Annotated in this window: 55 protein-coding genes, 4 pseudogenes and 1 other annotated feature (2 of these 60 cut by a window edge); of the genes and pseudogenes, 48 read left to right on the forward strand and 11 right to left on the reverse strand. The window is 40.2% G+C overall.

Annotated features, from left to right (window positions below; translation table 11 throughout):
* The 33 genes and pseudogenes from lepA to JK635_RS03830 form a co-directional block, all read left to right on the forward strand.
* Positions 1 to 738: the final stretch of a translation elongation factor 4 gene (lepA, locus tag JK635_RS03675; protein WP_202652483.1), read on the forward strand. The gene continues 1,098 nt to the left of window position 1, outside the view; only the last 738 of its 1,836 coding nucleotides appear in the window; the start codon falls outside the window, past its left edge; it ends in the stop codon at positions 736 to 738.
* Between the two features lie 83 nt (positions 739 to 821).
* Entirely contained in the window at positions 822 to 1,964 is a 1,143-nt protein-coding gene (hemW, locus tag JK635_RS03680) for a radical SAM family heme chaperone HemW (protein ID WP_202652485.1), read from the forward strand.
* 78 nt (positions 1,965 to 2,042) lie between these two features.
* Positions 2,043 to 3,074, forward strand: coding sequence for a heat-inducible transcriptional repressor HrcA (gene hrcA, locus JK635_RS03685; protein WP_202652487.1), 1,032 nt, complete (start codon positions 2,043 to 2,045; stop codon positions 3,072 to 3,074).
* A 109-nt stretch (positions 3,075 to 3,183) separates the two neighbouring features.
* Positions 3,184 to 3,798 carry a nucleotide exchange factor GrpE gene (grpE, locus tag JK635_RS03690; RefSeq protein ID WP_306792902.1) on the forward strand — a complete coding sequence of 205 codons (615 nt, stop codon included), beginning with the start codon at positions 3,184 to 3,186 and terminating at the stop codon, positions 3,796 to 3,798.
* 31 nt (positions 3,799 to 3,829) lie between these two features.
* Positions 3,830 to 5,665 carry a molecular chaperone DnaK gene (gene dnaK / locus JK635_RS03695; protein WP_202652489.1) on the forward strand — a complete coding sequence of 612 codons (1,836 nt, stop codon included), beginning with the start codon at positions 3,830 to 3,832 and terminating at the stop codon, positions 5,663 to 5,665.
* 239 nt (positions 5,666 to 5,904) lie between these two features.
* Positions 5,905 to 7,041: a molecular chaperone DnaJ gene (gene dnaJ, locus JK635_RS03700; protein ID WP_202652491.1), complete on the forward strand. Its 1,137-nt coding sequence runs from the start codon at positions 5,905 to 5,907 to the stop codon at positions 7,039 to 7,041.
* Positions 7,042 to 7,058: 17 nt separating this feature from the next.
* Positions 7,059 to 8,000, forward strand: a complete 942-nt coding sequence (gene prmA, locus JK635_RS03705) for a 50S ribosomal protein L11 methyltransferase (protein WP_202652493.1) — start codon at positions 7,059 to 7,061, stop codon at positions 7,998 to 8,000.
* A gap of 189 nt (positions 8,001 to 8,189) precedes the next feature.
* Positions 8,190 to 8,939 carry a 16S rRNA (uracil(1498)-N(3))-methyltransferase gene (locus tag JK635_RS03710; RefSeq protein WP_202652495.1) on the forward strand — a complete coding sequence of 250 codons (750 nt, stop codon included), beginning with the start codon at positions 8,190 to 8,192 and terminating at the stop codon, positions 8,937 to 8,939.
* A gap of 9 nt (positions 8,940 to 8,948) precedes the next feature.
* Complete coding sequence (mtaB, locus tag JK635_RS03715) at positions 8,949 to 10,322, forward strand: tRNA (N(6)-L-threonylcarbamoyladenosine(37)-C(2))-methylthiotransferase MtaB (RefSeq protein WP_202652497.1); 1,374 nt, start codon at positions 8,949 to 8,951, stop codon at positions 10,320 to 10,322.
* A 142-nt stretch (positions 10,323 to 10,464) separates the two neighbouring features.
* Positions 10,465 to 10,638 carry a 30S ribosomal protein S21 gene (gene rpsU / locus JK635_RS03720; RefSeq protein WP_202652499.1) on the forward strand — a complete coding sequence of 58 codons (174 nt, stop codon included), beginning with the start codon at positions 10,465 to 10,467 and terminating at the stop codon, positions 10,636 to 10,638.
* Positions 10,639 to 10,651: 13 nt separating this feature from the next.
* On the forward strand, positions 10,652 to 11,098 hold the full coding sequence (locus JK635_RS03725; protein WP_202652500.1) for a GatB/YqeY domain-containing protein: 447 nt from the start codon (positions 10,652 to 10,654) through the stop codon (positions 11,096 to 11,098).
* Between the two features lie 126 nt (positions 11,099 to 11,224).
* Positions 11,225 to 11,581: pseudogene (locus JK635_RS26345) on the forward strand (NfeD family protein); the annotation flags it as partial.
* 84 nt (positions 11,582 to 11,665) lie between these two features.
* A pseudogene (locus JK635_RS26350) lies at positions 11,666 to 11,860 on the forward strand (NfeD family protein); the annotation flags it as partial.
* Between the two features lie 21 nt (positions 11,861 to 11,881).
* Positions 11,882 to 12,877 carry a flotillin-like protein FloA gene (gene floA, locus JK635_RS03735; RefSeq protein WP_235887854.1) on the forward strand — a complete coding sequence of 332 codons (996 nt, stop codon included), beginning with the start codon at positions 11,882 to 11,884 and terminating at the stop codon, positions 12,875 to 12,877.
* Between the two features lie 36 nt (positions 12,878 to 12,913).
* Positions 12,914 to 13,357 carry a YqfB family membrane protein gene (locus JK635_RS03740; protein WP_202652504.1) on the forward strand — a complete coding sequence of 148 codons (444 nt, stop codon included), beginning with the start codon at positions 12,914 to 12,916 and terminating at the stop codon, positions 13,355 to 13,357.
* A gap of 96 nt (positions 13,358 to 13,453) precedes the next feature.
* Positions 13,454 to 13,759, forward strand: a complete 306-nt coding sequence (gene yqfC, locus JK635_RS03745) for a sporulation protein YqfC (protein WP_202652506.1) — start codon at positions 13,454 to 13,456, stop codon at positions 13,757 to 13,759.
* Positions 13,756 to 14,952, forward strand: a complete 1,197-nt coding sequence (gene yqfD / locus JK635_RS03750; protein WP_202652507.1) for a sporulation protein YqfD — start codon at positions 13,756 to 13,758, stop codon at positions 14,950 to 14,952. The genes yqfC and yqfD overlap by 4 nt, the downstream gene beginning before the upstream one ends.
* Positions 14,949 to 15,917: a PhoH family protein gene (locus tag JK635_RS03755; RefSeq protein ID WP_202652509.1), complete on the forward strand. Its 969-nt coding sequence runs from the start codon at positions 14,949 to 14,951 to the stop codon at positions 15,915 to 15,917. Before yqfD ends, JK635_RS03755 begins: the two co-directional genes overlap by 4 nt.
* A gap of 365 nt (positions 15,918 to 16,282) precedes the next feature.
* Positions 16,283 to 18,424 (forward strand): HD family phosphohydrolase, encoded by a 2,142-nt coding sequence (locus JK635_RS03760; protein WP_202652511.1) that lies wholly within the window; start codon positions 16,283 to 16,285, stop codon positions 18,422 to 18,424.
* Positions 18,421 to 18,891: an rRNA maturation RNase YbeY gene (gene ybeY, locus JK635_RS03765; RefSeq protein ID WP_202652513.1), complete on the forward strand. Its 471-nt coding sequence runs from the start codon at positions 18,421 to 18,423 to the stop codon at positions 18,889 to 18,891. Before JK635_RS03760 ends, ybeY begins: the two co-directional genes overlap by 4 nt.
* Positions 18,875 to 19,264 (forward strand): diacylglycerol kinase family protein, encoded by a 390-nt coding sequence (locus JK635_RS03770; protein ID WP_202652515.1) that lies wholly within the window; start codon positions 18,875 to 18,877, stop codon positions 19,262 to 19,264. The genes ybeY and JK635_RS03770 overlap by 17 nt, the downstream gene beginning before the upstream one ends.
* Before the next feature lie 214 nt (positions 19,265 to 19,478).
* Positions 19,479 to 19,880 carry a cytidine deaminase gene (locus tag JK635_RS03775; RefSeq protein WP_202652516.1) on the forward strand — a complete coding sequence of 134 codons (402 nt, stop codon included), beginning with the start codon at positions 19,479 to 19,481 and terminating at the stop codon, positions 19,878 to 19,880.
* Complete coding sequence (era, locus tag JK635_RS03780) at positions 19,870 to 20,793, forward strand: GTPase Era (RefSeq protein ID WP_202652518.1); 924 nt, start codon at positions 19,870 to 19,872, stop codon at positions 20,791 to 20,793. The genes JK635_RS03775 and era overlap by 11 nt, the downstream gene beginning before the upstream one ends.
* A gap of 160 nt (positions 20,794 to 20,953) precedes the next feature.
* Complete coding sequence (locus JK635_RS03785; RefSeq protein ID WP_202652520.1) at positions 20,954 to 21,097, forward strand: YqzL family protein; 144 nt, start codon at positions 20,954 to 20,956, stop codon at positions 21,095 to 21,097.
* A 211-nt stretch (positions 21,098 to 21,308) separates the two neighbouring features.
* Positions 21,309 to 22,061, forward strand: a complete 753-nt coding sequence (gene recO / locus JK635_RS03790) for a DNA repair protein RecO (RefSeq protein ID WP_202652522.1) — start codon at positions 21,309 to 21,311, stop codon at positions 22,059 to 22,061.
* A gap of 49 nt (positions 22,062 to 22,110) precedes the next feature.
* Positions 22,111 to 22,287: a binding site (T-box leader), on the forward strand.
* Positions 22,288 to 22,350: 63 nt separating this feature from the next.
* Complete coding sequence (locus JK635_RS03795) at positions 22,351 to 23,733, forward strand: glycine--tRNA ligase (protein ID WP_202652721.1); 1,383 nt, start codon at positions 22,351 to 22,353, stop codon at positions 23,731 to 23,733.
* 25 nt (positions 23,734 to 23,758) lie between these two features.
* Positions 23,759 to 24,391, forward strand: coding sequence for a transcriptional regulator CcpN (ccpN, locus tag JK635_RS03800; protein ID WP_308078160.1), 633 nt, complete (start codon positions 23,759 to 23,761; stop codon positions 24,389 to 24,391).
* Between the two features lie 33 nt (positions 24,392 to 24,424).
* Positions 24,425 to 25,234 carry a pyruvate, water dikinase regulatory protein gene (locus JK635_RS03805; RefSeq protein WP_202652525.1) on the forward strand — a complete coding sequence of 270 codons (810 nt, stop codon included), beginning with the start codon at positions 24,425 to 24,427 and terminating at the stop codon, positions 25,232 to 25,234.
* Positions 25,235 to 25,867: 633 nt separating this feature from the next.
* Positions 25,868 to 27,676, forward strand: a complete 1,809-nt coding sequence (gene dnaG / locus JK635_RS03810; RefSeq protein ID WP_202652527.1) for a DNA primase — start codon at positions 25,868 to 25,870, stop codon at positions 27,674 to 27,676.
* A 40-nt stretch (positions 27,677 to 27,716) separates the two neighbouring features.
* Positions 27,717 to 28,850: an RNA polymerase sigma factor RpoD gene (rpoD, locus tag JK635_RS03815; protein WP_202652529.1), complete on the forward strand. Its 1,134-nt coding sequence runs from the start codon at positions 27,717 to 27,719 to the stop codon at positions 28,848 to 28,850.
* 288 nt (positions 28,851 to 29,138) lie between these two features.
* Positions 29,139 to 29,498 carry a cytochrome c550 gene (gene cccA / locus JK635_RS03820; protein WP_202652531.1) on the forward strand — a complete coding sequence of 120 codons (360 nt, stop codon included), beginning with the start codon at positions 29,139 to 29,141 and terminating at the stop codon, positions 29,496 to 29,498.
* Between the two features lie 90 nt (positions 29,499 to 29,588).
* On the forward strand, positions 29,589 to 30,311 hold the full coding sequence (locus JK635_RS03825; protein ID WP_202652533.1) for a tRNA (adenine(22)-N(1))-methyltransferase: 723 nt from the start codon (positions 29,589 to 29,591) through the stop codon (positions 30,309 to 30,311).
* Positions 30,298 to 31,413 (forward strand): Nif3-like dinuclear metal center hexameric protein, encoded by a 1,116-nt coding sequence (locus tag JK635_RS03830; protein ID WP_202652535.1) that lies wholly within the window; start codon positions 30,298 to 30,300, stop codon positions 31,411 to 31,413. Before JK635_RS03825 ends, JK635_RS03830 begins: the two co-directional genes overlap by 14 nt.
* A gap of 32 nt (positions 31,414 to 31,445) precedes the next feature.
* Here the strand turns inward: JK635_RS03830 and JK635_RS03835 are convergent, their stop codons facing one another.
* Positions 31,446 to 32,390, reverse strand: coding sequence for a 4-hydroxy-3-methylbut-2-enyl diphosphate reductase (locus JK635_RS03835; RefSeq protein WP_202652537.1), 945 nt, complete (start codon positions 32,388 to 32,390; stop codon positions 31,446 to 31,448).
* A 186-nt stretch (positions 32,391 to 32,576) separates the two neighbouring features.
* The gene (vrrA, locus tag JK635_RS03840; protein ID WP_202652539.1) at positions 32,577 to 33,266 is read right to left on the reverse strand and encodes a VrrA/YqfQ family protein; all 690 of its coding nucleotides are present in this window, start codon (positions 33,264 to 33,266) and stop codon (positions 32,577 to 32,579) included.
* A 333-nt stretch (positions 33,267 to 33,599) separates the two neighbouring features.
* On the opposite strand from vrrA, the gene JK635_RS03845 reads away from it, so the two are divergent.
* Both JK635_RS03845 and JK635_RS03850 read left to right on the forward strand, forming a co-directional pair.
* On the forward strand, positions 33,600 to 34,913 hold the full coding sequence (locus JK635_RS03845; RefSeq protein ID WP_202652541.1) for a DEAD/DEAH box helicase: 1,314 nt from the start codon (positions 33,600 to 33,602) through the stop codon (positions 34,911 to 34,913).
* A 20-nt stretch (positions 34,914 to 34,933) separates the two neighbouring features.
* Complete coding sequence (locus JK635_RS03850) at positions 34,934 to 35,827, forward strand: deoxyribonuclease IV (protein ID WP_202652543.1); 894 nt, start codon at positions 34,934 to 34,936, stop codon at positions 35,825 to 35,827.
* A 47-nt stretch (positions 35,828 to 35,874) separates the two neighbouring features.
* Here the strand turns inward: JK635_RS03850 and JK635_RS03855 are convergent, their stop codons facing one another.
* Positions 35,875 to 36,132 carry a DUF2624 domain-containing protein gene (locus JK635_RS03855; RefSeq protein WP_202652545.1) on the reverse strand — a complete coding sequence of 86 codons (258 nt, stop codon included), beginning with the start codon at positions 36,130 to 36,132 and terminating at the stop codon, positions 35,875 to 35,877.
* 160 nt (positions 36,133 to 36,292) lie between these two features.
* Between JK635_RS03855 and JK635_RS03860 the strand changes: the two genes are divergently transcribed.
* Genes JK635_RS03860 through zur form a run of 3 tightly spaced genes read left to right on the forward strand, consistent with a single transcriptional unit; the run spans position 36,293 to position 38,350 of the window.
* Positions 36,293 to 37,066: a metal ABC transporter ATP-binding protein gene (locus JK635_RS03860; RefSeq protein WP_202652547.1), complete on the forward strand. Its 774-nt coding sequence runs from the start codon at positions 36,293 to 36,295 to the stop codon at positions 37,064 to 37,066.
* Positions 37,063 to 37,932 carry a metal ABC transporter permease gene (locus tag JK635_RS03865; RefSeq protein WP_202652549.1) on the forward strand — a complete coding sequence of 290 codons (870 nt, stop codon included), beginning with the start codon at positions 37,063 to 37,065 and terminating at the stop codon, positions 37,930 to 37,932. Before JK635_RS03860 ends, JK635_RS03865 begins: the two co-directional genes overlap by 4 nt.
* A complete protein-coding gene (gene zur / locus JK635_RS03870) occupies positions 37,922 to 38,350 on the forward strand; it encodes a zinc uptake transcriptional repressor Zur (protein ID WP_202652551.1) in 429 nt (142 codons plus the stop codon). Before JK635_RS03865 ends, zur begins: the two co-directional genes overlap by 11 nt.
* A 25-nt stretch (positions 38,351 to 38,375) precedes the next feature.
* Here the strand turns inward: zur and JK635_RS03875 are convergent, their stop codons facing one another.
* Positions 38,376 to 38,966, reverse strand: a complete 591-nt coding sequence (locus tag JK635_RS03875) for a hypothetical protein (protein WP_202652553.1) — start codon at positions 38,964 to 38,966, stop codon at positions 38,376 to 38,378.
* A gap of 407 nt (positions 38,967 to 39,373) precedes the next feature.
* Here JK635_RS03875 and JK635_RS26355 point away from each other — a divergent pair, with 407 nt between their 5' ends.
* Positions 39,374 to 39,697 carry a hypothetical protein gene (locus tag JK635_RS26355; RefSeq protein WP_235887873.1) on the forward strand — a complete coding sequence of 108 codons (324 nt, stop codon included), beginning with the start codon at positions 39,374 to 39,376 and terminating at the stop codon, positions 39,695 to 39,697.
* Positions 39,698 to 39,756: 59 nt separating this feature from the next.
* Here JK635_RS26355 and ispG read toward each other — a convergent pair whose 3' ends face one another.
* The 4 genes from ispG to JK635_RS03900 all read right to left on the reverse strand — a co-directional run bounded on the left by ispG (position 39,757) and on the right by JK635_RS03900 (position 43,012).
* Positions 39,757 to 40,857, reverse strand: a complete 1,101-nt coding sequence (gene ispG / locus JK635_RS03885; RefSeq protein WP_202652724.1) for a flavodoxin-dependent (E)-4-hydroxy-3-methylbut-2-enyl-diphosphate synthase — start codon at positions 40,855 to 40,857, stop codon at positions 39,757 to 39,759.
* A 116-nt stretch (positions 40,858 to 40,973) separates the two neighbouring features.
* Positions 40,974 to 41,300, reverse strand: a complete 327-nt coding sequence (gene yqfZ / locus JK635_RS03890) for a protein YqfZ (protein ID WP_202652554.1) — start codon at positions 41,298 to 41,300, stop codon at positions 40,974 to 40,976.
* Between the two features lie 83 nt (positions 41,301 to 41,383).
* Positions 41,384 to 42,157, reverse strand: a complete 774-nt coding sequence (locus JK635_RS03895) for a DUF1189 domain-containing protein (RefSeq protein WP_202652556.1) — start codon at positions 42,155 to 42,157, stop codon at positions 41,384 to 41,386.
* 141 nt (positions 42,158 to 42,298) lie between these two features.
* Complete coding sequence (locus JK635_RS03900) at positions 42,299 to 43,012, reverse strand: Crp/Fnr family transcriptional regulator (RefSeq protein ID WP_235887857.1); 714 nt, start codon at positions 43,010 to 43,012, stop codon at positions 42,299 to 42,301.
* 330 nt (positions 43,013 to 43,342) lie between these two features.
* Here JK635_RS03900 and JK635_RS03905 point away from each other — a divergent pair, with 330 nt between their 5' ends.
* The gene (locus JK635_RS03905) at positions 43,343 to 43,951 is read left to right on the forward strand and encodes a superoxide dismutase (RefSeq protein WP_235887858.1); all 609 of its coding nucleotides are present in this window, start codon (positions 43,343 to 43,345) and stop codon (positions 43,949 to 43,951) included.
* Positions 43,952 to 44,059: 108 nt separating this feature from the next.
* Positions 44,060 to 45,283 (forward strand): MFS transporter, encoded by a 1,224-nt coding sequence (locus tag JK635_RS03910; protein WP_202652558.1) that lies wholly within the window; start codon positions 44,060 to 44,062, stop codon positions 45,281 to 45,283.
* 157 nt (positions 45,284 to 45,440) lie between these two features.
* Here the strand turns inward: JK635_RS03910 and JK635_RS03915 are convergent, their stop codons facing one another.
* The 3 genes from JK635_RS03915 to JK635_RS03925 all read right to left on the reverse strand — a co-directional run bounded on the left by JK635_RS03915 (position 45,441) and on the right by JK635_RS03925 (position 48,976).
* Positions 45,441 to 47,855, reverse strand: a complete 2,415-nt coding sequence (locus JK635_RS03915; protein WP_202652559.1) for an ABC transporter permease — start codon at positions 47,853 to 47,855, stop codon at positions 45,441 to 45,443.
* The gene (locus tag JK635_RS03920; RefSeq protein ID WP_202652561.1) at positions 47,852 to 48,529 is read right to left on the reverse strand and encodes an ABC transporter ATP-binding protein; all 678 of its coding nucleotides are present in this window, start codon (positions 48,527 to 48,529) and stop codon (positions 47,852 to 47,854) included. Before JK635_RS03920 ends, JK635_RS03915 begins: the two co-directional genes overlap by 4 nt.
* 69 nt (positions 48,530 to 48,598) lie before the next feature.
* Positions 48,599 to 48,976 (reverse strand): hypothetical protein, encoded by a 378-nt coding sequence (locus JK635_RS03925; protein WP_202652563.1) that lies wholly within the window; start codon positions 48,974 to 48,976, stop codon positions 48,599 to 48,601.
* Positions 48,977 to 49,387: 411 nt separating this feature from the next.
* On the opposite strand from JK635_RS03925, the pseudogene JK635_RS03930 reads away from it, so the two are divergent.
* The 7 genes and pseudogenes from JK635_RS03930 to pstB form a co-directional block, all read left to right on the forward strand.
* Positions 49,388 to 50,419: pseudogene (locus JK635_RS03930) on the forward strand (RNA-guided endonuclease TnpB family protein).
* Positions 50,349 to 51,593: pseudogene (locus JK635_RS03935) on the forward strand (transposase); the annotation flags it as partial. The pseudogenes JK635_RS03930 and JK635_RS03935, both read left to right, overlap by 71 nt.
* A gap of 438 nt (positions 51,594 to 52,031) precedes the next feature.
* Positions 52,032 to 54,119 carry a peptidoglycan D,D-transpeptidase FtsI family protein gene (locus tag JK635_RS03940; RefSeq protein ID WP_202652730.1) on the forward strand — a complete coding sequence of 696 codons (2,088 nt, stop codon included), beginning with the start codon at positions 52,032 to 52,034 and terminating at the stop codon, positions 54,117 to 54,119.
* Positions 54,120 to 54,357: 238 nt separating this feature from the next.
* Positions 54,358 to 55,284: a phosphate ABC transporter substrate-binding protein gene (locus JK635_RS03945; protein WP_202652565.1), complete on the forward strand. Its 927-nt coding sequence runs from the start codon at positions 54,358 to 54,360 to the stop codon at positions 55,282 to 55,284.
* A gap of 79 nt (positions 55,285 to 55,363) precedes the next feature.
* On the forward strand, positions 55,364 to 56,287 hold the full coding sequence (pstC, locus tag JK635_RS03950) for a phosphate ABC transporter permease subunit PstC (protein ID WP_202652567.1): 924 nt from the start codon (positions 55,364 to 55,366) through the stop codon (positions 56,285 to 56,287).
* Positions 56,284 to 57,171: a phosphate ABC transporter permease PstA gene (pstA, locus tag JK635_RS03955; protein WP_202652569.1), complete on the forward strand. Its 888-nt coding sequence runs from the start codon at positions 56,284 to 56,286 to the stop codon at positions 57,169 to 57,171. Before pstC ends, pstA begins: the two co-directional genes overlap by 4 nt.
* A 15-nt stretch (positions 57,172 to 57,186) precedes the next feature.
* Positions 57,187 to 57,671, forward strand: partial view of a phosphate ABC transporter ATP-binding protein PstB gene (pstB, locus tag JK635_RS03960; protein WP_438803818.1) — the 5' portion only. 337 nt of this gene lie beyond the right edge of the window; the window shows 485 of its 822 coding nt (coding positions 1-485); the start codon lies at positions 57,187 to 57,189; the stop codon falls past the right edge of the window.

A 57,671-nucleotide genomic window follows, 5' to 3' on the forward strand; every position in this document is an offset into this window, starting at 1 on the left:
GAATTCAAAATTGACCTCATTACCACGGCACCAAGTGTTATTTATCAAGTTTACATGACGGATGGTACGCTGATTAATGTTGATAACCCGTCTAATATGCCGGAACAGGTAAAAATTGACCGCGTCGAGGAACCGTATGTTAAAGCCACAATGATGTCGCCAAATGACTATGTCGGGGCCATTATGGAGCTTTGCCAGCAAAAACGGGGAAATTTTGTGGATATGCAATATTTGGATGAAAATCGGGTCAGCATCGTCTACGAGATTCCATTAGCTGAAATCGTTTATGATTTCTTTGACCAATTGAAATCAAATACTAGAGGATATGCTTCCTTTGACTACGAGCTGATCGGATATAAACCGTCGAAACTGGTGAAAATGGATATTTTGCTTAACAATGAAAAAGTGGATGCTTTAAGTTTCATTGTTCACAAAGATTTCGCCTATGATCGCGGCAAGATCATTGTTGAAAAATTAAAGGATTTAATTCCGAGACAGCAATTTGAAGTTCCGGTGCAGGCCGCTATCGGGACAAAAATTGTTGCCCGCTCGACAATTAAAGCCATGCGCAAAAACGTTTTGGCGAAATGCTACGGCGGTGACATTTCGCGTAAACGGAAACTGCTGGAGAAACAAAAAGAAGGTAAAAAACGGATGAAGCAGGTAGGCTCTGTTGAAGTACCTCAGGAAGCGTTTATGGCCGTCTTGAAAATGGATGATAACAATGCAAAAAAATAAACAAATGGGAGGTTGGACAAGCATGATTTGGTGTCTAGCCTCTTTTTATTGATTCGAAAAAACCCGCAGGAAAGGTGAAACAGATGATGAAAGCAGCCTATCTTCATATCCCGTTTTGTGAACATATTTGCTATTATTGTGATTTTAACAAGGTATTCTTAAAAGGGCAGCCCGTCGAGGAGTATTTACAAGCATTGGATGAGGAAATGAACATAACGCTTCAGGAGGTTCCAGCTGAGAAATTGGCAACGATATTTGTTGGTGGCGGCACGCCAACGTCATTAAACGAGCAACAGCTTGAGCGTTTTTGCCAGAGTATTAACGATCGTTTGCCAAAAGCAGAGGACAGTGAATTTACCTTTGAGGCCAATCCGGGGGATTTATCAAAGGAAAAACTACAAATATTAAAAGATGCCGGCGTAAATAGAATCAGCTTAGGCGTGCAAACCTTCAATGATGAATTACTGACTAAAATCGGACGTGTTCATCGGGCGAATGATGTTTTTTATACGATAGAAACGATCAAAACGGCTGGCTTTGATAACATTAGTATCGATTTGATGTTTAGTTTGCCGACGCAAACCCTAACAGATTTTAAACAAACATTAAATGCCGCCTTTTCATTAGACCTGCCGCACTATTCTGCCTACTCGTTAATGATTGAGCCTAAGACCGTATTTTATAATTTACAGAGAAAAGGCAAGCTGCCAACACCGGGGGAAGAGATCGAGGCGCAAATGTATGAAATCTTAATGGAGGAAATGGATAAGCATGGGCTCCACCAATACGAAATCAGTAATTTTTCCAAACCGGGTTTTGAAAGCAGACATAATTTAACTTATTGGAATAATGAATCTTATTTTGGTTTTGGTGCTGGGGCACATAGTTATATTGAGGGATTTAGAAGATCTAATTTTGGTCCGCTGAAAAAATATATCGAGTCTCTTCATAATCGTAAGCTGCCAATTTTCGAAACACACCGGGTAACACGTTCGGAACAAATGGAAGAAGAGATGTTTTTGGGATTGCGAAAGACAGCAGGTGTATCCATATCCAAGTTTACTGAAAAATTTGGTCAAGACCCACGACATTTATTTGCCGACGAAATCGCCGATTTAACGAGAAAACAGTGGATTGAAGTGACAGCAGATAATATATATTTAACAAAACAAGGCAGGCTTTTAGGAAATGAAGTTTTCCAAATGTTTTTAGGTGTGTTTGATTGACATCCTTAATACTTTTTTGATAATTTATTAGTATAATTAGCACTCATGTAAGAGGAGTGCTAACAGAGGTGATGAATAATGTTAACCGATCGTCAATTGTTAATTCTTCAGGTGATTGTTGATGACTTTATTCGTTCCGCACAGCCCGTAGGCTCAAGAAGTTTGTCCAAAAAAGAGGGGATATCTCTTAGTTCGGCAACTATACGCAATGAAATGGCCGATTTGGAGGAAATGGGATATATTGAAAAAACCCATACTTCCTCCGGAAGAGTTCCATCCGTTAAAGGATATCGCTATTATGTTGATCATATGCTTTCACCGCAAAGGTTAACTCAGCATGATATTTCCATTATTAAATCCATTTTTGCTGAGAAAATTGTTGAATTTGAAAAGATTATTCAAAGGTCAGCAAGTATCCTTTCTGATTTAACAAACTATACGTCCATCGTTCTCGGACCTGCTGTTAGTGAGAATAAGCTTAAAAGGATTCAAATCATTCCTGTAAACAAGGAAACGGCTGTGGCCATTTTTGTTACAGATACAGGTCATGTTGAGCACAAAATGTTTTCGCTCCCAGCATCCGTGAATCCCGGTGATATTGAAAAAACTGTCAATATTTTAAATGAACGATTAAACGGGGTTCCACTGGAAGAGTTAAACGATAAAATATATAAGGAAGTAGCTGTGCTGTTAAAACAGCATATTCAAAATTATGATTCAATGCTGCATACCTTCGCTCAGCTGTTAAAAATGCCAATTACCGAGAAATTATTCTTTGGCGGTAAGACGAATATGCTAAGTCAGCCGGAATTTCATGATATTGATAAAATACGTGACCTGATGATGATGATTGATCAGGAAGAATGGATTTCAAGTATCATCAGAAATAATGCTAAAGGAATCCATGTGAGAATTGGCAGTGAGAACAATAATAAAATTATGGATGAATGCAGCTTGATTACGGCAACCTATTCCGTCGGTGAAGAAAAGTTAGGAACAATTGCCATCCTTGGTCCTACCAGAATGGAATACTCACGGGTTATTGGTTTACTGCAGTTTCTTAGCAGGGACCTAACAGCCGTGTTGACCAAGCTGTATCAAAATAATTAGCTCTGGTAATATTGAGTAAGGGTGAAATATTCCTTTTTATTTCACTCCTTTTACCCTGAAAAATCACGCTTATTATATTGTTAAATCATTTGAGGGAGGTGAGCAAGTGATGAAAGATAACGGCCAGACAATGAATCAAGAAAATGAAGACGTAAAAAATGAAAATATTGAGATGACTGACGATAAAACTAATCAACAAGTTCTCGAGGAAACGGAAGCTGTTGAAAAAAATACAGCCGAAGAAGTGAATCCGGCTGAGCAGCTGGAAAAGCTCCAGAAAGAAATTGAACAGTTAAACAGCAAGCTGGAGGAAGCGGATAACCGCTACTTACGGCTACAAGCTGATTTTGATAATTTTCGCCGCCGCACACGGTTAGACCAAGAGGCAAGTGAAAAGTATCGAGCCCAAAGTATCGTAACAGATTTACTTTCTGTCTTGGATAATTTTGAACGAGCACTGCAAATAGAAGTTGATAATGAGCAAACAAAATCATTGCTTCAAGGTATGGACATGATTTACCGCGGTCTTTTAGATGCGTTGAAAAAAGAAGGTGTCGAGCCAATTGAAGCTATCGGGAAAGAGTTTGATCCGCACATGCATCATGCGGTTATGCAAGGATCGGATGAAAATTATGGCCCCGGTGTAGTAATCGAGGAGTTTCAAAAAGGCTATGTATTAAAGGATCGGGTAATTCGTCCGTCCATGGTTAAAGTAAATCAGTAACCTACATATTTTTTTCAAGGAGGAAAAGGGAATGAGTAAAATAATTGGTATCGACCTAGGCACAACGAACTCCTGTGTGGCTGTACTTGAAGGCGGCGAACCAAAGGTAATTCCAAACCCGGAAGGAAACCGAACCACTCCATCTGTTGTTGCCTTTAAAAACGGCGAGCGTCAAGTCGGCGAAGTGGCAAAGCGCCAGGCGATAACAAATCCTAATACGGTTATTTCGATTAAACGTCATATGGGTACTACACACAAAGAGGAAATTGAAGGGAAGCAATATACTCCCCAAGAAATATCAGCTATTATTCTTCAGTATTTAAAATCCTATGCCGAGGATTATCTTGGCGAGCCTGTGACGAAAGCAGTTATTACTGTACCAGCATATTTTAACGACGCACAGCGTCAAGCCACAAAGGATGCTGGAAAAATTGCTGGCCTCGAAGTGGAGCGAATCATCAATGAGCCGACGGCAGCTGCACTGGCTTACGGACTTGATAAAACGGATCAAGATCAAACAATCCTTGTTTATGACCTTGGCGGTGGTACATTCGACGTCTCGATCCTTGAACTCGGAGACGGCGTATTTGAAGTAAAAGCAACCGCTGGTGATAACCGTCTTGGCGGTGATGATTTTGACCAAGTGATTATGGATTACCTAGTTGAACAATTTAAAAAGGAAAACGGTATTGACCTTTCACAAGATAAAATGGCTGTCCAACGTCTAAAGGATGCCGCGGAAAAAGCGAAGAAGGATCTGTCAGGTGTGTCTTCAACGCAAATTTCCTTACCGTTTATTACCGCTGGTCCTGCGGGTCCGCTACACCTTGATGTAACATTAACGAGAGCAAAGTTTGATGAACTAACAGCACATTTAGTTGAAAGAACGATGGGTCCGACCCGTCAGGCGTTAAGTGATGCTGGTTTATCACCTTCTGAAATCGATAAAGTCATTCTTGTCGGTGGTTCTACTCGTATTCCAGCCGTACAGGAAGCGATAAAAAAAGCAACCGGAAAAGAACCGCACCGCGGTGTTAACCCAGACGAAGTAGTAGCAATGGGTGCAGCAATCCAAGGCGGGGTTATTACCGGTGATGTTAAGGATGTTGTATTACTTGACGTTACACCGTTATCGCTTGGAATTGAAACAATGGGTGGCGTGTTTACGAAGTTAATTGAACGTAATACCACGATCCCAACTTCAAAATCACAAATTTTCTCAACCGCTGCCGATAATCAAACCGCTGTTGATATCCATGTGCTTCAAGGGGAGCGCCCAATGGCAGCCGATAATAAAACATTAGGACGTTTCCAATTATCGGATATTCCACCGGCACCACGGGGAATTCCACAAATTGAAGTAACTTTTGATATTGATAAAAACGGTATTGTAAATGTTCGGGCCAAAGACCTAGGCACCAACAAAGAACAACAAATTACAATTAAATCTTCCACCGGCCTTTCTGATGAAGAAATTCAAAAGATGGTCAGAGAAGCGGAAGAAAATGCCGAGGCCGATAGGAAGCGTAAAGAAGAAGCTGAGCTTCGCAATGAGGCCGATCAGCTAGTCTTCACAACTGAAAAGACCTTAAAAGAACTTGAAGGTAAAGTAGACGCAGCCGAAGTTGCCAAAGCAAATGAAGCGAAAGATGCATTAAAACAAGCGATTGAGAAAAACGACTTAAACGAAATCCGTGCCAAAAAGGATGCCTTACAGCAAATCGTACAAGATTTAACGGTTAAGCTTTATCAGCAAGCACAGCAACAGGCTGACGCCGGGCAGGGTGCTCAAGATGCAGGAGCAACATCCGGTAAAGATGATAATGTCGTTGATGCCGAATTTGAAGAAGTTAAGGACGACAAATAAGCAGCGGAAATATACAGGCGAAAAAGTCAAAGTCAGACTTCCCGGCTTTGACTTTTTCTTTGGCAAATAGGAAAGATAAACTCAACTAGGCCTCATGAACCGTCCTTAAGTACTTGCCAGTCGGCGAGTTTTCATTTAGGGAAATGCCAATTTAGCATATAGATAATGTATAATTATTGCCTTCTGCTTCTTTAGGGTGTTAAAATAAGCTTTATGTGAAAGATTCGGGAGTGGTAATCATGAGTAAACGGGATTACTATGAGGTGCTTGGCGTCAGCAAAAGTGCCTCAAAGGATGAAATAAAAAAGGCTTATCGCAAGCTATCAAAAAAATATCACCCAGATATTAATAAAGAGCCGGACGCTGCTGAAAAATTTAAAGAAATTACCGAAGCTTATGAGGTTTTAAGTGACGATCAAAAAAGAGCGCAATATGATCAATTTGGGCATACTGATCCGAATCAAGGCTTTGGCGGCTTTGGCGGCGGCGCGGATTTTGGCGGCTTTGGGGGTTTTGAAGACATTTTTAACACATTCTTCGGCGGCGGCACTTCCTCACGCCGGAGGGATCCAAATGCGCCCAGACAAGGAGCAGATCTGCAGTACACGATGACTATTTCTTTCGAGGAAGCGGCATTTGGTAAGGAAACTGATATTGAAATTCCACGCGAAGAAACATGTGAAACTTGTCATGGCTCTGGTGCGAAACCTGGAACCAAGCCGGAAACTTGTAAACATTGCCATGGAACAGGACAAATAAGTGTTGAGCAAAATACACCGTTTGGCAGAATTGTGAATCGCCGGACCTGTCATTACTGTAATGGAACAGGGAAGGAAATTAAACAGAAGTGTCCAACCTGCAGTGGCAGCGGCAAAGTGAAAAAGCGGAAGAAAATCCATGTAAAAATCCCAGCTGGTATCGATGATGGGCAGCAATTAAGAATGGCAGGGCAAGGGGAGGCAGGAATGAACGGCGGACCTGCCGGTGACCTTTATGTTGTTTTCCATGTCCGTCCACATGAATTTTTTGAAAGAGATGGCGATGACATTTACTGTGAGATGCCGATCACATTTGTCCAGGCTTCTCTGGGGGATGAAATTGAGGTACCGACTCTGCATGGTAAAGTGAAATTAAAGATTCCGGCCGGAACACAGACTGGCACCAAATTCCGTTTAAGAGGAAAAGGGGTCCCCAATGTCCGTGGCTACGGTGTTGGCGACCAGCATATCAAAGTTCGGATTATTACACCGACAAAATTAACGGATAAACAGAAGCAACTGCTCCGTGAATTTGCGGAAATTAGCGGTTCTGCTCCACTGGGTGAACATGAGGATAGCTTTTTCTCGAAAGTAAAACGAGCCTTTAAGGGTGAGTAAGGATTGGAGTTGGTAGAATGAAATGGTCGGAAATAAGTATTCATACAACGAATGAAGCGGTCGAGCCGATTTCTAATATCTTGCATGAGGCTGGAGCAAGCGGTGTAGTGATTGAAGATCCTTTCGAGTTGACAAAGGAAAGGGAGGATCAATTCGGCGAAATCTACCAACTTAATCCAGATGATTATCCGGAAGAAGGCGTCATTGTGAAAGCGTATCTGCCGGTTAATAGTTTTTTAGGAGAAACAGTGGAAGCTATTAAGGATTCAATAAATAACCTCATTATTTATGATATTGATATTGGACTAAATAAAGTCACAATCAGTGAAGTAAATGAAGAAGAGTGGGCAACGGCCTGGAAGAAGTACTATAATCCAGTAAAAATTTCTGAAAGATTTACGATTGTTCCGACTTGGGAAATGTATACTCCTGTCAGCAGTGATGAATTAATTATTGAGTTGGACCCGGGTATGGCCTTCGGCACTGGCACTCATCCGACAACTGTGATGTGTATCCAAGCTTTGGAGAGAACCGTCCGTCCCGGAGATCGGGTAATTGACGTTGGAACCGGGTCCGGGGTTTTAAGCATTGCTGCTGCCATGTTGGGAGCAGAGGATATTAGAGCTTTTGATCTTGATGAAGTAGCGGTAACTCAGGCAAGATTAAATATTAAACTGAATAAGGTTAATCATGTTGTTACCGTAAACCAAAATAATCTGCTTGATGGTGTCGAGGAAGATTCAGCAGACTTAATCGTTGCCAACATTTTGGCGGAAGTCATTTTAAGATTTACCGATGATGCGGCGAAAGTCCTTAAGCCGGGAGGAACATTTATTGCTTCAGGCATAATCCAGCCGAAAAAAGACCAAGTCAAAGAAGGATTAATGGCATCGGGCTTTGAAATCACTGAAACCATCTTAATGGAAGATTGGGTTGCATTAATTGCCAAACGAAAATAACTAGTAGATAAAGGGGCCGTTTACAGGGGCCCTTGATTTGTTTTTCCGCATTGACAAGCAGTAAGCTACATAAATCGATAGTAAAAACAATGTGTTTAGATGGTGGATTCTGAAAACCCCGATTGATTGAAGTTTTATTTTATCTTTAGTAAAATAAGGAGAAAAACGTTTTAGAGAGGGGCAGGCAGCGTGCAGCGTTATTTTGTGAAGCATCGGGTAAATGACAATCGCTTTATGATTGAAGGCGATGACCGTCATCATATTGTCAACGTGATGCGGATGCAAACAGGGGATCAAATTGTATGTGTCGATGATGAAGGGAGACAGGCAATCTGCCGGCTTGCAGATATTACCGATGAAATAGTTGCTGCAGACGTTGTACAATGGAAAGAAGGGAATTCGGAGCTTCCGATTTCTGTTACAATCGCGAGCGGACTGCCAAAAGGGGACAAGCTTGAATGGATTATCCAAAAGGGTACGGAACTGGGAGCTCATCAGTTTCTACCGTTTTCTGCTGCCCGCTCGGTGGTCAAATGGGACGAGAAAAAGGCAGCCAAAAAAATTGATCGATGGCACAAAATTGCTAAGGAAGCTGCTGAACAATCCCACCGGACAGTAGTTCCGGAAATTATTAAGCCGATGAGTTTTAACGCAATGCTGGAAAAAAGCAATGAGTTTTCATATAAACTGGCTGCTTACGAAGAGGAAAGCAAAGCTGGTGAAGCCTCCAACTTTTCTACATGTCTTAATCAAATGAAACAAGGGGATTCGCTTCTCTTGGTATTTGGCCCTGAAGGCGGTTTAGCGGATAAAGAGATTGAAAAGCTAAAAAGCAGTGGATTTGTTCTCTGTGGTTTAGGACCGCGGATTTTAAGAACGGAAACAGCGCCATTATATACACTGGCGGCTATTTCCTATCATTTTGAATTATTGAGGTGAGTTTTACTTATGCCAACAGTTGCATTTCATACACTTGGATGTAAGGTTAATCACTATGAGACCGAGGCAATCTGGCAGTTGTTTAAGCAAGAAGGCTACGAACGGGTTGATTTCGAATCGACTTCCGATGTATATGTTATTAATACTTGTACGGTAACGAATACTGGTGATAAAAAAAGCCGTCAAGTGATTCGCCGGGCAGTCCGGAAAAATCCCGATGCCGTTATTTGTGTAACCGGCTGTTATGCGCAAACGTCTCCGGCTGAAATTTTGGCGATCCCAGGTGTGGATGTTGTCGTCGGCACGCAGGACCGGGTTAAAATGCTTCAATATATTGAGCAATATAAAAAAGAGCGCGAGCCGATTAATGGTGTCGCTAATATCATGAAAAACCGCGTTTACGAAGAGCTTGATGTACCTTCATTTACGGATCGGACACGGGCTTCATTAAAGATACAGGAAGGTTGTAACAATTTCTGTACATTCTGCATTATTCCATGGGCCCGTGGTTTGATGAGATCCCGAGATCCAAAAGAAGTCATCAAGCAGGCGCAGCAGCTTGTCGATGCCGGCTATAAGGAAATCGTTTTAACCGGGATTCATACCGGCGGTTATGGCGAGGATATGAAGGATTATAACCTGGCTATGCTTCTTCGCGACATGGAAGCGGGCGTTAAAGGATTGGAAAGGATTCGGATTTCGTCGATTGAAGCGAGCCAAATTACTGATGAAGTAATTGAAGTCATCAAGAATTCCCAACTTGTTGTTCGTCATTTGCATATTCCGATTCAATCAGGCTCTAATACTGTCCTGAAAAGGATGCGTCGTAAATATTCGATGGAGTTTTTTGCTGAACGGTTGGAACGATTAAAAGAAGTGCTTCCAGGCCTGGCAGTTACCTCTGATGTTATCGTTGGTTTTCCTGGAGAAACGGAAGAAGAGTTCATGGAGACCTATAATTTTATTAAAAAGCATAAATTCTCCGAGCTTCATGTCTTCCCATATTCCAAACGAACAGGAACCCCTGCTGCGAGAATGGAAGATCAGGTAGATGAGGAAATTAAGAGTGAGCGGGTCCACCGCTTAATCACCCTTTCCGATCAGTTAGCAAAAGAATATGCCTCTCAATTTGAAGGTGAAGTGCTTGAAGTGATCCCGGAAGAAAAATACAAAGAAGATCCGAATTCGGGCCTTTATGAAGGCTACACCGACAATTACATGAAGGTCGTCTTTCCTGCCAATGAGGATATGATTGGAAAAATCGTAAAGGTGAAAATTACCAAAGCCGGCTATCCATATAATGAAGGACAATTCGTTAAAATAAAGGAAGACCGTGCTTATTTAAAAGATGAAATTTTATCACATAAAGAAGCGGCAATGTAAAAAGCGAGTTGGTTGGATAAAAAATTATTTTGGTTATTGATTGATACATGAATTTCAGTTGACCTTGTTTCAAGGTTATATTATAATTGCAAGGTACATGGATTGATGTAAGTGTGTTGTGTTTCGGAGGGAGGGAAAGAGAATGTCTAAAACAATCGTTCGTAAAAACGAATCGCTTGATGATGCTCTTCGTCGCTTCAAACGTTCTGTATCAAAAACTGGTACTTTGCAAGAGGCAAGAAAGCGCGAATTTTATGAAAAACCAAGTGTAAGACGTAAGAAAAAGTCTGAAGCAGCTAGAAAACGTAAGTATTAAGAGGGTGTATTACATGAGTCTTCTTGAGCGTTTAAATAATGACATGAAACAAGCGATGAAGAATAAGGAAAAAGACAAGCTCTCTGTGATTCGGATGATCAAAGCTTCCATGCAAAATGAAGCGATAAAGCTTGGTGCAAAGGAACTTACCGAAGACCAAGAGTTAACCGTCCTATCTCGCGAACTTAAACAACGCAAAGACTCCCTCCATGAGTTTGATAAAGCAGGTCGCGAAGACCTGGTTGAAAAATTGCGTACAGAAATTTCAATTGTTGAATTGTATATGCCGAAACAGCTTTCTGAAGAAGAAGTTTCTGAACTCGTCAAACAAACAATTATTGAAACTGGCGCAAAATCAAAAGCTGATATGGGAAAAGTGATGTCTGCCATTATGCCCAAGATTAAAGGAAAAGCAGACGGTTCACTTGTTAATAAATTTGTACAACAACACCTTTCATAGTATTCTGACATAAAGGCCACAGTGAGAGAACTGTGGCCTTTTTCCATATTTAATAAATAATTGAAACCAAATTGTTATTTATTCGTATAAATAATAGCGGGCATTGAAGAGGGGGGTGTTGCGCCTATGGCTGAGATTCTTACGGACCCAATTGTAGTAACCTTTCTCTTAACTATTGCGGGAGTTGGGTTTATCGTTCAACTATTTTCGCCGAAGTTTGGATTCGCGGGATTTGCTGGGTTAATAGCACTCGTTATCTTCTTTTTCGGTCATTTTCAAGCAGGATCGGCAGGAATTGGAACATTAACCTTATTTGTTGTTGGTTTATTGTTAATCTTTTCGGAAATATTTCTTCCTGGAGCTGTGGCAGGTACACTGGGGATTGGAGCATTAATTTGCAGCTTTTTTTTGGCTGGTGAAAATCCGTTACAAATGGGTATTTCCATTTTAATTGCCATCATTATTTCAATTATCGTTTTCTTTTTAATGATCAGGGTTTTAGGAAAGAAATTAGTTTTGTTTAATAAAATGGTTTTGTTTGATACTGCCAAGAAAGAGGACGGCTATGTCTCGAACGTAAACCGAACAGATTTATTGGGAATGGAAGGAAAGGCCTTGACGATTTTACGTCCAGCCGGAACCATCGTCATCAATAATGAAAGAATAGATGTTGTCAGTGAGGGCGGCTTTGTTGAAAAGAATGCAAAAGTGAAAGTAATCAAAGTAGAAGGTGCCCGAATTGTTGTGAGAGAAGTTCAATAATTTTATCAGGAGGACATATAGATGGATTTTATATCAGGTGGCACGTTGTTCCTTGTTGCCGTGGTCGTGGTCGTGTTAATCTTCTTTGGCATCCTACTATCGTTTATTCCGGTCATGCTGTGGATTTCGGCACTTGCAGCTGGAGTAAGAATCAGTATTTTCACGCTCGTGGGGATGAGATTACGCCGGGTAATCCCTGGAAGAGTAGTAAATCCTTTAATTAAAGCACATAAAGCTGGCTTAAATGTAACGACCAATCAGCTTGAAAGCCATTATCTTGCTGGCGGTAATGTTGATCGGGTCGTGAATGCGCTGATTGCTGCTCACCGCGCCAATATAGAATTAAGCTTTGAACGTTGTGCTGCGATTGACTTGGCCGGCCGCGATGTGTTGGAAGCTGTACAAATGAGCGTTAATCCGAAAGTAATTGAAACTCCGTTTATTGCCGGTGTAGCCAAGAACGGGATCGAAGTGAAAGCTAAGGCAAGAATCACCGTTCGTGCCAACATCGACCGGCTTGTCGGTGGTGCCGGAGAGGAGACGGTGGTTGCCCGCGTTGGCGAAGGCGTTGTCTCTACCATTGGGTCATCGGAAAGCCACAGCAAGGTATTGGAAAATCCTGATTTGATTTCGCAGACCGTCTTAGCTAAAGGACTTGATGCTGGTACGGCATTTGAAATTCTATCCATTGATATCGCTGATGTTGATATTGGTAAGAATATTGGGGCTGAATTGCAAACCGAACAGGCTGAAGCGGATAAGCGAATTGCCCAAGCAAAGGCGGAGGAGCGCCGCGCAATGGCTGTTGCGCAAGAACAGGAAATGAAGGCAAAAGTACAAGAGATGCGAGCAAAAGTTGTTGAGGCAGAGGCAACTGTTCCTTTGGCGATGGCAGAAGCTTTGAAGACAGGCAACATTGGTGTGATGGATTATTTAAACGTTAAAAATATTTCTGCAGATACAGATATGAGAGGATCGATAGGCAGAATAGCAGCTGATAAGAAGGACGATAAGTAAATATCCTCCTGTGGTTGAGCAGAAAGAGGTGGCGAAATGGAAAAGATTCTGTTTTTCATCATGTTAATGGGGATCCTCTCAAGTATTTTTGGCAAGGGTAAAACAAATCAGCAAAACCGCAGAAATAGACCTGTTTCTCGTGATCCTTTTAAGCAATTAAGGACATTTGTGCAAACCGAAAACCAAGCACCGAAGAGAAACATGATTCCGACGGAAGTAACTCGACCTAAACCAGCCAAAAAAGATTTAGTCCAACATTTTTCGGAAGCAAACTTGGAAATGGCTGATCCATTAATTAGTAAACCCGATCCTTCCACCGATACGGGAAAAGAGATTGCTACGGTTCAAGCGCCACGGCCGCCTGAGGTTAGTAATTTACCCGATAACCCGGATACGAATATGATTATTAACGGGATAATCTGGTTCGAAATTCTTGGTAAGCCCCGTTCAAAGAACCCCTACTTCACCGGAAAAAGGTAACTCAAAGACGGGATAGATGGTAAACAAAATGGAAAAAGATGTGCTAGAACCCCTCGTCATTTCATAAATATGAGATGAAAGGGGGTTCTTTTTTTTATGGCAAAAAATTGGGTCGGGCGAGTTCGCAGCTGGATGGCAAAAAATATGGATCTTCCACAAGATGTCATGATGGATTTACCCCGGATTACGATGATTGGTCAAATTCATGTTTATATTGAGAATCATCGCGGCTTGCTCACCTTTACCGATAAAGAACTCCGGCTTTTGCTAAAGCAGGGGCAATTGTTAATTAAAGGAAAATCCTTTGTGATTAAGACTATCTTACCTGAAGAAATTTTATTGGAAGGAAAAATTGATCAGGTTACTTATATAAATGATGATAAGCCGGGAGGAGAAAAATGAAGAACCAGTGGATCGTCTTTCTATTTGGCCGGGTTACGGTAAAGGTTACAGGCAGGGGAATTGAACGTTTTTTAAACGTTTTAACACGAAATGGAATACTCATATGGAATGTTAAGCGTCATGGCGCCAATACGATTACGTTTAAAATAAAGCTTCAAGATGCAATGAAAATAAGGCATTTTGCTAGAAAAAGTGAATGCCGAATTTCCTTTTTAAGAAGAAGCGGCATGCCGTTTTTACTAAAGCGAATGTTTAAAAACAGCGGCTTCTTGATTGGTGCAGGAATGTTCCTAGTCATTGTATTTCTTCTCTCAAATGTCATTTGGGGAATTGAAATAAAAGGAGCAAAGCCGGCAACGGAATATCAAATTCGCCAGGAATTGGACAAGATGGGGGTTAAAATTGGCAAGCTGCAATTTTTTGTCGATAATGAAGAAGGCATTCAACGAAAGTTAACCAACAACATTGGGGCTCTGACATGGGTTGGCGTGGAATTAAAAGGGACAACCTATCACCTCCAGGTGGTCGAAAAAAATGAACCGAAAAAACAAAAAAAGTTATCACCAAGAAATCTAGTTGCTAAAAAGAAAGCGATCATAGTAAGAATGGACATTGATGATGGCCAAAAGAAAGTCGATGTTAATGACTTTGTCGAACCGGGTCAATTGCTTGTTTCCGGGGAAATCGGCCAAGAGGGTCAAAAACCAAGGCTTGTCGCAGCTAAAGGAGAGGTTTGGGGAGAGATATGGTATAAAAGCCATGTGGAGCTGCCAATGAAAACGACATTTAGTGTCTATAATGGCAAGGAAAAACGAAAGTACTCCTTATTATTCGGAAAGCTTGAAATCCCTGTATGGGGGTTTGGCAAACATGGATTTAAGGATTACAAAACAGAAATAAATATTCATAAACTTCATTTCTTAAAATGGGAATTACCAATTTCTTATGTTGACCGGACGATTCGTGAAAGCAGGGAAGCGGTCAGAACCTATACAGTGAAGGAAGCGGAAGAGAGCGCCATCGAAGAGGCGAGAAAAGAAATAAAAAAGAAAATAGATGAGGAAGCAATCATTAAGGATGAAAAAATTTTACACAGGGATATAAAAAATGGTAAAGTTATACTTGACATACATTTTAAAATAATTGAAAATATTGCAGTCGGGCAACCGATTACCAAGGAGATTCATGAATGACAGAGAAGTTAACAACGATCAATGTACAACTTGAAAATCCAGCTGAAGCGATTACTTTACTTGGAAATTCCGATCAACATTTAAAAATAATTGAACAAGAACTAGGCGTGTCCACTGTCACGAGAGGTGAATCTGTCGGTTTATCAGGTGACGAAGAAAAGGTCGTCTTGGCCGGTCAGGTTATTGATAAATTAGTTCAAGTAATTAGAAAAGGAATTACCATTAGCGGAAGAGATGTTCTTTATGCGATTCAAATGGCCCAGAAAGGGACACTTGAATATTTTGTCCATTTGTATGATGAGGAAATTGGCAAAAATGTAAAAGGAAAAACGATTCGTATTAAGACACTGGGACAAAGGCAATATGTAACGGCGATTAAGAACCATGACCTTGTATTTGGAATTGGACCTGCCGGAACCGGTAAGACCTATCTTGCGGTTGTTATGGCCGTAAATGCCCTGAAGAATGGTCAGGTAAATAAAATTATTTTAACTCGTCCCGCTGTTGAGGCAGGGGAAAGCCTTGGATTTTTACCTGGTGACTTGAAGGAAAAGGTTGATCCTTATTTAAGACCTTTATATGATGCCTTACATGACGTGCTCGGGGTTGAACATACCCAGCGCTTGATTGAACGGGGAACAATTGAGATTGCTCCGCTTGCTTATATGAGGGGGCGGACATTGGATGATGCTTTTGTGATTTTAGACGAAGCGCAAAATACAACTAATCAGCAAATGAAAATGTTTTTAACCAGGCTTGGATTTGGCTCCAAGATGGTCATTAACGGGGATCAAACACAGATCGATTTACCAAAGGGAGCAAAATCCGGCTTGATTGAGGCTGAGAAAATTTTACAAAATGTCAGTGGTATCTCCTTTGTCTTTTTAGAGCAAAGTGATGTCGTCCGTCATCCGTTGGTAGCCAAAATTATTCAAGCCTATGGAAAGGTCGAAAAAACCTTATAAAGGTAACAAAAGGGATTTACCTGTCAGCCAGGTATCCCTTTTTTCGCTACTAGGAAATGATCCATTCAACTACGGCTCATGAACCGTCCTTAAGGACTCGCTAGTCGGCGAGGTTTCAGTATTTTATAAAAGGGTGAAAGTTCATTAAAAAACTGTTATATTTTACATAAAGTGAGTTGGAATTTCTACTTTGAGAATTGTCTAGCTCCAGCGCCTAGCAGCTAGTGTCTTTCACGCTCCGCCCTACGATAAGTCAACATCGAATTGCTATCGCTCTTCGTGTTTCCTTTATCTCAGTTGGAGCGCTCCAAGCCATACGCTACTGACCAAGGCGCTTGCGCTATTCTCAGTTGGAGGGATGATCGTTGGATTTTCTGCAGCAACACTTCATACGGATACGAAAGCTTCTGGATATAACTTTTTTTCGGGTGCTGTTTTTTATCATCTTAGGGATTGTCTTATATACTGCAATGTATAATAATGTCAAACCGGAAAAACTGAATCTAAGCCTGTTTTCTATCGCGGAAAAAACGATTCGTTCTCCAGGAACTGTTGAGGATAAAAAAAGTACAGAAATCAAACGGAAAGAGGCTCGAGACCAAGTACAGGATGTCTATGCTGTCAAAAAGGAATATGCCCAAAATCGGGTTGATTTAATAACCTCTATTTTTGATACTGCTTCGGAATTAAATGATGAAACAGATCAGAAGAAAGCAGCGGATAAGAAAGAACCAAGTGTTTCCGAAAAAGTGGAAAGCTTGAAGGGTAAATTAACCTCTACTGTTAATAAAGATTTAAGTAATCAGGTTTTTTCATCTTTAGTCCAAGCGAGTAACCAGGAGTTATCCATTGCCAAGGATTTAACGGTGACGGCCATTAACAATGTGATGACAAAACGGATTCCTGCTGATGAAGTGGAAAACGCTAAAAAGCGGGTGGAGGAAGAATTAAAATATAGTACGTTAAATGATGATTTGCGCAGGGCTTCCATTGAACTGGGGAGATACGCCGTCATTCAAAACGAATTCTATGATCCGGCAGCGACCGAGGAGCTGCGCAGGCAAGCAGCAGAAAGCGTTGAGCCGGTTAAAATTCTCCAAGGTCAAATTATTGTGGAAGAGGGAAAATTAATCAATCGGGAAATTTATCGTCAATTAAAACTTGTCGGTCTGCTACAAACGGAAAAATCCTTTAGACCATTCATTGGCTTAACGGTTCTGATCCTTATCATTCTGTTGGGTTTCTATTATTATTTTTATCAAGTGAAATCTTCGCCGGAAAAAAGACAAACAGACATGTTGATGTTTGGGATCACTTTTGTCCTGTCTATTTTTATCATGAAAATAATCAGTTTGCTGCAGGTATTTAATTACTCCTGGATTGGCTATCTTTTTCCTGCAGCTATGGCGGGCATGCTAATCAAAATTTTGATCGATGAAAAACTGGCTATCCTTACATCTCTAGTACTTGCCGTCTGTGGAAGCATTCTGTTTAATGAAGGTGTTGCCGGTACTCTGAATTTTTCTGAGGGAATTTACATTTTATTTAGCGCCTTGGCAGGAGTGCTCGCCTTAAATAAACGAAACCAACGATCGAGGATTTTACAAGCCGGTTCATTCTCGGCACTTGTCAATTTGTTAACCATCGTGGCCATTATGTACTTGCCCAATGGACAATTTACCGGTTTGGAGTTTGTGTACTATATCATTACAGCGTTTGTATCTGGAATTGGGGCTGCTGTGTTAACAATTGGACTCCTGCCGTTTCTGGAAGCAAGCTTTGGAATTCTGTCAACTATAAGGCTGATTGAGTTGTCTAATCCGAACCATCCATTGTTAAGAAAGATATTAATGGAGGCACCAGGGACTTATCACCATAGTGTGATGGTTGCGAATTTAGCAGAATCTGCTTGTGAAGCGATTGGTGCCAACGGCCTTTTGGCGCGGGTAGGAAGCTACTACCATGATATTGGAAAAACACGGCGGCCGAACTTTTTTATTGAGAACCAAATGCACCACGATAATCCGCATGACCGCCTGCCTCCGGAGAAAAGTGCAAGTATCATTATTGCTCATGTTACTGACGGCTCAGAAATATTAAAAAAGCATCATTTGCCAAAGGAAATTATTGAGATTGCTGAACAGCATCACGGGACAACCTTATTAAAATATTTTTACCATAAGGCATTGCAAAATGATCCGGATGTTGATGAGGCGGCCTATCGCTATCCCGGTCCGAAAGCACAATCAAAAGAATCGGCGGTTGTCGGGATTGCCGACAGTGTCGAGGCAGCTGTACGTTCCATATCACAGCCCACACCAGAAGGAATTGAAACACTGGTAAGAAAAATAGTGACCGACCGCTTGGAGGACGGCCAATTTAATGAATGTGATTTAACATTTAAGGAAATTGACACCGTAACACATGCATTATGTGAGACATTAAAGGGGATATTCCATTCAAGAATAGAATATCCAGAAATGACAAAGAAGGTGAAACAGGCATGACCTTACTGATTGATACTATGGATGAAACGAAAGAATTGACGGAGCAGCAATTACTTGAAATCGAAAGGCTGTTAAATTTTGCAGCGCAAAAGCAAAATATTAAGGAGCATAGTGAGGTTTCCGTAACATTTGTGACGAATGAGCGAATTCAGGAAATTAACCGCGAATATCGCGATAAGGATGCCCCGACAGATGTTATCTCTTTCGCCATGGAAGAGATGGGAGAAGGAGAGGTTGAAGTGATGGGGGCTGGGCTGCCCCGTGTCTTAGGGGACATTATTATTTCGGTACCAAAAGCGAAAGAACAGGCAGCGGAATATGGTCATTCTTTTGCCCGGGAACTTGGCTTCTTGGCAGTTCACGGTTTTTTGCATCTTCTAGGCTATGACCATATGAACGAGGCGGATGAAAAAGAAATGTTTACGCTGCAGAAGGAAATCTTAAACGAATATGGACTTACACGATAATCACAAATCTCATTCGGTTTTACGCTCTTTTTCTTTTGCGGTAAATGGCCTTTTTATCGGCCTTCTGCAAGAAAGAAACATGCGGATCCATTTGCTATGCTCGGTGGTCGTGGTGTTTATTTCTGTTTACTTTTCCATTTCGATAATCGAATGGATCGTCATTCTTTTTGCAATCGGAGGCATGTTTGCTTTAGAATTATTGAACAGTGCAATTGAAAGAGTCGTGGACCTGACAAGTCCGGAATATCATCCGCTGGCAAAGCAGGCAAAAGACATGGCAGCGGGAGCTGTGCTTGTATATGCTGTCCTCTCGATTATCGTCGGCGTCCTGATTTATTACCCGTATATTCGAAAGTTATTTATCCTGAATTAACAAGTAATAAAACGTGCTGATTGAAGTTTCACATGATATAGGTTTATTGAATGGCCTTTGATAAAATCATAGCAAATTATTTCAAGGGCAAAATTAGACTTTTGTGAAAATTCCAATTTTTTTATTACTTTTTTGCTACAAGTAATGATTTTATCTGATTTTTAATGTAAAATATAGAAACAGCAGGCTTATTGCTGGAAAGGAAGTAAGACTAGTGAAAATCGAGCAACTAATTGAAGAAGCAAAAAAAGCTAGGGAAAAAGCATATGTTCCATATTCTAAATTTGGAGTAGGAGCTGCCCTGCTAACTGCGGATGGAAAAGTATATCATGGCTGTAATATCGAAAATGCTGCCTATAGTATGTGTAATTGCGGTGAACGGACTGCTATTTTTAAAGCGGTTTCAGAAGGCGACAGGGATTTTAAAATGATCGCTGTGGTTGCCGATACAGATCGTCCATGCTCCCCTTGTGGAGCCTGCCGGCAAGTAATGGCTGAATTATGTCCTAAAGATATGAAGGTGATCCTGACAAATCTAAAAGGGGATATTTTGGAGCTAACTGTTGAGGATTTATTACCTGGTGCGTTCATGGCGGATGATTTAAATGGAAAATAATCGAACTGAAAGAGCTGCTTATAAATCGGGATTTATCTCCATCATTGGCCGACCAAATGTTGGGAAATCTACCTTCCTTAATCGGGTCATCGGTCAAAAGATTGCGATCATGAGCGATAAACCACAAACTACTCGGAATAAAGTACAAGGTGTTCTCACGCAGGAAGATGCCCAAATGATTTTTATCGACACGCCGGGTATCCATAAGCCAAAGCATAAATTAGGCGATTTTATGATGAAGGTGGCCCAAAACACTCTTAAAGAAGTCGATCTAGTTTTGTTTATGGTAAATGCTGAAGAAGGATTTGGACGTGGCGAAGAATTTATCATTGAAAAATTTCGCACGATCAACACACCTGTTTTTCTGGTCATAAATAAAATTGATAAGATTCATCCGGATGAATTATTGTCGATAATCGAATCATATAAAGAAAAATTTTCCTTTAAAGAAATCGTTCCTATATCGGCATTAGAGGGAAATAATGTCGAGCGTCTTTTGGAACAAATTAAAGGGTTTTTACCTGAGGGACCGCAATATTACCCGGCAGATCAAGTAACCGATCATCCAGAAAGGTTTATCATTTCCGAACTGATTCGCGAAAAAGCACTTCACTTAACCAGGGAAGAAATTCCTCATTCCTTAGCCGTAGTGATCGATAAAATTGAGCGGCAAGAGGGCAGGAATATTATTCATGTCATGGCCACAATCATTGTCGAACGCGATTCGCAAAAAGGAATTATTATTGGAAAAAAAGGCAGCATGTTAAAGGAGATTGGCAAGCGTGCCCGCGTTGATATTGAAAATCTGCTTGGTTCACAAGTGTTTTTAGAATTGTGGGTAAAAGTTCAAAAGGATTGGCGGAATAAAATGTCACAACTGCGCGAGTACGGCTTTAATGAAGATGAGTACTAATCCGTTCGCCCTATCTAGAATATTACTCAAGTTTTAAGAATATGCATGGACCGCATTTACAAAATTTACGTCTTATGATTTTAGTGTGGGCAGGCCAAGATAATTGTAAGCTTTAGGACCCAAAAATACGCTAGTCTAAAAATTGAAAGGTGGGGTTTTCGTGTTGGATTTAACGTGGAAAGTATTTACCCAGACCGGTAATATCGACACATATCTTCTCTTTAAAGAACTTGAGAAGGAAAACCAAGAAATACCCGGTAATTCGAATGAAGAGCTAGCACAAATGGATAATCCTATTTTCTAGCAGCCGCACACTTCTAATTGAAAAGGGGCGGAGCGCCGCATAAAGAAATTCATTCTAACCAGTTGTAGATATAAATAAACATTTTCTAATTTGAATGTAGTTTAGTTTAGCTCTGCTCACACCGCCTTATTGGCAAGGTGTGGGTTTCTGGATTAGTGTTTCTATAGTAAAAGGTGCCGTGCCCGGCTATTTAGTTTGGGATGGTGACATTATGCTTCAGAAGTGTGAAGGCATCGTCATTAGAGCAACTGATTATGGTGAAACCAATAAAATTGTCACTTTGTATACCAGGGAATGGGGGAAAATCGGCGTGATGGCCAGAGGGGCAAAAAAGCCGAACAGCCGTCTCTCCTCCATTACCCAGCTTTTTACTTACGGTTATTTTCTCATTCAAAAAGGAACCGGTTTAAGCGGTTTACAGCAAGGTGAAATCATCACATCTTTTCGTTCGATTGGTGAAGACATTTTTTTAACCGCCTATGCAAGCCTGATCGTTGAATTAACCGATAAATGTACCGACGAGAAGAAACCGAATCCATTTCATTTTGAGTTATTATATCAGACTCTAAATCTAATGAATGAGGGGTATGATCCGGATATTTTGATCGATATTTATGAAATGAAAATGCTAAATGTATTAGGATTATATCCGGTCTTAAACCAATGTTCTGTTTGCGGCCAGTCTTCCGGACATTTTTCTTTTTCCATTCGTGAAGGCGGGTTTATCTGCCATCGTTGTCTGGAGCATGACCCCTATCATTTTAAAATTTCACCAGCTGCTGTTAAATTGTTGCGGCTCTTTTATTATTTTGATTTGTCACGTTTAGGGAGCATCTCTGTAAAAGACACGACCAAAGCCGAACTCAAAAAGGTGATCGATGCCTATTATGACGAATATTCAGGACTGCATCTGAAATCGAAAAAATTTCTCGACTCAATGGCCCATTTTCGAAATCTTTTATAGAATTTGTTGACATTATTGTTTGTTTTGGTTATTATACTCAATAAAATTAATAATTGCGCTGAAGGAAAGTAGTACTTAGGCACAATCTATAAAAGCGAACCTAGGATGGTGTGAGCTAGGGTATAGAAGCTTAAGGAAGGCGTTCCGGAGCAATTTGATTACATGAAAAGAGGCCGGCAGCTGCCGGCAAATAGGGTGGAACCGCGGGTTAACTCTCGTCCCTATGCGTAAAAGCATAGAGGCGGGAGTTTTTTCATTGACTAATTCAATAAAAGGAGTTATCGAAAAAATGAATGTAACCATGGAACAAATCGTTTCTCACGCAAAGCACAGAGGGTTTATTTTCCCAGGCTCAGAAATTTACGGCGGTCTTGCAAACACTTGGGATTACGGCCCATTAGGAGTTGAATTTAAAAACAATATAAAGCAGGCCTGGTGGAAAAAATTCGTCCAACAGACGCCGTTAAACGTCGGCTTAGATGCAAGTATCTTAATGAATCCGAGAACATGGGAAGCTTCTGGACATATCGGCAACTTTAATGACCCAATGATTGATTGCAAGAATTGTAAAGCGCGGCATCGTGCCGATAAATTAATTGAAAATGCCCTTGAAGAAAAAGGGATCGAAATGGTTGTTGATGGTCTTCCATTTACGAAAATGGAAGAATTAATCAAGGAACATCATATTGCCTGCCCCGACTGCGGAAGTCATGATTTTACCGGCATCAGGCAATTTAATCTAATGTTCAAAACCTTCCAGGGAGTGACGGAAACTAGCACAAACGAGATTTTTCTGCGCCCTGAAACGGCACAAGGAATTTTTGTTAACTTTAAAAATGTTCAAAGAACCATGAGGAAGAAACTGCCGTTTGGTATCGCGCAAATTGGAAAAAGCTTTAGAAATGAAATTACACCGGGGAATTTTACCTTCCGTACAAGAGAATTTGAACAAATGGAGTTGGAGTTTTTCTGCAAGCCGGGAGAAGAATTAAAATGGTTTGACTATTGGAAGCAATTTGCCGAAAACTGGCTGCTTTCATTAGGCCTCAAAAAAGATAACTTAAGACTCCGCGATCACTCTGAGGAAGAACTTTCCCATTACAGTAATGCAACCACAGACTTTGAATATAAGTTTCCGTTCGGCTGGGGTGAGCTTTGGGGAATTGCTTCGAGAACCGATTACGATTTAAAACAGCATATGGAATATTCCGGTGAGGACTTCCACTACCTGGATCCCGACACAAATGAAAAGTATATTCCTTACTGTATCGAACCTTCACTTGGTGCAGACCGGGTTACCTTAGCCTTTTTAATTGATGCTTATGATGAGGAACAACTTGAAGACGGCACTTCCAGAACTGTTATGCATTTCCATCCGGCGCTTGCTCCATTTAAGGCTGCTGTTCTGCCATTATCGAAAAAGCTGTCTGAAGGAGCCAAGGAAGTTTTTGCAGCCCTTTCTGAGCATTTTAATGTAGATTATGATGAGTCTGGTTCCATCGGTAAACGTTACCGCCGCCACGATGAAATCGGTACACCATTCTGTATCACCTATGATTTTGATTCCATCGAGGACAAAATGGTAACCGTCAGAGACCGGGATACAATGGAACAAACTCGCCTGCCAATTACAGAGCTAATTAGCTTTTTGCATGAAAAGATCAGGTATTAAAATGAAACATTCAATGGTCTAATGGGTGGTGAGGACAATAGAACTAACAAAACGTCAGGAGCAGATATTGCAAATCGTCAAAGAAAGCGGCCCGATAACGGGAGAACACATTGCCGAGCAATTAAACCTAACTCGGGCAACATTGCGTCCAGATCTAGCCATTTTAACGATGGCTGGGTTCCTGGATGCTAGGCCGCGGGTTGGCTACTTTTACACGGGAAAATCAGGAACGCAATTATTAACTGAAAATCTGCAAAAAATTTATGTGAAAGAATACCAATCCATTCCGGTTGTCGTAAATGAAAACGTTTCGGTTTATGATGCCATTTGCACAATGTTTTTAGAGGATGTAGGGACATTATTCGTCGTAGACAAAGGTTCGCATTTAGTTGGGGTTTTATCCAGAAAAGATTTACTACGGGCCAGCATTGGAAAACAGGAACTGACAACCATTCCTGTACATATCATCATGACGCGTATGCCAAACATCACGATGTGTGAACGGGAGGACCTTTTAATTGATGTTGCCAAAAAGTTAATTGAAAAACAAATTGATGCCCTCCCGGTTGTTAAAAAGACAGATCACGGGTTTGAGGTAATCGGAAGAATAACGAAAACGAATATAACCAGGGCATTTGTTGCTCTGGGCGAAGAATAAAATGTTGCTTTTCAGAGGGGATGATGAAAGGGAATGAATACGTCAATTATTTATGTCGTATCCGATTCAGTTGGGGAAACAGCAGAATTAATGACGAAAGCAGCTATTAGTCAGTTTAACGGCTCCGGAATGACTTTGAAACGATTTCCCTATGTTGAAGATAAGGAACATATTGATGAAGTATTGTCCCTCGTCTCATTAGACAAGGGGATGGTCGCATTTACTCTGGTAAAACCAGAAATGCGCACATATATGCTAAAGCGGGCGGAAAAAGAGGGAATTGTGGCTGTTGACCTCATCGGTCCAATCATCGATAATATTCAAGCTTTTACCGGTAAGACGCCTTTATTTGAGCCAGGCCTTGTGAGAAAACTGGACGAGGATTATTTCAAAAAGATCGAAGCAATCGAGTTTGCCGTCAAATATGATGATGGCAGAGACCCCCGGGGAATTTTAAAAGCGGATATTGTGTTAATTGGCGTATCGAGGACCTCGAAAACGCCATTATCGCAATACCTCGCACATAAGCGCCTAAAGGTCGCCAATGTGCCGCTTGTGCCGGAGGTTGACCCGCCTGAGGAACTTTATCGGGTACCGAAAGAAAAGTGCTTTGGGTTAAAAATCAGCCCTGAAAAATTAAATCATATCCGCAGAGAGAGGTTAATTTCTTTAGGGTTAAATGATCAAGCAAGTTATGCCAATATCAATCGAATTCGAGAAGAAATAGACTTTTTTGAGCAGGTCGTGACCAAAATTAACTGTCCAGTTATCGATGTAACCAATAAGGCAGTAGAGGAAACAGCCAATGTTATTCTTAGCTATTTTTATAAAGGAAAAGCTTAACACATAATCTTTTGATTATGTGTTTTCTAATGAAAAAAGTAAGCAAAAGTTGTGGCAAATTGATCATAAATATACTATAATAAAAAATTGTGATAAAAATGAATCTTTTAGGTTTAGACTTGCATGGGAACGAATAAACTATTTACTGTCAGATGTCAAGTCAGATACCATATTTGTCTCTTAAAAAATTCGACATAAATCCTATCTCTCTTTTTCATGAAAACAAAAATGCTTATTAGATAAAATCCCCCTAAAATATGTCTAAACCACTCACTTGTTGTAATGTTTTCATGATAAAAATAGACATTAAAGAAGGAATATGCAGAGTAATGTAGAATTAATAAAAAGAAAAAAGCTGTTCCGACAATTTATATGGTTACTCCAAACCCTGTCCGGATAAGGCGGAAATTGTCGAACCTGTTTCAGGATATGAAGTTGGACTCTTAATGCGGCTTCCTATGATCATCAAGATGGGAGTACATAGGCCAACTGGAATATGTTAATACCTTAAAGAGACCAAATTCTTTTCAATCTGAAGATCGTTTGCGATTGACAATGAAATTTTGTCGAAAATTGAAGGGATTTAGCGGATGTATGTCGAATAAATGTTGTTAGCAAAATGGAGTTGTTTTCATGGCAGAACGTATTTCCGAAGAAAAGATAACCCAAATTCGTCAGGCTGTAGATATAGTTGAAATTATCAGTGACTATGTTCAATTAAAAAAACAGGGACGAAATTACTTCGGATTATGCCCCTTCCATGGAGAAAGTACTCCTTCTTTTTCGGTCTCACCCGATAAGCAGATTTTCCATTGCTTTGGCTGTGGTGCTGGTGGAAATGTTTTTACTTTCTTAATGGAGCTAGAGGGCATTTCATTTCAAGAGTCCGTAATCAAACTAGCCTCCCGGGCGAATATTGACCTTGAGATCAAGCTAAACATCGCACAAACGGAGAATAAACAGTCTAAAGAGCTGCAAGCAATGAAAGATGCTCATGAGCTGTTACGTAAATTTTACCATCATTTGCTGGTCAATACAAAAGAAGGTCAGCATGCGTTGGAGTATCTTTATCAAAGAGGTTTTAGCCGGGAATCAATCGATCAATTTCAACTAGGCTATTCGCTAAACTCTTGGGACTTTGTCGCCCATTTTCTTTTAAAAAGAAATTTCTCCGCTGAATTAATGGAAAAAGCAGGACTTATCATAAAGCGTGAGAGAGATGGAACATTTTTTGATCGCTTCAGAGATCGAATTATGTTTCCAATATTTGACCGAAATGGAAATACGATTGCTTTTTCCGGGAGATCGCTTGGGGGCGAAGACCCTAAATATTTAAATAGTCCCGAAACGGCAATCTTTAATAAAAGCAAAATTTTATACAATTATCATCAGGCAAAATCCAGTATCAAAAAATTGCGTCATGCCGTTTTATTTGAAGGCTTTGCCGATTGTATAGCAGCAAGTCGTGCTGGGGTCGAAAACGGCATTGCCACAATGGGTACATCGTTGACGGATGAGCATATTTCGCTGTTACGTCAAGGCGTCCAATCCGTGATTATTTGTTATGATTCCGATAATGCCGGGATTGAAGCGGCATATCGCGCAGGATTGCATTTACAGGATGCTGGTTTTGAGATAAAAGTTGCGCTGATGCCTGAAGGTATGGATCCGGATGAGTACATTAAAAAAAATGGCCCCGATAAATTTCGTCACGAAGTGATTGAGGCCAGTTTAACCTGGATGGGCTTTAAATTTCTTTATTTCCGCAGGGGAAAAAACCTGCAAAATGAAGGAGATAGGCTAAACTATATCGAAGAAATAATAAAAGAAATCAGCAAATTGCCAATGGCAGTGGAAAGAGATCATTATTTACGGCAGTTGGCGGATGAATTTTCTCTTTCATTAGATGCTTTAAAGCAGCAGCAAAAGCAATATTACTTTGCTGAAAAAAGGAAAGCCAAAGGAAAAACCGGGCAGCCATTTAAACCTGCTGTTATCCCTAGACAAGCAAAAGAATTAAAACCTGCCCATTATTCTGCAGAGCAATATATAATTGCTCATATGCTAAAAGATCGTGACATGGTATATAAAGTCCAGGATTTGCTTGCAGGAAATACATTTAATATTGATGAGCATCAGGCAATTGTCACTTATCTGCTGGAATTTTATGAAGAGCACTCACAACCAGATCCTGCTGCCTTTTTAACCTATATACAAGATGATAATCTTAGAAGAATGGTTGCAAATATTGAAATGTTGTCGATTAATGAAGAGTTAACCGACCAGGAATTATCTGATTATATCAAACAGGTGTTGAATTACAAAAAAATGTTAATGATAAAGGAAAAAGAGGAAAAACAGAAAGAGGCAGAACGGCAAAAGGATTATTTAAAAGCAGCTATTATTGCAAATGAAATTATTCAATTGCGTAAATCATTATAGATTTAGTTTACTGTCTTTGATTTTGGAAGGAGGGTTTCCTATGGCTGCTGAAAAATCAGCCCGGTCACAGGAGGTCGAGAATGAATTGACCTTAGAACAGGTGAAACAACAATTAACAGAAGTAGGAAAAAAAGTCGGCGTCCTTGCCTATGATGATATTGCTGAAAAAATGTCGCATTTTGATTTAGACTCACATCAAATGGATGAATTCTATGAGTTTCTTGGTGATCAGGGAATTGAATTAGTCGGTGATGGCGATGATGAGGATCCAAGCATCAAAGATTTAGCGAAAGAAGAAGACGATGATGAATTTGATTTGAATGATCTAAGCGTCCCGCCAGGTGTAAAAATTAATGATCCAGTTCGTATGTACTTAAAGGAAATTGGCCGCGTTAACCTGCTCTCGGCCGAAGAGGAAATCGAGTTGGCGCATCGTATTGAACAGGGAGATGAAGAAGCAAAGCGGCGTCTTGCGGAAGCAAATCTTCGCCTGGTTGTAAGTATTGCAAAGCGCTATGTCGGCCGGGGAATGCTGTTTCTCGATTTAATTCAAGAAGGAAACATGGGCCTCATTAAAGCCGTTGAAAAATTTGATTATCGAAAAGGATTTAAGTTTAGTACTTATGCTACATGGTGGATTCGTCAGGCCATTACCAGAGCGATTGCGGATCAAGCAAGAACCATCCGTATCCCGGTTCATATGGTCGAAACGATTAATAAACTTATTCGGGTACAGCGGCAATTACTGCAAGATCTTGGCCGTGAACCAACTCCGGAGGAAATTGCCGAAGATATGGATTTAACACCGGATAAGGTTAGAGAAATCTTAAAAATTGCTCAAGAACCTGTTTCATTGGAGACACCAATCGGTGAAGAGGATGACTCCCATCTAGGAGATTTCATTGAAGATCAGGATGCCACCTCCCCTTCTGAACATGCTGCCTATGAGCTATTAAAAGAGCAGTTGGAAGATGTCCTTGACACCTTAACAGACCGTGAAGAAAACGTCCTTCGTCTCCGGTTTGGTCTCGATGATGGCCGGACTCGGACACTGGAAGAAGTCGGAAAGGTATTTGGTGTCACCCGCGAGCGTATTCGGCAAATTGAAGCAAAGGCCTTGCGAAAACTGCGTCACCCTAGCCGCAGCAAACGCCTAAAAGACTTTTTAGAATAGACATGTATGGATCCAAAGTTTACTTCGGCAACGGAGTAAACTTTTTTATTTGTTTACTATTAAGATTATTTTACTGAATTGTCTCTCACTTTGCAAATGGTCCCTTGAACTTTTTCCTAGATATTGTTTTTTTGGAAAATAGGGGCTGTTTTAGATATTTTTAAAAGATTATTTCAATTAAATAAGTTTAGGTCTTTTCCTTTGACAGCTTTTCAAGTAAAATAGATAGTGTTTGTGGGAGGATTTATATTTAAAGAACATGTTTACGTACATAAGGGAGGTTTTATCATGAAACGAAATCCAGTTGTTCCTTTCATTCTCATCATGGTCTTTGGGATTGCACTGATGTTCCTGTTGTCATTCAAAGGTCTTGGTGATATGAAAGAAGTGGCCAAAGGTGAGGGGAAAGGCACTGAGAAAACAGAGACAGTTGCATCAAATCCAGAGGATATTTACAAATCCACTTGTGCAAGTTGTCATGGTGATCAATATCAAGGCGTAGTAGGCCCATCATTAAAGGGGACTGGGCTATCAAAGGATGAGGTAAAAAATATCCTTGTTAATGGTAAAGGTACCGGTATGCCCCCCGGACTTTTAAAAGGAGATCAAGTTGATACAATGGCTGAATGGGTTTCTAAATTAAAATAATCTCAATATAACTGTTTATAAAGAAAAAAGGTCCTTTGCATCTGTAAAGGACCTTTCTTATACTAGTATTTAAAAAGTGTGGTGGATTTGTTGAATACAGATAAATTATCAGCTAGGTTAGCAACGGTGGCTAAATATGTCCCCAACGGAGCCAAAGTGGCAGACATCGGTTCCGACCATGCGTATTTACCCTGCTATTTAGCGAAAAATAACGGCATTGCCTATGCAGTTGCCGGTGAAGTGGCAGTTGGTCCGTTTCAATCAGCGGAGAGGAATGTTAAGGCAGAAGGATTGTCTGGAGTGATTTCCGTCCGGCTGGGAGATGGACTTGATGTGATCCAGCCAGGTGAAGTTGATACTATCACAATTGCAGGAATGGGAGGAGCATTAATTACAAGTATTTTGGACAGGGGCAAGAAAAAGCTTACTTCTGTTAAAAGGTTAATCTTACAACCCAATATCGGAGCCATTTCGATTCGCAAATGGTGTTTGGACAATAGCTGGGTCCTCTGTGCTGAAGAAATTCTTGAAGAGGATGGGAAAATCTACGAAGTACTAGTCGCGGAACAAGGTGGAGAGCCTTTAGCTCCTTATGATAAAAACCTGGATGCGGGTTTGTTATTTGGTCCACATCTGGCGAAAGAAAAAAATTCTGTTTTTAGGAAAAAGTGGCTGGCTGAAAAGCAAAATTGGGAGCGCATTTATCACCAGCTTGAAAAAGCAGCGGAGACGCCTGAAACAATGAAAAAAAAGCAAGAATTAATACATAATATCAAATTGGCTGAGGAGGTTTTACAAGATGAAAATTCCTAATGGTCATGAAATTATTCAATTATTTGAAAAATTTTCCCCTAAAGAATTGGCAATGGAAGGAGATAAAATTGGTTTACAAATCGGACGACTCAACAGAAAGGTAGAGCGTGTCATGATTGCCCTCGATGTGCTGGAAAATGTGATCGATGAAGCCATCGAAAAAGATGTTCAATTAATCATTGCCCATCATCCACCCATTTTTCGCCCATTAAAAAATATTCTTACTGACACGGTTCAGGGCAGGATGATGGCGAAACTCATCAAATCTGATATCGCTGTCTATGCTGCCCATACCAATCTTGATATTGCCACCGGCGGAGTGAATGATTGGCTAGCGGAAGCGTTAGGTCTTGAAGAAACGGAAGTATTAGTGCCAACATTTGCTGAAAAGTATAAAAAACTGGTTGTTTTTGTTCCCCGAAGTCATGCAGAGCAAATTCGCCAGGTTCTTGGCGAAGCAGGTGCCGGCTTTATTGGAAATTACAGTCATTGTTCATTCTCTGCTGAGGGAACCGGCAGATTTATGCCGGGGGCTGAGACCCATCCTTTTATTGGCCAGTCGGGGAAGCTGGAAGTTGTTGATGAAGTTCGCGTCGAAACGATTGTTCCTGAGACCCTGCTGAAGAAGACCCTTTCCATGATGATTAAAGCTCACCCGTATGAGGAGGTGGCTTATGATGTTTACCCGCTCGATAATAAGGGAGAGACATTAGGGTTGGGGCGAATTGGTAACATCCCAGAAATGACTTTAAAGGAATTTGCCGAAAAAGTTAAGACGGACTTAGAGGTTGAAGCAGTTCGTGTTGTCGGAGATTTAACGGCAAAGGTTAACAAAGTGGCTGTTTTAGGCGGTGATGGCAACAAATATTTCAGCCATGCCAAGTTTAAAGGGGCAGATGTCTACGTAACTGGTGATTTTTATTACCATACTGCGCATGATGCGATGATGCAAGGCTTAAATATTGTCGATCCTGGTCATAACGTGGAAAAAGTGATGAAGCAAGGGTTAACGAAGACACTTCAAAAAATGTGCCACGGTGCTGGCTATGAAGTCGAAATTTTTCCTTCTGAAGTAAATACCGACCCATTCCAATTTGTTTAAAAAAACCGGTCTGCGGACCGGTTTTTTGACTGTTAGTTAGCTGTTTTTACTTTTGGCAGAATCTTAGCAAGTGGCACCTTTTTCTGTCGTTCCCAGGTCGTTTCATCGTTTGGATCAAATTGTTCCAGGAACGATATCACTTCCTTTGTAATCGGCGTTGGGGTAGAAGCACCGGCGGTAACAGCCACCGTTTTTGCATCCTTGATCCAATCAATCTCCAATTCGGTAATATCGGCAATCCGGTAAGCTCTTGTATGGGCAATTTCTTCCGACACCTGGGCGAGACGGTTGGAGTTATTACTTTTTGGGTCGCCAACCACAATTGTCACATCTGCTTCCCCAGCCTGCTGGGCAACGGCCTCCTGACGTATTTGAGTGGCATGGCAAATTTCATTGTAAACCTCTACATGAGGATATTTTTCTTTTACCTTTTCCATTGTGTCATGAACATCCCATTGACTCATGGTTGTTTGATTCGTCACAATCAGCTTGTCATGGTCAATATTTAACGCTTCGACATCTTCAGGAGTTTGTACAAGATAGACCATGCCAGGTGCTACCCCAAGGGCTCCTTCAGGCTCTGGGTGTCCTTTTTTGCCAATATAAATGGTATAATAACCCTGTTTTGATTTCTCGAAAATAAGGTCGTGTGTCTTGGTGACATCAGGGCATGTTGCATCAAGCGTCACAAGCCCCTTTTTCTTTGCCAATTCCCGTACCTCCGGTGAAATTCCATGGGCCGTAAAAATAACCGTCCCTTTATCGACTTTTTCTAAAATCTCCTTGCGGTTATTTCCATCAAGGGTGATAATCCCTTCTTCGGCAAAAGCATCGGTCACATGTTTATTATGAACAATCATACCTAGAATGTAGATTGGACGTGGCAGGGTTTTATCCAATGCAGCATTACGGGCGATGACCATGGCGTCTACAACACCATAACAATAGCCCCGCGGTGAAATTTTAATCACATTCATCTATGGAATCCTCCTAAAAGGCAATTTTAGTAGTTTATATGTTTATTATATATAACTGGTATGAATATTACAAAGATACATTTTTCCTTTAAGCAAAAGCTTGCTGTTCATTACTCATCATCCGTCCTTATTTCGAGTTTTCTTAACAAAAAGAATACCGGTTCGTGGGATCCGGCATTCATTACACTAAATATATAATTTGGGTTTGGAAGAACCTCTCCGGTATAATGTCTCCGTTGCCGAACCCGTTTGATTACGGGTGTTCGATGTTTTAGGCTGGTTGGTGACTTTTCGCGTTGTTTTTGCGGTTGTGTTTTCCTTTTGCTTGGTGTCATGAGTCTTTGCATGGGCCGTCGTTTTTTGGGCTGTGGCAGAAGACTCTTCTTCAGTCGTATTAGGGGAATCTTTCATTCCGCGGTAAAGTTTCCAGAGCGCCGGAAGATTTCTAACTAACGGTCCATACTGTTGTACCATTGGACCGATTGCTTGTGCGGTTTTGATAACCTGCTGGGTATTATTCAAAAAGCCGACAAGGCCTCCACCACCTCCGGAACCGGAAAGAGATTGAAGCAATCCGCCGCCACCGGCTCTTCCAGCTCCCCCCATTAATCCTCCAGCTCCTTGCATTGGACCCATCATTCCACCCGGCCCACCGGTTGGGGCAGCTCTTCCCAATAGTCTTGAAAGTAATCCGCCGCCTCTTCCCATTTGCGGAGCACCTCCACCCATCAATCCGCCAAATGGATTACCTTGCGGCCCCATCATCGGGGGGCGTCCGCCTCCAAATAAATTCAATCCGGGTCCCATAGGAGGTCTTCCGCCAAATAATCCCGGTCCCATTCCACCTTGCATCGGCATTCTTGGTCCTGGCAGCATCCCATTTTTCCTCCTTTCTAATCCTTTCCAATATGAATCGGGAAAGGTCGCTTATTCTTCTGTAAACCAAGGATCATCTTAAGAATATGAATGGCATATGAAAGCCGAAAATTTCATTTATACTTCTTGTTTTAAAGTATGCATCTACTTGTATTTTGCCTTAGGTAATCGACACAGAAGAAAGTATTAAAATGCCGTTGAAAAGTAAATGATGGTAACAAAAGATTACAGACTGGAGATATATGAGAAAGTTTATTATAATTGGATGATGGAACAAAAATGAAAACACTTGTGCATTAGCATATTAGACTGGTCGTAATAAGGAGCCAATATATGAAAGAAAATCGATTTAACCGTTTTAAGTTTCAACCTTTTATTATTGAAGCCATTCAAAGGCTTGGATTTTACGAGCCTACGGAAATTCAGGAACGGATGATCCCAACTGTGTTAAAAAGGAAGAGTGCGATTGGCCAATCGCAAACAGGAACAGGGAAAACCTTAGCTTATGTCCTTCCGATTCTGGAAAAAATAAACCCCGGGAACAAACACGTTCAGGCAGTGATCACTGCCCCAACGAGAGAGCTTGCTTCCCAGATCTATCAACAAATTATTAAAATAACCGAAGCTTATCCGCAGCAGCTCATTGTAACGAAGCTATTTGTTGGGGGAACGGATAAGCAGCGAACGATTGAAAAACTTAAGGTCCAGCCGCATATTGTGGTCGGGACTCCGGGCAGAATTAATGATTTGGTCCAGGAGCAGGCATTATTTGTTCATACGGGCGAAATTCTCGTTGTTGATGAAGCGGATATGATGCTTGATATGGGCTTTATTGAAGATGTCGATAAAATTGCAGCTAAAATGCCGGAAAACCTGCAAATGCTTGTTTTTTCAGCAACGATTCCTGAAAAATTAAAACCGTTCTTGAAAAAATACATGGAAAATCCGGAAATGATTCAGATTGAACCGAGAAGGAAAACAGCGGAAAATCTGCAGCATTTTCTCTTGCCCTCAAGACATCGTAATAAAAAAGAATTGGTTCATGACGTCCTCGTCAGCCTTAATCCCTATTTAGCGATTGTTTTTACGAATACAAAAAAGATGGCCGAAGAACTGGCAGATTTTTTAAATGAAAAAGGATTAAAGGTAGGCAGAGTTCACGGCGATTTGACACCAAGAGAACGAAAAAAAATGATGAAGCAAATTCAAGACCTCGAGTTTCAGTATATTGTTGCCACGGATTTGGCTTCTAGAGGTATTGATATCGAAGGAGTCAGCCATGTCATCAATTATGAACTTCCTGCTGATTTAGACTTCTATATTCATCGTGTAGGCCGAACTGCCAGAGCAGGAAGTGCAGGGATTGCGATGACCATTTATGAGTTATCGGACGAGGATGCCTTAATTCGTCTTGAAAAAATGGGAATACAGTTTCAAAATGTTGATTTTAAAAAAGGCGAATTGCTTAAAATTGATGATCGAAATCGTCGAAAATCGCGAGTAAAGCAGGCTGACGAAGTAGATAAGATGGCAAAGTCGATGATCAAAAAACCAAAAAAGGTAAAACCCGGCTATAAAAAGAAAATGCAATCAGAAATGGAAAAGATCAAAAAACGGCAACGAAAAATAAATCAGAAAAAAGGATAACTGGATGGGGGAGAAAGACGATGTTGAAAATCGGCTCACATGTTTCCATGAGTGGAAAAGACATGCTCTTAGCCGCAAGTAATGAGGCGGTTTCTTATGGTGCCAATACATTCATGATTTATACCGGGGCACCACAAAATACGCGAAGAAAAAAAATTGAAGACTTAAATATAGAAGCTGGAAGAAAACATATGGAGGAGCATGGAATTACCGAAATTGTTGTCCATGCCCCTTATATCATCAATATTGGTAACACTGCAAATCCAAATACATTTGATTTGGGAGTACGGTTCCTGACTCAGGAAATTGAACGAACAGAGGCAATCGGAGCCAAACAAATTGTTTTGCATCCCGGTGCCCATGTCGGCGCTGGCCCTGAAGCCGGTATCAAGAAAATAGTAGAAGGGCTGAATGAAGTATTAACAGGGAAGGAACAAGTTCAAATTGCCCTGGAAACAATGGCCGGTAAAGGGTCGGAATGTGGAAAATCGTTTGAGGAACTGGCGATGATTATGGATGGAGTTCATTACAATGAGAAGTTATCGATTTGCTTTGATACTTGTCATACACATGATGCTGGCTATAATATTGTCGAAGATTTCGATGGAGTTCTCAACGAGTTTGACAAGATTATTGGGTTGGACAGGCTGAAAGTACTCCATATAAATGACAGCAAAAATCCAATCGGAATGCGCAAGGACCGTCATGAAAATATTGGCTTCGGTCATATTGGGTTTAAGACGCTAAATTATATTGTTCATCATCCACAATTAGAGGAGATTCCGAAAATCCTGGAAACACCATTTGTTGGTGAAGATAAGAATAATAAAAAAGCACCATACCGATTTGAAATTGCCATGCTTCGCGATCAGAAATTCGATGAAGACTTATTGGAAAAAATCATGCAAAGTTAAAGAGCAAAAAGCTGTGCCTCGCTGCACAGCTTTTTTGGCCAATTTTGCTAGCTTTTCGCTAATTCCGTAAATAATTTGTTCACCTCTCGTGCAGTCTGCGGTCCGGCTGCTTTGGCGATTTCTCTAATTAATTTCGACCGCTCCCGGTCATCGAAAATATTAACATTTCTGCCTTTTAAGTATTCAGCAATTTTTCTTGCCTGCCCGCGAGTAACTGAAATATTAAATTGATTCGCATACTTCATTAATTCTTCAGCAGTGATCGTGTTTATTTTATGATTGATAATGTTTTCGAAAATTTTCATCTTCATCACTCCCCCATGATAATGTATGAAGATACGGCGGGAGTGTGACACCGTATAATCAGGCGCCTCAGCCTGACTTTACAATCAGCGACAGCTGTTGTATACTAACAAAAAAGTTAAATCGGAATGATTCTTAAAAATAAAGGTGAGAGTATAGTGTATGTCATCGATTATAGAAATAAATCATTTATTTTATCGTTATGAAAAGGATGTTGTCCTCGACGACATTAATTTAACCGTGCCGGAAGGGGCTTTTTTGGCGATTGTTGGCCCCAACGGTTCGGGAAAATCAACTTTATTAAAGCTTATTTTAGGGTTGTTAAAACTGCAAAAAGGCAAAATTCTTCTATTTGGTCAAGAAATCAGTAAATTTAAAGACTGGCAGCAAATTGGCTATGTATCCCAAAAGGCCAATTCTTTTAATACCGGTTTTCCTGCAACTGTTTTTGAGGTGGTGGCAAGCGGCTTAACCAAACGAATTGGCATGTTTAAGTTTTTTAAAAAGGAACATGAGGTTAAAGTCAAAACGGCATTAGCAGCTGTTGGCATGGAGTTATTTTCTAATCAAAATATCGGTGAACTATCAGGCGGTCAGCAGCAGAGGGTATTTATTGCACGGGCCCTTGTAAGTGATCCGAAGCTGTTAATTCTCGATGAGCCAACAGTCGGAGTGGACGCCGAAAATGTCAATGCTTTTTACCAAATGCTAAGTGATTTAAATGCGAAACAGGGGATTACATTACTGCTTGTCACCCACGATATTGGAACCATCTCAGATAAGGTGACGCATGTTGCCTGCCTTAATAAGCATTTGTATTTTCATGGTAAAGCGAAGGAATTCGAACAAATGAGAATGGAAGAGATATCAAAAACATATGGTCATGATATTCAACTGATCACCCACCACCATGAACATGGGGGTGTCCGAAAATGATTCAAGCCATTTTTCATTATGAATTCTTGCAAAATGCCTTTCTAACCGGGATCATGATTGGCTTTCTAGCACCATTATTAGGTGTTTTTATAGTAGTACGACGGCTGTCATTAATAGCCGATGCTCTCAGTCATGTAACCTTAGCAGGCATTGCTGCCAGTTTATTGATCGAAAAACAATTTACGGCATTGGCAGGATTAAACCCGCTTTATTTAGGAATGGTATTTTCTGTCGGTGGTTCATTATTTATCGAAAAACTGCGAAACGTCTATAAGCATTATCAAGAACTGGCGATTCCCATTATTCTTTCCAGCGGCATTGGTTTAGGGGTGATCTTTATATCCCTGGCCAACGGTTTTAATACCGATTTATTCAGCTACCTATTTGGCAGTGTAACGGCTGTAAGCAGAACTGATTTAGCGGTTATTTTCATCATCGGTATTTTTGTTGTCGCGGCAATTACTTTAGTTTATAAAGAACTGTTTATTTTATCCTTTGATGAGGAACATGCCAAAGCTTCGGGGATTCCCGCGAAATCGATCCATTTTATTTTTATCGTTATGGTTGCCTTGGTGATTGCTGCTTCGATGAGAATTGTAGGCATCCTATTGGTTTCCTCGTTGATGACTCTGCCTGTTGCTGCAAGCATCCGTATTGCTAAGGGGTTTAAACAGACGATTCTTTTCTCCATCCTGTTTGGGGAGATTTCCGTGCTAGGCGGGTTATTTTCTGCGTATTATTTAGACTTGGCTCCTGGCGGTACCATTGTCATGATTGCCGTATTGATTTTAATTTTGATGATTTTTTATAAAAAATTGATGATAAAAAGGCATGTGCAGAAGGAGATTCAGTGCAATGAACGTTGATGAAGCGATTCAATATTTAAAAGAAAATGGATTCAAGCAAACCGGAAAAAGGGAAGATATGCTGCAGTTGTTTGCGGACAATGATAAATATTTGACGGCCAAGGATGTATTTGAACAGCTAAAGGACGATTATCCAGGTTTAAGTTTTGATACGATCTATCGCAATCTGGCATTGTTTGTCAACATGGGAATTTTAGAGATGACTGAATTATCGGGAGAAAAGCATTTTCGTTTTACCTGTACGGTACAGGAGCATCATCACCATTTTATTTGCCTATCCTGCGGTAAAACAAAGGAAATTGAAACATGTCCCATGGATGAACTAATCGAAAACTTAAAAGGATATGAAATTTCCGGGCATAAATTCGAGATTTATGGCAGATGTCCTGATTGCATTAACAAAAAACAGCTTGCATAGCACAAGCTGTTTTTTTGTGGATATTTTAGGCATATCGATAGTGGTTCTCCGGCTGGCTTAACCAATTTTTAACCCAGAGGGAGGCTTCTGTCCAATTGTTTACGCGAATGACTCCTTTTGGGATTGGATCCTGGTTGTAAGGAGTATCAAATAAAATGACAGGTATATGGCACTCTTCGTGAATGGCTACGGCATTATCATGTTTGTCCTCAAAAAAAATATCGATGCCGTATTTTTTGGTTATTTCAACCTTTTCATGTGAGCCAATTAATTCGATATGATCAAAACTGATGCCATGGTCAATGAACCATTTTTCCGTAACATTATAGAGACGGGGCCCGCGGGCACTAATAAAAAATAATTCATGTACTTTTTTCCACTTGTTTAATACCTTTCTTGCTCCGGGAGCTGTGGGTGACCCTTGATAAATAACTGGTTCATTTTCCGTAAACCAATGGGCAAAAACTTCTTTAGAGACATTAACAAAGGGTGTTAAATCATATTGATTAATTTCCCCATACGTAAGATTCAGGTTAAAGGCCTTATTAATAAAAGGAATTAGCGATGTTGGAGAAGTAACAGTCCCATCGATGTCAATACCAAATCTTTTTTTCATCTTTTGTTCACCTTCATATGCTCATTACATCAACTTTAATTTTACCAAAGAAAAATGAATGATAAAGGAAAGTTTAAGAAAAATTTTTGGAGAAAAGAAATAACTAACTATTTTAGACAAACATTAACATTGTAAAAGCAGGTGATTAGGAAACAATAATGAATGCTCCTATTACTGAAAGCGAGGGATGCTAATTGGCAGATGAGCGCAATAATGTCCAGGATGGATTTAAGGGTTCTTCTATTGGCGAAGGGATCCCCAGTTATCCTTCACAGCTGAAGGAGGATATTTCATCCGAAAACAACACACCTGTCCCAACACAGTCTCCAAGCTACAAGGAAGAAACGGCATCAGAATTGGGTGCCTCGGTTCCACCAAGAGTCTCCCTTAAAAAGGATGACCAGGTTTTGCCAACAGGAGCCTCGGTGCCGCTTCGTACAAGGGATAATCGGGAAGAAACGGCAGCAGAGATTGCCGCCCCGGTTCCAGTTGTCCGGGAAAAGGAACAAAATAATATCAGGGAACGTGCTGCTACTGGAACAGGCTTGGGTACCGTTGCATTAGCTTTATCAATCTTATCGCTGTTTGTATTGCCGATTCTGTTTGGTGCCGCCGGGATTGTTCTTGGCTTCGTTGCAAGACGGCGAGGCGCTGAAAGTCTTGGTGCATGGGCAATTGGTATTGGAGCAGTATCGATTATTGTCGGTATCTTTATTCTACCGTTTTTCTAAATAGGCCATAATGACGATGGCCAAAAGAAAACCCGGTACTCTTTTACCGGGTTTTCTGCTTATTTTGTGGCTTTTTCTTCTTCGGCCTTTTTACGGAAATATTCTTCCGCAACCTGGTCAATTTCTTTCTTCAATTCTTCCACCATTTGTGCTTCCGGAACCTTACGGACAATCTGACCTTTTCTAAATAACAGACCTTCACCCCGGGCACCGGCGATGCCGATGTCAGCTTCACGTGCTTCCCCAGGTCCATTAACGGCACAGCCAAGGACAGATACCTTAATGGGGGCTTTAATATTTTGGATATATTCTTCCACTTCATTGGCAATGCTGATAAGATCAATTTCAATCCGGCCGCATGTTGGGCAGGAAATCAATGTTGCGGCATTTGCAGATAAATGGAATACCTTTAACAGTTCACGAGCCACTTTTACCTCTTCTACGGGATCTGCACTTAAGGAGACACGAATGGTATTTCCAATTCCTTTACTAATAATTGCTCCTAAACCGGCTGCGCTTTTTACGGTTCCTGAGAATAAAGTACCTGATTCAGTAATTCCTAAATGTAATGGATAATCAAAGGTACGTGCAGCTTTTTCATATGCCTCAATGGCAAGATTGACATCAGATGCCTTCATGGAGACGATAATATCGTGAAAATCTAAGTCCTCAAGGATTTTGATATGATGCAGAGCACTTTCCACCATACCGTCAGCAGTCGGGTAGCCGTACTTATCAAGAATTCTCTTTTCAAGTGAACCGGCATTGACACCAATCCGAATTGGAATTCCCTTTTCTTTTGCCGCTTTGACGACCGCTTCTACTTTTTCCCGTCTCCCAATGTTGCCCGGGTTGATTCGGATTTTGTCAGCACCACCCTCAATTGCTTTGAGAGCAAGCTTATAATCGAAATGGATATCCACGACTAGGGGAATATTAATTCGTTTTTTTATTTCTGAGATGGCATTGGCAGCGCGCTCATCCGGACAGGCGACGCGGACGATTTGACAGCCTGCTTCCTCCAGCCGTTTGATTTGAGCAACTGTTGCCTCGACATCATGGGTCTTGGTCGTTGTCATACTTTGAATAATGATCTCGTTGTTACCGCCGATGGTCAAATTGCCAACCTTAACCGGACGGGTTTTTGAACGATGTATAATTTCACTCACGTGTAATTCGCCCCTTTAGCTGAATTAAAAAAACAGGGATAAAAAACAAACCATCTTTATTGTATCAGCGTTTCATTAATTTTGACAAGAATAAGGATTTTGTCACCTTATTTTGAGTAATCTGGAAAATGATAGGTTGAACCAATTTGGATTTTTTCCGGAGACAGTCCTTCGTTTAATGCTTTGAAATCATTAATAAGATCAGTGATAGATACAGGAAGCGATTTACCAAGCTGGTGTTCAACTATTGAAATGACGGTTTGCCCCGGTTCAACTTTGGAATCAAAATAGGCTCTGTCGGTTTGAGGTTTTTGCATAGTTTTATCTTCAGCTGCGTGACTAACGGCAGAGGAGGGAAGGGTGCCGACAGTTAAATCGAAATAGATAACATAAATAACCAATACCGCCAATAATACTCCCACTAATTTCTTCATCGGACAAGCCCCCTAAAGGAATTTGTACATACCTATGCTTGTCCACTTTTGAATAGAACTGAGAATTAAAAAACAAGCATCGCTTAGGATGCTTGTTTCGGTCTTGGAATCTCCTTGATTGCCAGTAGTAAGATAATTATGGCGACGAACCAATTAATAAAGAATGTGTTTGGAACAGTTGTTTTTAACGCTGCCATAATGGTAAAAAACAAGGTCGGCAGTGTTTCGCTATAGGCGGCCATTCTCCACAAGTGCCGGTAAGTGAGCTTTCGGCCAGCAATATTTTTTAGCGCTAATCCGATTAAGGCAAGAATTGAAACTTCAATAAAACTTGCTGCGCTTGAGAATAAAAGAAGAAAAAGGGTAACTACAGGGATAATAATACCTTTTAAACCACTTACACTATCAATTAAATTAACCGCTTCTTTTTTATTGATATTTAATCCTTCCACCATGGAGTATGGATATGTTTGAGTTTGACTTCCGGCTGCCACGACAAACTCATCTTTCAAGAGGGCGAAGGCATTCCCGGTATCCGCAACATCTTCAGCAGAAACGGTTCCTGTTGGGTCGAGAAAGAAAGTAAAGCCGTCATGATCAATCGTAACTGGAACCTTTGTTTCAGCTGACAACCTCCCATTTTTAATCGAGAATTCAGGTGCTTCATCTTGAATAAATGATTTTGCCGTACTTAATCCGCTTGTTAATGCTGAACTTAAAAAAACAATGGAAGGCAAAATCGAAATAAAAGTTAACAGGAAAACGTAAAGAATTGTTTTTCCAATTCCTTGTAAGCGAAATAAAGCAATATCTTTAGGCGAATAAATACTTTTAACAAGCTGCTTAAATATGTTCATAGCGACCACCTTAAAATAGTTTCATCCTTCTATTTTAGCCTTTGTCCAGACTATATACAAGAAATGACCGTTATTTTTCGGTTGGAGGGGAATGTTTACAGCATAAAAAATACGCCACTCACAAGAAAGAGGGCGTACCTGTTAATTAATTCCACAGATCTCATAAGAACAGTTTTGACAGTCGACGGCTTCTCTTAAATAGCTTAATTTTTTTATCGTGAACCTTTGGTTTTCATAGGAGACCACATCTTTTTCGCGTAGTTCTTTCAAAGCACGCTGAATGACCTCCCTTGTCCCGAAAGTTAAATTAGCGAGTTCTTGGTGAGTTAATGGTACATCAATGAGGATCCCATCCTTTGTCACCACTCCGTATGAATTACATAAACGGATCAGGATGGAATATAATCCGCCTTTTTTTCCATTCATAATTAAGTCTTGACATTTCATTTGTGCCTTTAAGTATCGGGTACTTAACCAGGCGACAAATGCATTCATTGCTTCAGGATCTGTAGAAACATAATCTTCAAATTGTTCCCGTTTAATTGCTAAAAACTCACAGTCGGATAGTGTTTTGGCAAAAAATTTATATTGGGGGTGTGCCTTAAATAGCTGATATTCCACAATTAATTCTTGATCGTTGAGAATTTTTAAAATAAACTCTTTGCCGCGTACGTGCACCCTACCTAGAGCAATTCCACCTTTTAATAGTAAGTAAATATACCGAACTGGATCTTTCTCTTGAAACAAGACAGTTCCCGCTTTTACTTTTTGGACGGATTCAATTTTTTGAAAAAAATTTAATAATTTATCATAAATAGTAAAGCCTGCTTCACCCATATAACGCCACTCCTTCATACCCTTCTAGCTTGATTAAATGAAATTATTTAGCGAATGTCAATGCTGGTTTTACATAAAAAGGAAGCTAATGAAGCCTGGTATGACAAAAATCGTTGACAGAATGCTATTTTCGTGAATCATGACAAATTTTCGACAGGTTTCATTTAGGGAATATATTTTGGCAAAATGGATATTTTATATTAGGGTGAAACAGCCAGAGCATTTAATTTGAATCACGTCATTAACTTTGGTATCTTAGAATCAAAGCTTTAGAAATATTCTTAAATCATAATTGTTATAAGAATGGCTAAAGCGAATAAATAAAAGAGTACATAGGAGGAATGAATCATGGCTTTTGAATTACCAAAATTACCTTATGCAGAAGATGCACTTGAACCTTACATTGATAAAGAAACAATGAATATTCACCATACTAGACATCACAACACATATGTGACAAATTTAAACAATGCCCTTGCTGGAAATGACGAATTGCTTTCTAAACCAGTTGAGGAAGTGATTTCTAATCTGGATGCAGTTCCGGATGCTGCCCGCACTGCTGTCCGCAACAATGGCGGCGGTCATGCGAATCACTCCTTGTTCTGGACGATTCTATCTCCAAATGGCGGCGGCGCCCCAACAGGTGAACTAGCTGATGCCATCAACAAAAAATTTGGCAGCTTCGATGCCTTTAAAGATGAATTCACAAAAGCTGCAACTACCCGTTTTGGTTCCGGCTGGGCCTGGCTCTCAGTTAATCATGGTGAGTTAGAAGTATCCAGCACGCCAAATCAAGACTCTCCGTTGATGGAAGGTAAAACGCCAATCCTTGGGCTTGACGTTTGGGAACACGCCTATTACTTAAAATATCAAAACAAACGCCCTGACTACATTGCAGCATTCTGGAACGTAGTCAACTGGGATGAAGTAGCAAGACGCTATAACGAAGCAAAATAATCTAACAGAAGAAAAAGGCAGCTGCGGCTGTCTTTTTTATTCCCATAAAGTGAATAAGAACACCTGCCTTGTTAAAGACTACCTGTTAAGACAAAGGGGAGTTTTTTTATGGCAAAAAAATTTAAATTTTTGGGTGATGTTGCATTAACGAAGGACCTATCATTATTACTAATTATCGGTGGTTTATATTCCTTAAGTGCGGCTTTATCAAACACATTTGTGAACATTTATTTATGGAAACAAACCGGGAAATATTCCGATCTAGCCCTTTATAACCTTGCCATCGTCATCCTGCAGCCACTAACGTTTATTTTGGCAGGCAGGTGGGCCAAAAAAATAGATCGGGTTATTGTTCTGAGAATCGGTGTTATTTGTTTAGCACTTTTTTATTTGTCGGTATTAGTCGCTGGAACAAAGGCCTCTACCTATTTACTGCTATTAGGAGGATTGCTTGGTGTCGGCTATGGGTTTTATTGGCTTGCATACAATGTGTTAACCTTTGAGATAACCGAGCCCGAGACAAGAGATTTTTTTAACGGCTTTTTGGGAATTTTGTCGTCCATGGGAGGGATGATTGGTCCAATTGCCGCCGGGATTATTATTACCAGATTTGCAAAGTTCACCGGTTATACGATTGTTTTCGGTATTTCTCTAGCCCTATTTGCGCTTGCGGTATTCTTAAGTTTCTCGTTAAAGCCGCGGCCGGCAAAGGGGAAGTACGATTTTAAACGGATTATGGAAGAGCGAAGGCAAAATGAAAATTGGCGCCTTGTCACTAATGCCCATTTTTTTCAGGGATTAAGAGAAGGGACATTTATTTTCGTCATTTCGGTATTTGTCTATATTTCAACAGGAAGTGAAATGGCTCTGGGGACATATGGTTTGTTGAATTCTGGAATTTCATTTGTTGCCTATTTTCTCGCTTCCAGGCTGATTAAAAAGAATTTCCGCAAAAAGGCGATTCTCATTGGCGGGCTGCTGCTGTATGCAGCTGTGATCTTGATTGTCTGGGAAGTGACCTATGCTAAATTATTGATTTACGCAGGTATCATTGCCATCGCCTACCCGCTTCTCCTTGTTCCCTATATTTCCACTACATATGATGTTATTGGCCAAGGGTGGAAGGCTGCAGAAATGAGAATTGAATACATTGTTGTCCGCGAGGTTTTCTTAAATATCGGCAGGGTCGTCTCGATTCTGACCTTTCTGGCCGCAGTTACTTTATTTAATGAAGAAAAAAGCATTCCCATTTTGTTATTACTTTTGGGAGCAGGGCATATATTCATTTATGTTTTTATGAAACGGGTTCAATTACCTCAAATATCTCGATAAGATTGATGAAATTCCCCTTTTTGTATCGGGTCTTTTACACGGGCAGAAGTTCTGCCATTTTTACTAAACTTAATGAGGAAAGAAACTGAAGAAATTATCACCTTTCTCCAGCTTCTCTCCTCAATCAGGGACAACATAACGCGTTCCTGTTTTCTTGTTAAGTTAGGTTAGACATTTTGCGTGTAAAAAGGATTATGGAAAAAATTAATGACATAACCACAAAAGAAATTCCTATTCCGATTAAAGACCACAAAATGGATACGCTTAATATCTTCAGAACAACTGTGCTAAATAAAATTCCAATGATGCTGGAAAAAACAAACCATGTGGCAGATTCTTTGAAAAGGTGCCTTAAAATTCTCCCTTTTGTCCATCCGATTACATGGTACATATTAAGTTCTTGTCTTCTTTCCACAAATAATGTATTAAGCCCTTCACTAAAAGCGATAATACACAAATACAGGACAAGGATCGTAACTGTCAATTCAAACCAATAGGTCTGATTCCCGATAAAAAGCCCCATTGTCGTAACTGATGATTTATTGAAAGAATCACCTAGTGCTGCAATCTGAATAGAGATTAATAACATTGAAAAACATAGAAGCAGCATCATCGGGATAATTAACCGTTTATAATAGAGAACAGAGGCAAATTTTTTATATTCTTCGATTCGATTGTTTTGTTTTTCAGTTTTATTTAATAGTAAATTGGTGATTACAATCGATATTATCCACAAAAACAACGTTATTCCATACATTATGGCTTCTACGTGGAGGAAGTTCAATAAAATAATAGACATCATAAATGCAATAGTTATGATGATATCTTGTTCTATACAATTCCGTAAAAAGATATTCCTTTTTTTCCAGCCTAAAACCGATAGTAGAGAGTTTTCTTGGATAAGAATATTCTTTTCAAACGTTAGCCGAATAACCAGCCAAAAAACCCCAAATGCAGTTAATAAAACTGTTGTGATCAAATTCATCAAGTTCCATGTTGCTGTCAATTCTTGAGCGACCCCTAAAGTAGTCCAAGGCTCTTTGACTTTTCCAATCCCTTCTACATCTAATGTCATTTCTTTAAAGGAAGAGCCAGCCACAATATCTACTTCATATCCCATTTGCAATAATTTAGTTGCCACTTTTTCTATTTTTTTCTGTGCTACTTCGTCATAGTTTGTGATCCCAGCAATTTTTACTCTAATGGCATCAATTGGCTTATCTCCTTTAATCAACTTTGCATTTTCAATGGTTGTCACCCCGCTGGCAGCAGAAGGGATAAAACTTCCGGGGATAGTAGTTGGGGTTAAAACTTTCCCATCTTCTGTTTTTGCTTTTACCTCTCCATATATACCTAATGGACTGGCAGCCAAATTATTGGCTATATTTGTTGGAGGTGTAAATGTACCAACCTGGCTGATGATGAACGGTATTTCCTGTGATTTCTCCATTGAAACACCCTTTGACACCACCGTTTTATAGGAAGGGGGATTTCCTGGTTTCTTTATCGTTACAGCCGGTATCGTTTCAATGTTTTTATAGTCAATTTTTGAAGCAACAAAATATGTTGAGGTATCAAGACCAACCAGTGTTCTTTCTCCGATGGATGGTTCAAATTTATTATTTAAAGCTAATTCTGTTCCATCAAAAGGTTTTTGAAAATTGGATAAATTTATATTAAATATTTTCGACTCTTTTGGTTTCTCTTTTTCTAAATCTTTAAAAGCCAACTGAATTTTTTCTGCTGAACTCTCCATTAACCATTGTTGGTTCTTCAGACCGAGAATATCTAAATATTTATTCAATTTAACATCTAATTGGTCTACTTTTAATTTCAAATATATAGGAATATTAAAATCATTTCGTTGTAAAACTTTCATTACGGGCGGGTTATTATAATTTTCTAAAAAACTATCTAGAAATGGGTCTTCAATCTTCTTATTAAAGTCTGAGAAGTCAATACCAGTTAATTTAGTTTCGCTTTCTGGGTCAATAGCCACCAGAAGATTATAATTTGTTGGCATGAGAATCATCATGGCCGAGCTAGCAGTGGCTTCCCCCACATTATTTCTTAAAAATTGAATCGTGCCAGGATTAGATTGTTCGAAATACATAATAGATTCTTTTGAACCTAATGGGTACATTGATTTCCCATCCGATGTGTAAAATTGATAGGAAAACCTGGTAGGTTGACTCAATACAGGTAATTCAACGGAGGTTTGTTTTCCTCGAAAGTACCCAAGGGATGCAACTGGTGCTGCTACTTCTATATTTGGATCACCTTTTATTCTTTTCCATTCATTTATAGAGATACCGCCTTTACTATCTCCTATATAATTTTCCTCCACCATTCCAAGTTTCTTTTCAATCGATGTTCGGGATGACGGTGGACGAACTAAGAGATCGTAGCTTCCACGGCCATACTTTTTAATCGAATCATTAACGGTAGCAACAGTCGTTTTCGATTGCTCTAAACCTAATGGAACAAGCGTATAAATACTAATAAATGCCATCAGTATGATAAGGGTTGTTTTTTTTCGGTGTTTTAGACGCTCCCAAGCAAGGCGAATCATACTCTCACCTCGGATTGAGTAAGTGTGCCGTTTATTAACCGGTAAACCTCATCTCCACGGTCAGCAATCTCCATATCGTGAGTAACTAATACAATAGTTTTTCCTTGATTCTTTAGCTTTAATAATATGTCAACGATATTATCTCGATTTTCTCTGTCTAAATTACCGGTTGGCTCATCACAGATTAGCATTTGTGGGTTAGCAATTAGAGATCGTGCAATGGCCACCCGTTGTTTTTCTCCACCTGACAGGCCTTCTGGCAATCTTGAAAATAAAGCTTCAGAGATGCCAACCATATTTAAAAGTTCCTCTGCTCTTGCATAAAGCTGTTTTTTGTCTCTATCATAGTACAATGGCAAGATAACATTATCTAATATTGAATAATAGGGCAACAACTTAAAATCTTGAAAAACAAAACCAATTTCTTTTCTTCTTAATTCGCTACGTTCTGGGTCTGTTAGCTGGTATATATTTGTCCCATTAATTGATACATTTCCCGAATCTGGAGGTAACAATCCCGAAATAATATTTAATAAGGTTGATTTTCCTGAGCCGGAGGGCCCAACAATTGTCGTCCAAGAACCGGTTGGAACAGAAAAACTAACATCTGTTAGAATTTCGGTTGAATAGTATTTGTTTTTGAATACCTTATGTACATTTTTCAATTCAATCATGGCGGCTTCACTCCAAATCCATTACCCTAGTTTAGCGAGTAAACTAGGGTAATGTTCTATAGCATTTATTTATAAATCTTTTAAAGTAACACTCCCAGATGCGGTAGCAGAGCTACCATTGGAGACGCGTAACATTGTATTCCATGTTTTTATACTTGATGTTATTGGCTTAGAATAACTACGGGTATAGTTAGTAGAATAATAAGTAGCGCTTTTATCTAAAAATCCTACTGATATTCCATCATGATATTCTACTGAATAATAGCTTGATCCTCCTCCAGCCCAAAATAATTTTTTCGTAAAACTTCCTAAATCTCCCTTTTTTGTTTCATTTACAGGACTCATACCTGCATCAACCGGTACCGCTGCAAAGGCATTTGAAATGCCCCCACTTAATACAATTGCCCCTGCTAATATTCCTGCTGAGATTTTTTTGGTAAGTTTCATAATAAAATCTTTCCCCTCATATAATGGTATTTTTGTTTACGTCAACCAATATATCACAAAAATCACAAAAAATGTATAATATAGATCAAGCTAATTTATTCATTACGCTTCTCTATAAGATTTTTTGGTTTTCTAGTCTATTTTTTCCCAATTAGAAAACCTAATAAAATCAGTACTTTTCTTTCCAAATTGGATATTTCGAACATACCAAAATTCTTATGTTAGCCAATCTACTTAATAATTTTCCCAATTCTTTTTAACGGATTTCCGAAAGAAGTCTCCCATCCTCAAGGAATGTGTAGGGCGCAGCCCAATGAGTAGGTGGAAGATGAACTTCGGTTAGTGGTAGCCAAAATAATTGCAAATTACAAACGTACGTTCTATACTATGGAGTATAGGGGGTGAATGGATATGACTAAGCAAAATAAAGCCTTCAAATTCCGTTTGATACCAAATAAAAGCCAAGAAGTATTATTAGCTAAAACGTTCGGTTGTGTTCGATTTGTCTATAATAAAATGCTGACGACAAGAGACTTATGAAAAATACAAAGACAACAAAGAAATGCTTAAAAAGCAAAAGTTTCCGACCCCTGCAAAATATAAAGACGAATTTCCATTCCTAAAAGAAGTGGACTCATTAGCTTTAGCAAATGCACAAATCAACTTGCAAAAGGCTTATAAAAACTTCTTTGAGGGTCGTGCGGAATTTCCCAAGTTCAAAAGCCGAAAACATAAACAAGTCTTGTACCACGAACATGGTAAACGGGAATATCGGGCTGAAAGATGGTCATATCAAATTGCCTAAACTAAAACTTGTAAAAATCAAACAGCATGGAGAACCCCCTGCTGAATACAGAATAAAATCTTGTACTATTTCCAAAACAGAGTCTGGTAAATACTATATTTCTATTTTGACAGAGTACGAGAAAGAGATAAAGCATGTTATTGTCCAAAATGTTATTGGATTAGACTTTGCTATGGATGGTCTATATGTCGAAAGTGAACAAGGTGAGAAAGCCAATTACCCTCGTTTTTACCGACAATCATTAGACAGATTAGCTAAGGAACAGCGTATCTTGTCTCACAGAAAAAAAGGCTCTGCACGCTGGGAAAAACAATGTTTGAAAATAGCTAAACTGTAAGAAAAGACCGCTAATCAACGTAAGGATTTCCTCTATCATAAGTCAAAAGAATTGCCGTCAAGCTATGATGTGGTTATTATTGAGGACCTAGACATGAAAGGAATGTCGCAAGCCCTCCACTTTGGAAACATTATGATAATGGTTGGGGAATGTTCACCGGGTTCCTCGAATATAGGTTGGAACAAAAAGGAAAAAACTTATCAAAATAGACAAATGGTTTCCTTCGACGGAACAATGTTCTCGCTGTGGTAACGAAGAAATCTCGTTTCGGCAGACCTGTCGAACTGAATTATGCAGCTGATGATTTACTCATTAGTTGCACTTTTAACGTAACGGAATCCATTTATTAAAGATTTGGTAAAACGATTAAAAAATGATATGATATTCCGACTAGACTGCGGCTTTTTAGTATCTGATACTATCTCATCTGAGGCAGCTTATTCAAGAATGGTAACAATTTTTAGCGAATCTAATGTTCTTGAAGAGATTCTATATCAAGCCATGACAGAAGGGTTTATCACCGATGATACGGTGGCTATAGATGCCACACACTTTGAAGCCAAGGATCAAGCACTCCCAAAGGAAGAAAAACCAAAAACCGAACCCAAGAAACGTGGGCGAAAATCAAAAGAGGAAAGAGAACAATGGTTGATTGAAAAAGCTGAACGCGAAGCCAATCTACCTATTTTTGAAAAGAAAATAGAAAACTAATTAGACGTTCCGTTAGATCAACTTCGTGCGAAATTCTTCAAAATCCGGAGTGGGGTGTGAAGAAAAACAGCAAAGGAAAGAACGTTTTTTGGTATGGCTATAAGTCGCATTTAGCGGTGGGAACAAAAAGCCAATATATTCTTCAATTTCTCTTTTCTTCTGGCAATTTGAATGATGGAAAGGCAGCGATTCCTTTATTAAAAGGGATCCATGAGCGTGTTCAACTTCCAACTCTACGTTATCAAACGATGGATGCTGGTTATGACTATGAACCGATTTATGAACAGATACATCGTATGGGTCAACAGTCGGTTATTGCCTATAATAAGCGTAATGAACCTGAACCCGAAGGGTTTGATAAACATTTCGCTCCGACTTGTTTCCGTGAACATTCATACCGATATGATAGTTTTGATCAAAAATATAAAACGCTTAAATATACACGCCCAAAGGAATGTAAAGATTGTCCTTTGGCCAATGAAGGTATTTGCCAAAAGATTTATAAAGTGAAAATCACGACAGATCTTCGGAAATATACTGCACCAGCCCGAGGTTCAAAAGCTTGGAAAACCATCTTTAAACGTCGTACCGCAGTGGAACGGGTGAATGCTTATCTCAAGTTATACTTTTAATTAGACAATGTCCGCTATCGTACCGGAAAACGTGCCAAGGTTCATTTTGACCTCGTAACCTTAGTTTATAATGCTTCAAAATTAGCTGTGGATCGTATCAATGCATCGTTAAATCAACAACAAGTTGCTTAAAATACAGACCGTATAGAATAGTCGTTCATCATTTCCAAAGCGGTTGATTGGAGTGGAAGGCGGCGACTCCTGCGGGAAAAGCGTGGCCAGGTGAGACCCCGCAGGAGCGAAGTGACGAGGAGGCTCACGGCCCGCCCGCGGAAAGCGTCCGCCTGGAACGGAAATCAACGCAATATTTATGAAGTAAAAACTTAAAAAATTTTTAACAACAAATATTCTGTAGGTCTGCGTTTCTTTAAAATAGGGATTTATGAAATTGATTCACCTTTTAGAAATTCTAAAGTTAGTCCGAAAAAATTGGTAAGGGTTCATCATAGAAAAATACTGCTTAATCATTTAAAATAGAACATGTTATGAAATGCTTTGAAAAGGAAGTGTTGATAGACCTTGAGTAAAAAGAAGAAAAAGAAAAAATCACTTGTTCCTTTTCGCTTGAACATGTTATTTTTTGCTGTATTTTTACTATTTTCAATTTTAATCCTTCGCCTTGGGGAGATTCAAATCGTCTTCGGGGATGATTTCAAACGGGAACTGCAGCGGACGGAGGACGTTACCGTCAGCAACCCGGTTCCGCGCGGGAAAATGTTTGACCGCAATGGGAATGTCATTGTTGATAATAAGCCGTTGAACGCGATTACGTATACAAAACAACAGAATACAACGCAAAAAGAAATGGTGGAAACGGCTGAAAAGTTAGCGAAAATTATAAAGGTTGATACTTCCAAAGTTCGTGACCGTGATAAAAAAGATTTTTGGATCGTCCAACATCCTAAAGCAGCCAAACAGTTAATAACGAAAAAAGAGTGGACCCTATACGATAACAAAAAATGGGACTATAAGAAAATCTATCAATTGCAGCTTGATAGAATTAAAGATTCTAAGATTAATCATTATTCTAAACAAGACATAAGAGCCATCGCCATTTTCAAAAAAATGAACAACGGTTATGCACTAGCACCACAAATTGTAAAAAATAAAGGGGTAACCCCTCAAGAATTTGCCGCTGTCAGTGAAAATCTGGAAAACCTCCCTGGCGTCGATACAACAACGGACTGGGACCGCAAATATGTGCTTGGTGATACATTAAAAACAATTATCGGAAATGTTTCATCTGCAGAGGAAGGTCTGCCCAAAGAAAGTTTGGACAAATACATGGCCTTGGATTACAGCCGCAATGACCGTGTCGGCAAAAGTTATCTTGAATATCAATATGAAGATGTTTTACATGGAAAAAAAGCGAAAGTAATTAATAAGACGGATAAGGCAGGAAATGTCATATCCCAACAAGTTGTATCTGAAGGGGAGCGCGGCAAAGACCTGGTGTTAACGATCGATGCGGAACTTCAGAAGAAAGTTGAAAAAATTATTGAGAATGAAATGTGGAAGGCAAAAAGACAGTATTCCACTACAGGTCTGATGGACCGGGCTTTCGTCATTTTAATGGATCCCCACACTGGTGAAATCCTCTCTCTTGCCGGTAAACAGATTGTCCGCGATGAAGATACTGGAAGATTAAAAATGCAGGACTATGCTCAAGGGACGTTTACTACTTCATACAACGTGGGATCTGCCGTGAAAGGGGCAACGGTTTTAACCGGTTATCAAACAGGAGCGATTCAGCCTGGAACCTCGCATGTTGACGAACCATTACACATTCTTCACACTAAAGTAAAAAAATCGTGGAAAACGTTTGGAAGAATCAATGATCTTACAGCGCTTCAAGTATCTTCAAACGTGTATATGTGGAAAACGGTTATTGCCATGGCCCACTCCCATTATGTTCCGAATGGGCCGTTGCCAATCGACAAAACAGCCTTTGACACGCTCAGAAGATCCTTTAGCCAATTTGGCCTTGGAGTCAGAACTGGCATTGATTTGCCGAATGAAATGAGCGGTTTTCCGGGTCCGGATCGAACATCTGGTTTACTTCTCGACCTTGCAATCGGACAGTATGATACGTATACACCGATTCAACTGGCACAGTATGTTTCGACAATTGCTAACGGAGGATACCGGATGCAGCCGCATCTGGTCAAAGAAATTCGCGAACCAGTGATGGATAAAGCTGGAGAAGGACCGGTTATCGAGGAAATTCAACCGAATGTATTAAATCGCCTGGATATGAAGCCAGAATGGATCCAACGAGTCCAACAAGGATTCCGGATGGTTATGCAGACGCCTAACGGCACAGCCTACAGCTTCTTTAGAGGAGCTACCTACAATCCAGCAGGTAAAACAGGAACTGCTCAGGCGTTCTACTATGGCTCTGACCGAAGCAGGTGGGGGACACCTGTGATGAACTTGAGCCTTGTCGGTTTTGCCCCTTACGATGATCCGGAAGTGGCAATGGCAGTGGTCGTTCCATGGGCCTATCAGAATACCGGTCCGGCAATTAATGATTTAATTGGCAAAAAAGTCATGGATGCCTATTTTGATTTAAAGAAAGAACGGCAGACGGATAAAACCAAGAAGACAACAAAACGGAGCACCGACAATAATAATGATACTACCCAATCGAACCAATAATATGTTTCCCTAAAACCTGTCTCAAATTTGAGACGGGTTTTTTTAAAAAAGCATCCCCAAAGTACCTCATGATTCTCCTGAGTGAACTCAACTGCAGTTTCTTCCATTTACAAAATCTTAATATAGATTTACAGATGCTTTACAACCGATTAAAACGCTGTTTACAGTCGTCCTTTATTCTAAAGATGTAAGACAGATAATCATGATTAAACAATAAACCTTAGGGGGAATAAAGGAAATGAAAAGTTTAAAGAAGTTCAGCCTGCTGACATTATTAACTGCGTTAATTATTTTTTCAGCTGCCTGTGGAGGAAAAGGAACGAATGGCAGCAAGGAAGGTACAGATAAAAAAGATAATCCAGCGCAAAAAACGGAAGAGCTTTCAGGCTCACTAGTAATTTCCGGTTCATCCGCAATGCAGCCGTTGGTTGCAGCAGCTGCAGAGGAGTTTATGGCTGAAAATCCTAAAGTCGATATTCAAGTCAATGCCGGCGGTTCAGGAACAGGCCTTTCCCAGGTTGCTGAGGGATCCGTTCAAATCGGTAACTCAGATGTATTCGCGGAAGAAAAAGAAGGTGTTCCAGCTGACCAGCTTGTTGACCATAAAGTAGCGGTTGTCGGCATGACGGCTGCTGTGAACCCTAAAGTTGGCATTAAAGATATTAAAAAAGAAGATTTAATCAAAGTATTTACTGGCAAAATCACCAACTGGAAAGAACTTGGCGGAGAGAATCAAAAAATCGTTTTAGTCAACCGTCCTGATTCCTCTGGTACTCGTGCAGTCTTTAATCAATTTGCCCTTGACGGTGCAACACCTGCTGAAGGAATTACGGAAGATTCTTCAAATACCGTTAAAAAGATTATCAGTGAAACGGAAGGTGCAATTGGTTATCTGGCATTCTCTTACTTCACTGACGATTCAGTAACACCGCTTGCCATTGATGGTGTAAAACCAACTGAAGAGAATGTTCAATCCGGTAAATTCCCAATTTGGGCCTATCAGCATTCTTATACAAAAGGGGAAGCGGAAGGATTAGCAAAAGCGTTCTTGGATTATCTGATGTCCGACAATATTCAAAATACTTTATTAAAAGAACAAGGCTATCTGCCTGTTACAAAAATGAAAGTAGAACGCGATGCTAAAGGCAACCAAAAAGATATTTAATGTAAAGGAAAAAATAACAGGGTAAATGCTCCTGTGCGTTTACCCTGTTACAACGTATATAAGAGGAGTTTGGTTGGATATGGAAAAACTTCTTCCAGCACAAAATAGATTACTTAAATCAAAGAGTAGCAGACTTGGTGGGGAATTTCGCGGGAAATTGTTTGTTATATTATGTGCTGTCATCATGATAACAGCCACAATTGCCATTACGATTTTTCTAAGCACGAAGGGACTGCAGTCATTTACCAAAAACGGGATCAGCATTATCGAGTTTCTCACAAGCAGTAAATGGGACCCCACCAATAAAGCAAATCCGGCATATGGTGTGCTGCCGTTTATCTTCGGATCCTTTGCTGTTACCATTCTCGCAGCTCTTGTTGCTGCACCTTTAGGGATCGGTGGTGCGATCTTTATGACGGAAATAGCCCCATCCTGGGGGAGAAAAATTCTCCAGCCAGTTGTAGAACTGCTCGTTGGAATTCCCTCAGTCGTCTACGGATTTATCGGACTGACTGTTTTGGTTCCTTTTATCAGGGAGCATGTCGGCGGATTAGGATTTAGCCTGCTTTCCGGAATGATTGTCCTTGCAATTATGATTTTACCTACCATTACGACAATCGCGACGGATGCCATGAGTTCACTTCCGAATCATTTGCGCGAAGGCTCCTATGCTTTAGGGGCGACAAGATGGCAGACGATTCGCAAAGTATTAGTACCAGCGGCGCTGCCCTCATTGTTAACCGCGATTATTCTTGGGATGGCCAGGGCTTTCGGTGAAGCCTTAGCCGTTCAAATGGTTATCGGCAACGTACGAGATATGCCGAATAGTATTCTGGATGCATCTGCAACATTAACGACTATTATTACCTTAAATATGGGACATACCACATATGGCAGCGTCGAGAATAACACGCTTTGGTCGATGGGGCTTATTCTATTAATTATGTCCTTCGCGTTTATCCTTCTGATTCGCTATTTATCATCAAGGAGGAAGTTACGATGAATAGTAAAACAGCCGATCGTCTAGCGACAGGAGTTTTTATCACCATCGCCATTATGATAACGGCCATTCTCGCCGGACTATTTTTCTATATTTTCGTAAACGGGTTTAAGTATATTTCGTTTGATTTTTTAACAACTCCTTCAAGTAACGTAAGGGCTGGTGGCGGAATCCGTGACCAATTGTTTAATTCGTTTTATATTTTGTTGATTACGATGTTGATTACCGTTCCGATCGGGGTCGGCGGCGGGATTTATATGGCTGAATATGCAAAACCAGGGAAGATAACAGATCTCATTCGGACTTGTATTGAGGTATTATCCTCCTTGCCATCGATTGTCATTGGGATGTTTGGCTTATTGGTATTTGTCAACACCACCGGCTGGGGTTATACGATACTAGGCGGGGCATTGGCACTGACGGTATTCAATCTGCCGACGATGGTACGTACGACGGAAGATGCGATCAGGGCGGTGCCGCAAGATTTGAAAGAAGCAAGCCTTGCTTTGGGAATTACTCATTGGCATACGATTAAAACGGTTATTTTGCCAACGGCCTTTCCAGCGATTTTAACCGGGGCTATTCTTGCAGCAGGACGAGTGTTTGGTGAAGCAGCAGCTCTATTATTTACAGCCGGGCTTTCGACACCAAGACTGGATTACACAAACTGGAATCCATTTTCAGAACAATCACCATTGAATATTTTCCGCCCGGCGGAGACATTGGCGGTTCATATCTGGTCGGTGAATACCCAAGGGTTAATCCCCGATGTAGAGGCCGTTTCAAGCGGTTCTGCTGCTGTACTCGTTATTTCGGTACTAATTTTTAATTTAGCGGCCCGCTGGATAGGCAGGATCATTCATAAGCGGATCACAGCAACTAAATAAGAAGGTGGGAGTCGAATGGTAACAGCCTTAAAGGAGAGAACAACGATGGAAGCAACTGTACCGGTTCAGCAAATAAACCGGCAGGAAAATATTTTATCAATTAACAATTTAGAGATTTTCTATGGTGAAAACCGGGCGGTAAATGGAATTTCCATGGAGATTGAAAAAAATGCCGTAACGGCATTAATTGGTCCTTCAGGCTGCGGCAAGTCCACTTTTTTACGCAGCATTAATCGGATGAATGACCTCATCCCCGGTGCTTTTGCAAAAGGAGAAATCATTTATGAAGGGCTTAATATTTTGGCTGAGAATATCAACGTGGTGGCGCTTCGCAAGGAAATTGGCATGGTGTTTCAAAGACCAAATCCTTTTCCTAAATCCATTTATGAAAATATTACTCATGCCTTAAAATTTGCCGGCATTAAGAAGAAAAGCCAACTGGATGAGATTGTTGAGGAAAGTTTACGAAAGGCCGCTTTGTGGGATGAAGTCAAGGACAG

The organism is Neobacillus paridis (assembly GCF_016765675.1).
GTDB classification, from domain to species: Bacteria; Bacillota; Bacilli; order Bacillales; family Cytobacillaceae; genus Neobacillus; species Neobacillus paridis.

Excerpts from the sequence above, each read along its gene's own strand:
- floA (WP_235887854.1), top strand. The coding sequence starts at position 11,882 with ATGGATTTTATATCAGGTGGCACGTTGTTCCTTGTTGCCGTGGTCGTG.
- grpE (WP_306792902.1), top strand. The coding sequence starts at position 3,184 with ATGAAAGATAACGGCCAGACAATGAATCAAGAAAATGAAGACGTAAAA.
- JK635_RS03900 (WP_235887857.1), bottom strand. The coding sequence starts at position 43,012 with ATGAAGGAGTGGCGTTATATGGGTGAAGCAGGCTTTACTATTTATGAT.
- pstA (WP_202652569.1), top strand. The coding sequence starts at position 56,284 with ATGAATAGTAAAACAGCCGATCGTCTAGCGACAGGAGTTTTTATCACC.
- dnaK (WP_202652489.1), top strand. The coding sequence starts at position 3,830 with ATGAGTAAAATAATTGGTATCGACCTAGGCACAACGAACTCCTGTGTG.
- JK635_RS03830 (WP_202652535.1), top strand. The coding sequence starts at position 30,298 with ATGAAAATTCCTAATGGTCATGAAATTATTCAATTATTTGAAAAATTT.
- JK635_RS03855 (WP_202652545.1), bottom strand. The coding sequence starts at position 36,132 with ATGAAAATTTTCGAAAACATTATCAATCATAAAATAAACACGATCACT.
- era (WP_202652518.1), top strand. The coding sequence starts at position 19,870 with ATGGAAAATAATCGAACTGAAAGAGCTGCTTATAAATCGGGATTTATC.
- hemW (WP_202652485.1), top strand. The coding sequence starts at position 822 with ATGATGAAAGCAGCCTATCTTCATATCCCGTTTTGTGAACATATTTGC.
- JK635_RS03865 (WP_202652549.1), top strand. The coding sequence starts at position 37,063 with ATGATTCAAGCCATTTTTCATTATGAATTCTTGCAAAATGCCTTTCTA.
- yqfZ (WP_202652554.1), bottom strand. The coding sequence starts at position 41,300 with ATGAAGAAATTAGTGGGAGTATTATTGGCGGTATTGGTTATTTATGTT.
- JK635_RS03940 (WP_202652730.1), top strand. The coding sequence starts at position 52,032 with ATGTTATTTTTTGCTGTATTTTTACTATTTTCAATTTTAATCCTTCGC.
- JK635_RS03945 (WP_202652565.1), top strand. The coding sequence starts at position 54,358 with ATGAAAAGTTTAAAGAAGTTCAGCCTGCTGACATTATTAACTGCGTTA.
- JK635_RS03910 (WP_202652558.1), top strand. The coding sequence starts at position 44,060 with ATGGCAAAAAAATTTAAATTTTTGGGTGATGTTGCATTAACGAAGGAC.
- JK635_RS03915 (WP_202652559.1), bottom strand. The coding sequence starts at position 47,855 with ATGATTCGCCTTGCTTGGGAGCGTCTAAAACACCGAAAAAAAACAACC.
- rpoD (WP_202652529.1), top strand. The coding sequence starts at position 27,717 with ATGGCTGCTGAAAAATCAGCCCGGTCACAGGAGGTCGAGAATGAATTG.
- JK635_RS03920 (WP_202652561.1), bottom strand. The coding sequence starts at position 48,529 with ATGATTGAATTGAAAAATGTACATAAGGTATTCAAAAACAAATACTAT.
- JK635_RS03895 (WP_202652556.1), bottom strand. The coding sequence starts at position 42,157 with ATGAACATATTTAAGCAGCTTGTTAAAAGTATTTATTCGCCTAAAGAT.
- hrcA (WP_202652487.1), top strand. The coding sequence starts at position 2,043 with ATGTTAACCGATCGTCAATTGTTAATTCTTCAGGTGATTGTTGATGAC.
- JK635_RS03805 (WP_202652525.1), top strand. The coding sequence starts at position 24,425 with ATGAATACGTCAATTATTTATGTCGTATCCGATTCAGTTGGGGAAACA.
- cccA (WP_202652531.1), top strand. The coding sequence starts at position 29,139 with ATGAAACGAAATCCAGTTGTTCCTTTCATTCTCATCATGGTCTTTGGG.
- recO (WP_202652522.1), top strand. The coding sequence starts at position 21,309 with ATGCTTCAGAAGTGTGAAGGCATCGTCATTAGAGCAACTGATTATGGT.
- JK635_RS03845 (WP_202652541.1), top strand. The coding sequence starts at position 33,600 with ATGAAAGAAAATCGATTTAACCGTTTTAAGTTTCAACCTTTTATTATT.
- yqfC (WP_202652506.1), top strand. The coding sequence starts at position 13,454 with ATGGCAAAAAATTGGGTCGGGCGAGTTCGCAGCTGGATGGCAAAAAAT.
- dnaJ (WP_202652491.1), top strand. The coding sequence starts at position 5,905 with ATGAGTAAACGGGATTACTATGAGGTGCTTGGCGTCAGCAAAAGTGCC.
- mtaB (WP_202652497.1), top strand. The coding sequence starts at position 8,949 with ATGCCAACAGTTGCATTTCATACACTTGGATGTAAGGTTAATCACTAT.
- JK635_RS03860 (WP_202652547.1), top strand. The coding sequence starts at position 36,293 with ATGTCATCGATTATAGAAATAAATCATTTATTTTATCGTTATGAAAAG.
- vrrA (WP_202652539.1), bottom strand. The coding sequence starts at position 33,266 with ATGCTGCCAGGACCAAGAATGCCGATGCAAGGTGGAATGGGACCGGGA.
- dnaG (WP_202652527.1), top strand. The coding sequence starts at position 25,868 with ATGGCAGAACGTATTTCCGAAGAAAAGATAACCCAAATTCGTCAGGCT.
- yqfD (WP_202652507.1), top strand. The coding sequence starts at position 13,756 with ATGAAGAACCAGTGGATCGTCTTTCTATTTGGCCGGGTTACGGTAAAG.
- JK635_RS03905 (WP_235887858.1), top strand. The coding sequence starts at position 43,343 with ATGGCTTTTGAATTACCAAAATTACCTTATGCAGAAGATGCACTTGAA.
- JK635_RS03725 (WP_202652500.1), top strand. The coding sequence starts at position 10,652 with ATGAGTCTTCTTGAGCGTTTAAATAATGACATGAAACAAGCGATGAAG.
- JK635_RS03835 (WP_202652537.1), bottom strand. The coding sequence starts at position 32,390 with ATGAATGTGATTAAAATTTCACCGCGGGGCTATTGTTATGGTGTTGTA.
- JK635_RS03850 (WP_202652543.1), top strand. The coding sequence starts at position 34,934 with ATGTTGAAAATCGGCTCACATGTTTCCATGAGTGGAAAAGACATGCTC.
- rpsU (WP_202652499.1), top strand. The coding sequence starts at position 10,465 with ATGTCTAAAACAATCGTTCGTAAAAACGAATCGCTTGATGATGCTCTT.
- JK635_RS03770 (WP_202652515.1), top strand. The coding sequence starts at position 18,875 with ATGGACTTACACGATAATCACAAATCTCATTCGGTTTTACGCTCTTTT.
- prmA (WP_202652493.1), top strand. The coding sequence starts at position 7,059 with ATGAAATGGTCGGAAATAAGTATTCATACAACGAATGAAGCGGTCGAG.
- zur (WP_202652551.1), top strand. The coding sequence starts at position 37,922 with ATGAACGTTGATGAAGCGATTCAATATTTAAAAGAAAATGGATTCAAG.
- JK635_RS03740 (WP_202652504.1), top strand. The coding sequence starts at position 12,914 with ATGGAAAAGATTCTGTTTTTCATCATGTTAATGGGGATCCTCTCAAGT.
- pstC (WP_202652567.1), top strand. The coding sequence starts at position 55,364 with ATGGAAAAACTTCTTCCAGCACAAAATAGATTACTTAAATCAAAGAGT.
- JK635_RS03755 (WP_202652509.1), top strand. The coding sequence starts at position 14,949 with ATGACAGAGAAGTTAACAACGATCAATGTACAACTTGAAAATCCAGCT.
- JK635_RS03795 (WP_202652721.1), top strand. The coding sequence starts at position 22,351 with ATGAATGTAACCATGGAACAAATCGTTTCTCACGCAAAGCACAGAGGG.
- JK635_RS03875 (WP_202652553.1), bottom strand. The coding sequence starts at position 38,966 with ATGAAAAAAAGATTTGGTATTGACATCGATGGGACTGTTACTTCTCCA.
- ybeY (WP_202652513.1), top strand. The coding sequence starts at position 18,421 with ATGACCTTACTGATTGATACTATGGATGAAACGAAAGAATTGACGGAG.
- JK635_RS03925 (WP_202652563.1), bottom strand. The coding sequence starts at position 48,976 with ATGAAACTTACCAAAAAAATCTCAGCAGGAATATTAGCAGGGGCAATT.